Origin of the sequence: Streptomyces sp. B1I3 (assembly GCF_030816615.1) — a bacterium.
Lineage (GTDB): Bacteria > Actinomycetota > Actinomycetes > Streptomycetales > Streptomycetaceae > Streptomyces.
Genome location: NZ_JAUSYD010000001.1, coordinates 5918725 through 5976395 on the forward strand (window position 1 = coordinate 5918725; position 57671 = coordinate 5976395).

Annotated in this window: 52 protein-coding genes (2 of these 52 only partly in view); 35 read left to right on the forward strand and 17 right to left on the reverse strand. The window is 72.6% G+C overall.

What is annotated here, in order from left to right; translation table 11 throughout:
- A protein-coding gene (locus QFZ58_RS26900; protein ID WP_307127475.1) for a DivIVA domain-containing protein crosses the window boundary here: on the forward strand, positions 1–1090 show its 3' portion. The gene continues 71 nt to the left of window position 1, outside the view; the window shows 1090 of its 1161 coding nt (coding positions 72–1161); the start codon falls outside the window, past its left edge; its stop codon occupies positions 1088–1090.
- A 439-nt stretch (positions 1091–1529) separates the two neighbouring features.
- Here QFZ58_RS26900 and ileS read toward each other — a convergent pair whose 3' ends face one another.
- Positions 1530–4679, reverse strand: coding sequence for an isoleucine--tRNA ligase (gene ileS / locus QFZ58_RS26905; RefSeq protein WP_307127476.1), 3150 nt, complete (start codon positions 4677–4679; stop codon positions 1530–1532).
- Positions 4680–5219: 540 nt separating this feature from the next.
- Here ileS and QFZ58_RS26910 point away from each other — a divergent pair.
- The 5 genes from QFZ58_RS26910 to QFZ58_RS26930 all read left to right on the forward strand — a co-directional run bounded on the left by QFZ58_RS26910 (position 5220) and on the right by QFZ58_RS26930 (position 9945).
- Positions 5220–6140 (forward strand): TraR/DksA C4-type zinc finger protein, encoded by a 921-nt coding sequence (locus tag QFZ58_RS26910; RefSeq protein WP_307127477.1) that lies wholly within the window; start codon positions 5220–5222, stop codon positions 6138–6140.
- Between the two features lie 57 nt (positions 6141–6197).
- Positions 6198–6806, forward strand: a complete 609-nt coding sequence (lspA, locus tag QFZ58_RS26915) for a signal peptidase II (RefSeq protein WP_307127478.1) — start codon at positions 6198–6200, stop codon at positions 6804–6806.
- 23 nt (positions 6807–6829) lie between these two features.
- Complete coding sequence (locus QFZ58_RS26920; protein ID WP_307127479.1) at positions 6830–7771, forward strand: RluA family pseudouridine synthase; 942 nt, start codon at positions 6830–6832, stop codon at positions 7769–7771.
- Positions 7768–8244 (forward strand): GNAT family N-acetyltransferase, encoded by a 477-nt coding sequence (locus tag QFZ58_RS26925; RefSeq protein ID WP_307127480.1) that lies wholly within the window; start codon positions 7768–7770, stop codon positions 8242–8244. The genes QFZ58_RS26920 and QFZ58_RS26925 overlap by 4 nt, the downstream gene beginning before the upstream one ends.
- Positions 8245–8358: 114 nt before the next feature.
- Entirely contained in the window at positions 8359–9945 is a 1587-nt protein-coding gene (locus tag QFZ58_RS26930) for a Na+/H+ antiporter (protein WP_307127481.1), read from the forward strand.
- Between the two features lie 18 nt (positions 9946–9963).
- On the opposite strand, the gene QFZ58_RS26935 is transcribed toward QFZ58_RS26930, so the two are convergent.
- On the reverse strand, positions 9964–11094 hold the full coding sequence (locus QFZ58_RS26935; protein WP_307127482.1) for a mechanosensitive ion channel family protein: 1131 nt from the start codon (positions 11092–11094) through the stop codon (positions 9964–9966).
- A 38-nt stretch (positions 11095–11132) separates the two neighbouring features.
- On the opposite strand from QFZ58_RS26935, the gene QFZ58_RS26940 reads away from it, so the two are divergent.
- A complete protein-coding gene (locus QFZ58_RS26940) occupies positions 11133–11711 on the forward strand; it encodes a dienelactone hydrolase family protein (protein WP_307127483.1) in 579 nt (192 codons plus the stop codon).
- A 41-nt stretch (positions 11712–11752) separates the two neighbouring features.
- Here the strand turns inward: QFZ58_RS26940 and QFZ58_RS26945 are convergent, their stop codons facing one another.
- From QFZ58_RS26945 to QFZ58_RS26960, 4 genes are all read right to left on the reverse strand, one after another.
- On the reverse strand, positions 11753–13417 hold the full coding sequence (locus tag QFZ58_RS26945; RefSeq protein ID WP_307127484.1) for an alkaline phosphatase: 1665 nt from the start codon (positions 13415–13417) through the stop codon (positions 11753–11755).
- 122 nt (positions 13418–13539) lie between these two features.
- Positions 13540–14355, reverse strand: a complete 816-nt coding sequence (locus QFZ58_RS26950; protein WP_307127485.1) for a DsbA family protein — start codon at positions 14353–14355, stop codon at positions 13540–13542.
- 45 nt (positions 14356–14400) lie between these two features.
- Positions 14401–15126 (reverse strand): hypothetical protein, encoded by a 726-nt coding sequence (locus QFZ58_RS26955; protein WP_307127486.1) that lies wholly within the window; start codon positions 15124–15126, stop codon positions 14401–14403.
- Positions 15127–15185: 59 nt separating this feature from the next.
- Positions 15186–16511 carry a DUF2252 domain-containing protein gene (locus tag QFZ58_RS26960; RefSeq protein WP_307127487.1) on the reverse strand — a complete coding sequence of 442 codons (1326 nt, stop codon included), beginning with the start codon at positions 16509–16511 and terminating at the stop codon, positions 15186–15188.
- A 227-nt stretch (positions 16512–16738) separates the two neighbouring features.
- Between QFZ58_RS26960 and dnaE the strand changes: the two genes are divergently transcribed.
- The gene (gene dnaE / locus QFZ58_RS26965; RefSeq protein ID WP_307127488.1) at positions 16739–20284 is read left to right on the forward strand and encodes a DNA polymerase III subunit alpha; all 3546 of its coding nucleotides are present in this window, start codon (positions 16739–16741) and stop codon (positions 20282–20284) included.
- A gap of 80 nt (positions 20285–20364) precedes the next feature.
- Here dnaE and QFZ58_RS26970 read toward each other — a convergent pair whose 3' ends face one another.
- Positions 20365–20538, reverse strand: coding sequence for a hypothetical protein (locus tag QFZ58_RS26970; RefSeq protein ID WP_307127489.1), 174 nt, complete (start codon positions 20536–20538; stop codon positions 20365–20367).
- 271 nt (positions 20539–20809) lie between these two features.
- On the opposite strand from QFZ58_RS26970, the gene QFZ58_RS26975 reads away from it, so the two are divergent.
- The 4 genes from QFZ58_RS26975 (at position 20810) to QFZ58_RS26990 (ending at position 24925) form a co-directional block, all read left to right on the forward strand.
- Positions 20810–22066, forward strand: coding sequence for an NYN domain-containing protein (locus tag QFZ58_RS26975; protein WP_307127490.1), 1257 nt, complete (start codon positions 20810–20812; stop codon positions 22064–22066).
- A 106-nt stretch (positions 22067–22172) separates the two neighbouring features.
- The gene (locus QFZ58_RS26980) at positions 22173–23156 is read left to right on the forward strand and encodes an ABC transporter ATP-binding protein (protein ID WP_307129004.1); all 984 of its coding nucleotides are present in this window, start codon (positions 22173–22175) and stop codon (positions 23154–23156) included.
- A 37-nt stretch (positions 23157–23193) separates the two neighbouring features.
- A complete protein-coding gene (locus QFZ58_RS26985; RefSeq protein WP_373428593.1) occupies positions 23194–24045 on the forward strand; it encodes an ABC transporter permease in 852 nt (283 codons plus the stop codon).
- Positions 24046–24139: 94 nt separating this feature from the next.
- Positions 24140–24925 carry an ABC transporter permease gene (locus QFZ58_RS26990; protein ID WP_307127491.1) on the forward strand — a complete coding sequence of 262 codons (786 nt, stop codon included), beginning with the start codon at positions 24140–24142 and terminating at the stop codon, positions 24923–24925.
- Positions 24926–25130: 205 nt separating this feature from the next.
- Here QFZ58_RS26990 and ybaK read toward each other — a convergent pair whose 3' ends face one another.
- The 4 genes from ybaK to QFZ58_RS27010 form a co-directional block, all read right to left on the reverse strand.
- The gene (gene ybaK / locus QFZ58_RS26995; protein ID WP_307127492.1) at positions 25131–25631 is read right to left on the reverse strand and encodes a Cys-tRNA(Pro) deacylase; all 501 of its coding nucleotides are present in this window, start codon (positions 25629–25631) and stop codon (positions 25131–25133) included.
- A 17-nt stretch (positions 25632–25648) separates the two neighbouring features.
- Complete coding sequence (locus tag QFZ58_RS27000; RefSeq protein WP_307127493.1) at positions 25649–26428, reverse strand: LON peptidase substrate-binding domain-containing protein; 780 nt, start codon at positions 26426–26428, stop codon at positions 25649–25651.
- 11 nt (positions 26429–26439) lie between these two features.
- Entirely contained in the window at positions 26440–27474 is a 1035-nt protein-coding gene (locus QFZ58_RS27005) for a hypothetical protein (RefSeq protein WP_307127494.1), read from the reverse strand.
- Between the two features lie 219 nt (positions 27475–27693).
- Positions 27694–29295 carry an oxidoreductase gene (locus QFZ58_RS27010; RefSeq protein WP_307127495.1) on the reverse strand — a complete coding sequence of 534 codons (1602 nt, stop codon included), beginning with the start codon at positions 29293–29295 and terminating at the stop codon, positions 27694–27696.
- A gap of 160 nt (positions 29296–29455) precedes the next feature.
- Between QFZ58_RS27010 and hisD the strand changes: the two genes are divergently transcribed.
- The 9 genes from hisD (at position 29456) to QFZ58_RS27055 (ending at position 36301) form a co-directional block, all read left to right on the forward strand.
- Positions 29456–30778, forward strand: a complete 1323-nt coding sequence (hisD, locus tag QFZ58_RS27015; RefSeq protein ID WP_307127496.1) for a histidinol dehydrogenase — start codon at positions 29456–29458, stop codon at positions 30776–30778.
- Positions 30775–31893 carry a histidinol-phosphate transaminase gene (locus QFZ58_RS27020; protein WP_307127497.1) on the forward strand — a complete coding sequence of 373 codons (1119 nt, stop codon included), beginning with the start codon at positions 30775–30777 and terminating at the stop codon, positions 31891–31893. Before hisD ends, QFZ58_RS27020 begins: the two co-directional genes overlap by 4 nt.
- A complete protein-coding gene (gene hisB, locus QFZ58_RS27025; protein WP_099176212.1) occupies positions 31890–32483 on the forward strand; it encodes an imidazoleglycerol-phosphate dehydratase HisB in 594 nt (197 codons plus the stop codon). The genes QFZ58_RS27020 and hisB overlap by 4 nt, the downstream gene beginning before the upstream one ends.
- Positions 32480–32647 (forward strand): hypothetical protein, encoded by a 168-nt coding sequence (locus QFZ58_RS27030; protein ID WP_028440214.1) that lies wholly within the window; start codon positions 32480–32482, stop codon positions 32645–32647. The genes hisB and QFZ58_RS27030 overlap by 4 nt, the downstream gene beginning before the upstream one ends.
- Before the next feature lie 11 nt (positions 32648–32658).
- A complete protein-coding gene (gene hisH / locus QFZ58_RS27035) occupies positions 32659–33300 on the forward strand; it encodes an imidazole glycerol phosphate synthase subunit HisH (RefSeq protein WP_307127500.1) in 642 nt (213 codons plus the stop codon).
- Positions 33300–34025, forward strand: coding sequence for a bifunctional 1-(5-phosphoribosyl)-5-((5-phosphoribosylamino)methylideneamino)imidazole-4-carboxamide isomerase/phosphoribosylanthranilate isomerase PriA (priA, locus tag QFZ58_RS27040; protein WP_307127501.1), 726 nt, complete (start codon positions 33300–33302; stop codon positions 34023–34025). Before hisH ends, priA begins: the two co-directional genes overlap by 1 nt.
- On the forward strand, positions 34022–34423 hold the full coding sequence (locus QFZ58_RS27045; protein ID WP_307127502.1) for a RidA family protein: 402 nt from the start codon (positions 34022–34024) through the stop codon (positions 34421–34423). The genes priA and QFZ58_RS27045 overlap by 4 nt, the downstream gene beginning before the upstream one ends.
- On the forward strand, positions 34420–35175 hold the full coding sequence (hisF, locus tag QFZ58_RS27050) for an imidazole glycerol phosphate synthase subunit HisF (protein WP_307127504.1): 756 nt from the start codon (positions 34420–34422) through the stop codon (positions 35173–35175). The genes QFZ58_RS27045 and hisF overlap by 4 nt, the downstream gene beginning before the upstream one ends.
- A 190-nt stretch (positions 35176–35365) precedes the next feature.
- Positions 35366–36301, forward strand: a complete 936-nt coding sequence (locus QFZ58_RS27055; RefSeq protein ID WP_307127506.1) for a serine aminopeptidase domain-containing protein — start codon at positions 35366–35368, stop codon at positions 36299–36301.
- A gap of 74 nt (positions 36302–36375) precedes the next feature.
- Here the strand turns inward: QFZ58_RS27055 and QFZ58_RS27060 are convergent, their stop codons facing one another.
- Positions 36376–37149: an alpha/beta fold hydrolase gene (locus QFZ58_RS27060; RefSeq protein WP_307127507.1), complete on the reverse strand. Its 774-nt coding sequence runs from the start codon at positions 37147–37149 to the stop codon at positions 36376–36378.
- 162 nt (positions 37150–37311) lie between these two features.
- Between QFZ58_RS27060 and QFZ58_RS27065 the strand changes: the two genes are divergently transcribed.
- The 3 genes from QFZ58_RS27065 (at position 37312) to QFZ58_RS27075 (ending at position 43587) form a co-directional block, all read left to right on the forward strand.
- The gene (locus QFZ58_RS27065) at positions 37312–40062 is read left to right on the forward strand and encodes a LuxR C-terminal-related transcriptional regulator (protein ID WP_373428594.1); all 2751 of its coding nucleotides are present in this window, start codon (positions 37312–37314) and stop codon (positions 40060–40062) included.
- 227 nt (positions 40063–40289) lie between these two features.
- Positions 40290–41684 (forward strand): helix-turn-helix domain-containing protein, encoded by a 1395-nt coding sequence (locus QFZ58_RS27070; RefSeq protein WP_307127508.1) that lies wholly within the window; start codon positions 40290–40292, stop codon positions 41682–41684.
- Between the two features lie 301 nt (positions 41685–41985).
- On the forward strand, positions 41986–43587 hold the full coding sequence (locus QFZ58_RS27075) for a cation acetate symporter (protein WP_307127509.1): 1602 nt from the start codon (positions 41986–41988) through the stop codon (positions 43585–43587).
- Between the two features lie 40 nt (positions 43588–43627).
- On the opposite strand, the gene QFZ58_RS27080 is transcribed toward QFZ58_RS27075, so the two are convergent.
- A complete protein-coding gene (locus QFZ58_RS27080; RefSeq protein ID WP_307127510.1) occupies positions 43628–44260 on the reverse strand; it encodes a TIGR03085 family metal-binding protein in 633 nt (210 codons plus the stop codon).
- An 84-nt stretch (positions 44261–44344) separates the two neighbouring features.
- On the opposite strand from QFZ58_RS27080, the gene hisI reads away from it, so the two are divergent.
- The 11 genes from hisI (at position 44345) to lgt (ending at position 53652) form a co-directional block, all read left to right on the forward strand.
- The gene (gene hisI, locus QFZ58_RS27085; protein ID WP_307127511.1) at positions 44345–44725 is read left to right on the forward strand and encodes a phosphoribosyl-AMP cyclohydrolase; all 381 of its coding nucleotides are present in this window, start codon (positions 44345–44347) and stop codon (positions 44723–44725) included.
- A gap of 11 nt (positions 44726–44736) precedes the next feature.
- Positions 44737–46230, forward strand: coding sequence for an anthranilate synthase component I (locus tag QFZ58_RS27090; protein WP_307127512.1), 1494 nt, complete (start codon positions 44737–44739; stop codon positions 46228–46230).
- Between the two features lie 275 nt (positions 46231–46505).
- Positions 46506–47165, forward strand: coding sequence for a TIGR02234 family membrane protein (locus QFZ58_RS27095; RefSeq protein ID WP_307127513.1), 660 nt, complete (start codon positions 46506–46508; stop codon positions 47163–47165).
- 94 nt (positions 47166–47259) lie between these two features.
- On the forward strand, positions 47260–47511 hold the full coding sequence (locus QFZ58_RS27100) for an HGxxPAAW family protein (RefSeq protein ID WP_307127514.1): 252 nt from the start codon (positions 47260–47262) through the stop codon (positions 47509–47511).
- Between the two features lie 80 nt (positions 47512–47591).
- Complete coding sequence (locus QFZ58_RS27105; RefSeq protein ID WP_307127515.1) at positions 47592–48116, forward strand: DUF2752 domain-containing protein; 525 nt, start codon at positions 47592–47594, stop codon at positions 48114–48116.
- A gap of 115 nt (positions 48117–48231) precedes the next feature.
- Positions 48232–49041, forward strand: a complete 810-nt coding sequence (gene trpC, locus QFZ58_RS27110; RefSeq protein ID WP_307127516.1) for an indole-3-glycerol phosphate synthase TrpC — start codon at positions 48232–48234, stop codon at positions 49039–49041.
- A 9-nt stretch (positions 49042–49050) separates the two neighbouring features.
- Positions 49051–49266 carry a tryptophan biosynthesis modulator TrpM gene (gene trpM / locus QFZ58_RS27115; protein ID WP_307127517.1) on the forward strand — a complete coding sequence of 72 codons (216 nt, stop codon included), beginning with the start codon at positions 49051–49053 and terminating at the stop codon, positions 49264–49266.
- Positions 49267–49411: 145 nt separating this feature from the next.
- Entirely contained in the window at positions 49412–50680 is a 1269-nt protein-coding gene (gene trpB / locus QFZ58_RS27120) for a tryptophan synthase subunit beta (RefSeq protein ID WP_307127518.1), read from the forward strand.
- A complete protein-coding gene (gene trpA / locus QFZ58_RS27125) occupies positions 50677–51504 on the forward strand; it encodes a tryptophan synthase subunit alpha (protein ID WP_307127519.1) in 828 nt (275 codons plus the stop codon). The genes trpB and trpA overlap by 4 nt, the downstream gene beginning before the upstream one ends.
- A 74-nt stretch (positions 51505–51578) precedes the next feature.
- A complete protein-coding gene (locus tag QFZ58_RS27130; protein WP_307127520.1) occupies positions 51579–52403 on the forward strand; it encodes a thioredoxin domain-containing protein in 825 nt (274 codons plus the stop codon).
- Positions 52404–52692: 289 nt separating this feature from the next.
- A complete protein-coding gene (gene lgt / locus QFZ58_RS27135) occupies positions 52693–53652 on the forward strand; it encodes a prolipoprotein diacylglyceryl transferase (protein ID WP_307127521.1) in 960 nt (319 codons plus the stop codon).
- A gap of 154 nt (positions 53653–53806) precedes the next feature.
- Here lgt and QFZ58_RS27140 read toward each other — a convergent pair whose 3' ends face one another.
- The 4 genes in view from QFZ58_RS27140 to QFZ58_RS27155 are tightly spaced (each overlapping or abutting the next) and all read right to left on the reverse strand, a layout consistent with a single transcriptional unit that may run on beyond the window.
- Positions 53807–54640: a CoA ester lyase gene (locus tag QFZ58_RS27140; RefSeq protein ID WP_307127522.1), complete on the reverse strand. Its 834-nt coding sequence runs from the start codon at positions 54638–54640 to the stop codon at positions 53807–53809.
- Entirely contained in the window at positions 54637–55833 is a 1197-nt protein-coding gene (locus QFZ58_RS27145; protein ID WP_307127523.1) for a CaiB/BaiF CoA-transferase family protein, read from the reverse strand. The genes QFZ58_RS27140 and QFZ58_RS27145 overlap by 4 nt, the downstream gene beginning before the upstream one ends.
- Positions 55830–56714, reverse strand: a complete 885-nt coding sequence (gene rbsK, locus QFZ58_RS27150; protein ID WP_307127524.1) for a ribokinase — start codon at positions 56712–56714, stop codon at positions 55830–55832. Before rbsK ends, QFZ58_RS27145 begins: the two co-directional genes overlap by 4 nt.
- On the reverse strand, positions 56711–57671 hold the 3' portion of the coding sequence (locus tag QFZ58_RS27155; protein WP_307127525.1) for an ADP-ribosylglycohydrolase family protein. It continues 407 nt past the right edge of the window; only the last 961 of its 1368 coding nucleotides appear in the window; the start codon falls outside the window, past its right edge — the gene reads right to left on this strand; the stop codon is at positions 56711–56713. Before QFZ58_RS27155 ends, rbsK begins: the two co-directional genes overlap by 4 nt.

Here is a 57671-nt window from a genome sequence, read left to right on the forward strand (position 1 = left end):
GGACGAGGTCGATGCCTTCCTCGACGAGGTCGAATCGGAGCTGACCCGCCTGCTTCGTGAGAACGAGGACCTGCGCGCCAAGCTGGCAGCTGCGACGCGCGCGGCCGCGCAGAACCAGCAGCAGCAACAGCAGCAACAGCAGCAGGGTATGCGTAAACCGCCGGAGCCGCAGGACCGGCCCGGTGCCCCCGTACCCGCCGCCATATCGGGTCCGCCGGTGCAGCAGCAGCCCCCGCAGATGGGTCCCCCCCAGCTGTCCGGTGGCGCTCCGCAGCTGCCTGCCGGTCCCAGCGGCCATGGCCCCCAGGGCCACGGTCCCGGTCCGCAGGGCCCGCACGGCCCCGGCCCGATGCAGGGCGGTCCCATGGGTGGCCCGATGGGCGGCCCCATGGGCGGTCACGCCCAGCAGCAGCAGCAGATGCAGCAGATGCAGCAGCCGCAGATGCAGCAGCCGAGTCAGGGTCCCGGTGGCGACAGTGCCGCCCGTGTCCTCTCCCTCGCGCAGCAGACCGCCGACCAGGCGATCGCGGAGGCCCGTTCCGAGGCCAACAAGATCGTCGGCGAGGCGCGCAGCCGTGCCGAGGGCCTCGAGCGCGACGCGCGTGCCAAGGCGGACGCGCTGGAGCGGGACGCGCAGGAGAAGCACCGCGTGGCGATGGGCTCGCTGGAGTCGGCCCGCGCGACGCTGGAGCGCAAGGTCGAGGACCTGCGAGGCTTCGAGCGTGAGTACCGGACCCGTCTGAAGTCCTACCTGGAGAGCCAGCTGCGTCAGCTGGAGACCCAGGCCGACGACTCGCTGGCTCCGCCGCGGACCCCGGCTGCCGCGTCCCTGCCGCCGTCCCCCTCGCTGGCTCCGGCCGGTGCGGGTGCGATGGGGCACACCATGGGCGGCAACCACGGTGGCCACGGCAACCAGCAGATGGGTGGCGGCAACCAGTCGATGGGCGGCGCCCCGTCCTACGGCGGGCAGCAGCAGATGTCGCCCGCGATGACGCAGCCGATGGCACCGGTGCGGCCGCAGGCGCCGCAGCCGATGCAGCAGGCGCCTTCGCCGATGCGCGGGTTCCTGATCGACGAGGACGACAACTGAGCGGTGCGCGCTCGCTGAGCGCGTAGCCGTCGGCAGGCTGAGGGCCGGGCCCCGGGATTTCCCGGGGCCCGGCCCTTTTGCGTGTCGCCGGCGGGTGGGTGGTGCGGGTGCGGGTGGGGTGTCGGGCGTGGGCGTGGGGTGTCGGTGCTCGGGGTGACGGTGCGGGTCCGGTGCGGGTGGGCCGCCGCGTGGGGCTCCCCCTGCCCGCGCCTTCCCGCACCGGGACGACGGGCCATGACGCGGCGCGGGCCCGGCGGGGAGCGGTGCGCCGCGCGACCGGCCCGGGCCTGGGGTGCTGGGTCGTGCGGCCGGTGCGGCCGGGAGTGGGGCCTGGGGTGGAGGGCCGTGCGGCCGGCGGCGGCCAGGTGGGTACGGGGTGCGGCCGGACATGCCGAGGGCCCGGCCGGAGGTTCCGGCCGGGCCCTCGGTGCGCCGCGGGTTACCGCTCCGACTTGCGCAGACGGAACGTGAGGGCCAGGCCCTCGTCCTCGAAGGGCGTGCCGTACGTGTCGTCCGCCTCGCCCTGCGCGTAGTCCACGGCCAGGACCTCGTCCGTGATGAGGGACGCGTGCGCGGTCAGGGCCTCGGCCGTCGCGGCGGAGGCCGAGGTCCAGCGGACGGCGATGCGGTCCGCCACGTCCAGGCCGCTGTTCTTGCGGGCCTCCTGGATCAGCCGGATCGCGTCACGGGCCAGGCCCGCCGTCCGCAGCTCCGGGGTGAGCTCCAGGTCCAGAGCGACCGTCGCGCCCGAGTCGGACGCGACCGACCAGCCCTCGCGCGGGGTCTCCGTGATGATGACCTCGTCGGGGGCGAGAGCGATCCGCTCGCCGTCGACCTCGACCGACGCCGTGCCCTCGCGCAGCGCCAGGGAGAGCGCTGCGGCGTCCGCGTCCGCCACGGCCTTGGCCACTGCCTGGACGCCCTTGCCGAAGCGCTTGCCCAGCGCGCGGAAGTTCGCCTTGGCGGTGGTGTCGACCAGCGAGCCGCCGACCTCCGAGAGCGAGGCCAGGGAGGCGACGTTCAGCTCCTCCGTGATCTGGGCCCGCAGTTCGGGCGAGAGCGACTCGAAGCCCGAGGCCGCGACCAGGGCCCGTGACAGGGGCTGGCGGGTCTTGACGCCCGACTCGGCGCGGGTGGCCCGGCCGAGCTCGACCAGGCGGCGCACCAGCGCCATCTGCGTGGACAGCGCCGGGTCGACGGACGCCGGGTCCGCCTTCGGCCAGGAGGAGAGGTGGACCGACTCCGGGGCGTCCGGAGTGACCGGGACGATCAGGTCCTGCCAGACCCGCTCGGTGATGAACGGCGTCAGCGGGGCCATCAGGCGGGTGACGGTCTCCACGACCTCGTGCAGGGTGCGCAGCGCCGCCTTGTCGCCCTGCCAGAAGCGGCGGCGGGAGCGGCGTACGTACCAGTTGGACAGATCGTCGACGAACGCCGAGAGCAGCTTGCCTGCGCGCTGCGTGTCGTATCCCTCCAGCGCCTGGGTGACCTGGTCCACCAGGGTGCCCAGCTCGCCGAGCAGCCAGCGGTCCAGGACCGTGCGCTCCGCCGGCGCCGGGTCGGCCGCGGACGGCGCCCACTGCGACGTGCGGGCGTACAGGGCCTGGAAGGCGACCGTGTTCCAGTACGTCAGCAGGGTCTTGCGGACGACCTCCTGGATCGTGCCGTGACCCACGCGGCGCGCCGCCCAGGGGGAGCCGCCCGCCGCCATGAACCAGCGGACCGCGTCGGCGCCGTGCTGGTCCATCAGCGGGATCGGCTGGAGGATGTTGCCCAGGTGCTTGGACATCTTCCGGCCGTCCTCGGCGAGGATGTGGCCCAGGCACACGACGTTCTCGTAGCTCGACTTGTCGAAGACGAGTGTGCCCACGGCCATCAGCGTGTAGAACCAGCCGCGGGTCTGGTCGATGGCCTCCGAGATGAACTGCGCCGGGTAGCGGCTCTCGAAGATCTCCTTGTTCTTGTACGGGTAGCCCCACTGCGCGAACGGCATCGAACCCGAGTCGTACCAGGCGTCGATGACCTCGGGGACGCGGTACGCCTCCAGCTGGCAGTTCTCCTGGGTGCAGGTGAACGTGATCTCGTCGATGAAGGGGCGGTGCGGGTCCAGCTCCGACTGGTCGGTGCCGGTGAGCTCGGAGAGTTCGGCGCGGGAGCCGACGCAGGTGAGGTGGTCGTCCTCGCAGCGCCAGATGGGCAGCGGGGTGCCCCAGTAGCGGTTGCGGGACAGCGCCCAGTCGACGTTGTTGTTCAGCCAGTCGCCGAAACGGCCGTTCTTGACCGAGTCCGGGAACCAGTTGGTCTTCTCGTTCTCCTGGAGCATCCGGTCCTTGACGGCGGTCGTACGGATGTACCAGGACGGCTGGGCGTAGTACAGAAGCGCGGTGTGGCAGCGCCAGCAGTGCGGGTAGCTGTGCTCGTACGGGACGTGCCGGAAGAGCTTGCCGCGCGCGTCCAGGTCCTCGGTGAGGGCCTCGTCGGCCTTCTTGAAGAAGACGCCGCCGACCAGCGGGAGGTCCTCCTCGAAGGTGCCGTCGGGGCGGACCGGGTTCACGACCGGGAGGCCGTAGGAGCGGCAGACGAGGAGGTCGTCGGCGCCGAAGGCGGGGGACTGGTGGACCAGGCCCGTACCGTCCTCGGTCGTGACGTACTCGGCGTTGACGACGTAGTGCGCCTCGGCGGGGAACTCCACGAGCTGGAACGGGCGCTCGTACGTCCAGCGCTCCATCTCCCGGCCGGTGAAGGTCCGGCCGGTGGGCTCCCAGCCCTCGCCGAGCGCCTTCCCGAGCAGGGGCTGGGCCACGACGAGCTTCTCCTCGCCGTTCGACGCCACGACGTAGGTGACGTCCGGGTGCGCCGCGACGGCCGTGTTGGAGACCAGGGTCCACGGCGTCGTCGTCCAGACGAGCAGCGCGGCCTCGCCGGCCAGCGGGCCGCTCGTCAGGGGGAAGCGGACGAAGACGGAGGGGTCGACGACCGTCTCGTAGCCCTGGGCCAGCTCGTGGTCCGAGAGGCCGGTGCCGCATCGGGGGCACCAGGGGGCGACGCGGTGGTCCTGGACCAGCAGGTCCTTGTTGAAGATCTCCTTCAGGGACCACCACACGGAGTCGACGTACTCCGGGTCCATCGTGCGGTAGGCGTCGTCGAGGTCGACCCAGTAGCCCATGCGGGTCGTGAGCTCGGCGAACGCGTCGGTGTGGCGGGTCACGGACTCACGGCACTTGGCGTTGAACTCCGCGATGCCGTACGCCTCGATGTCCTTCTTGCCGTTGAAGCCCAGCTCCTTCTCCACCGCGAGCTCGACCGGCAGGCCGTGGCAGTCCCAGCCGGCCTTGCGGCCGACGTGGTAGCCCTGCATCGTGCGGAAGCGCGGGAAGACGTCCTTGAAGACGCGGGCCTCGATGTGATGTGCCCCGGGCATGCCGTTGGCGGTGGGCGGGCCCTCGTAGAAGACCCATTCGGGGCGCCCCTCGGACTGCTGGAGGCTCTTGCCGAAGACCTTGCTGTCACGCCAGAAGTCGAGCACGGCGTGCTCGAGGGCGGGCAGGTCGACCTGGGCGGGTACCTGGCGGTACTGCGGCGATGTCATGTGCGGGCTTCCTCCGGCGGACGTCTTCCACTTCCGTCGGAGGGACGAGAACCGTCACCGGCTCCCGCGGTACCACCCTCCTTGGCCCCGGGCGCGTGCCCGTGGCCCCCTCATTGGGGTCGCGATGCCGGTTCTACTGGCCTTGCGGCGTTCTTCCGGCGGCTCCGGGGTGATCTTCACGGCGCGCTCGCCCCCGGGCTCCCACCGTCCCCGGGTCGCTCCTGGCTGCGTACGACGCTACTCGTCCCATCGATGCCTCTCGCTGCGGCCAGTGTACGGGCCCGTACGGGCGACGGCCGACCGGTTGATCCGCAGGGCGTCGAGTGACCCGAATGGCCAGGCGGGACCGACGGACTTCCGCAGGGCGGGCGGGAGCGGATTACCGCGCCGCGAGCTGGGCACAACGCTTGGAGGTGCGCCGATGTCCGGCCACGGGGAGGGGCGAACCGGCGGCGTGCCCCGTTGCCGCGGAGCTGAGGTCGATTTATCGTCCCAGCACGATTCGCGTGCAAGATCACAATATGTGAAGGGGCCGCGGCCATGGTGGCGAAGAAGACCGCCGTATCGAGAACGGCGTCCGCGAGATCCACGGTTGCGGCGGCCGGGGAGATGCCCGGGGAAGCGGGAAGGGAGGCCGTCACGGCTCCCCCCGGGGAGGCGGGCACGGAGAAGCCGGGCAGGGCGGCGACGGGGACGGCCGCGGAGGACACGGCGGGACATCCGCCGCACGAGCGGGAACCGGCCGAACAGGAACCGGCCGAACAGGAACCGGCCGAACAGGAACCGGCCGAACAGGAACCGGCCGAACAGGAACCGGCCGAACAGGAACCGGCCGAACAGGAACCGGCGCACCACGCGCCGGCGAGGAAGAGCACGGCGAAGAAGAGCGCAGCCAGGAAGAAGCCGGTCAAGAAGGCTTCGAAGAAGGCCACGGGGGCGGCTCAGGCCGCCGAGCAGACAGGAGCCCACACGGTGGCAGCCAAGAAGAGTGCCGGCCGGACCACGACCGTCCCGGAGGACGGCGCGAGCGCGGTGCCGACGGCCCGCGCCGTCGCGACGCCTCCCGGGGAGCTGGCGGTCAGGCCGGGGGAGGACCCCTGGACTTCCGCGGAGGTCGCCGAGGCCCGCACGGAGCTGACCGGCGAGGTCGCACGCCTGCGCAGCGAGCTGGAGGCGTCCGGCGCGGCGCTGGCCGGGCTGATGCGGGACTCCGGCGACGGGGCAGGTGACGACGAGGCGGACACAGGCACGAAGAACATCACCCGCGAGCACGAGCTGTCCCTGGCGGCCCACGCCCAGGAGACTCTGGAACAGACCGAGCGTGCCCTGGCGAGGCTCGAGGCCGGGACCTACGGACTGTGCGAGGTCTGCGGCAAGCCGATCGGCAAGGCCCGTATGCAGGCGTTCCCCCGGGCCACGCTCTGCGTGGAGGACAAGCAGAAGCAGGAGCGGCGGAGCTGACCCACCGGGTGTGTCGTACCCTCGTCCTCAGTCAGGCACCTAGGTTGAGGGACTCACGTGGCAGAGGCGGAGCGCATCATCGGTACGCCGGACATCCCCGATGCCGAGGGGGCTGACGGGGCGGAGTCCCAGCAGTCCTCCCAGGACACGGACCGGGCCGACGGCACAGGTGGTGGCCGGGGCAGGAAGAAGATCCTCGTCCTCCTGGTCGTGGCCGTCCTGGCCTACCTCCTGGACCTGGTCAGCAAGATGGTCGTGGTCGCGAAGCTGGAGCACGAGGAGCCCATCGAGATCTTCGGCGACTGGCTGAAGCTCGACGCCATCCGTAACGCGGGTGCCGCGTTCGGGTTCGGCGAGGCGTTCACGGTGATCTTCACGGTCATCGCAGCCGGCGTGATCGTCGTCATCGCGCGGCTCGCCCGCAAGCTCTACAGCCTGCCCTGGGCCATCGCCCTCGGCCTGCTGCTCGGAGGGGCGCTCGGCAACCTCACCGACCGCATCTTCCGCGCGCCCGGAGTGTTCGAAGGCGCGGTGGTGGACTTCATCGCCCCCGCGCACTTCGCCGTCTTCAATCTCGCCGACTCCGCGATCGTCTGCGGGGGGATCCTCATCGTGATCCTCTCCTTCAAGGGCCTGGACCCCGACGGCACCGTGCACAAGGATTAGCGGCCGCAAGGCATACTCGACAGGTGAGTACGTATCCCGAGGTCCGCACCCTGCCCGTTCCCGACGGCCTGGAGGGCGAGCGCGTCGACGCCGCCATCTCCCGGATGTTCGGTTTCTCCCGCACCAAGGCCGCCGAGCTGGCGGCTGCCGGGAAGGTCCAGGTGGACGGTGCGGTGGCCGGGAAGTCGGAGCGGGTGCACGGCGGTGCCTGGATGGAAGTGGAGATGCCGCAGGCACCCGCTCCTGTCCAGATCGTCGCCGAGCCCGTCGAGGGCATGGAGATCGTGCACGACGACGACGACATCGTCGTCATCATGAAGCCGGTCGGCGTCGCCGCCCACCCCAGCCCGGGATGGTCCGGGACCACCGTCATCGGCGGCCTCGCGGCGGCCGGCTACCGGATCTCGACCTCGGGCGCAGCGGAGCGCCAGGGCATCGTGCACCGGCTGGACGTCGGCACCTCCGGCCTGATGGTCGTCGCCAAGTCCGAGCGGGCCTACACGCTGCTCAAGGCCCAGTTCCGGGACCGCGTGGTCGAGAAGAAGTACCACGCGCTGGTCCAGGGCCACCCGGACCCGATGAGCGGCACCATCGACGCCCCCATCGGGCGCCACCCCCAGCACGACTACAAGTGGGCCGTCACCGCCGAGGGCAAGCCCTCCGTGACGCACTACGACCTCATCGAGGCCTACCGTGCGGCCAGCCTGCTCGACATCAAACTGGAGACGGGCCGCACTCACCAGATCCGGGTGCACATGGCCGCCCACCGTCACCCCTGCGCGGGCGACCTGACCTACGGCGCGGACCCGACGATGGCCAAGCGCCTCGGCCTGACCAGGCAGTGGCTGCACGCGGTCCGCCTCGGCTTCGAGCACCCCGCGGACGGTGGCTGGGTAGAGTTCTCCAGCACCTACCCCGAGGACCTCCAGCACGCCCTCGACACCATCGCGGCCGAGAGCGAATGACCTCCGGTCCGGCCCCGTACAGCACGCGCCGGGCTGTCGGCGACAGCGATCTCGCGGCCTGCTTCCAGGTCCGCAAGGACGTCTTCGTCGGCGAACAGCAGGTGCCCGAGGAGATCGAGTACGACGCCCACGACGCCTCGGCCGTGCACGTCCTGGCCGTCGCCGCGGACGGCTCCGCGCTCGGCACGGGGCGGCTGCTGCACGGTGCGGCGGCGGCGGACAGGACCGGCGATGACCTCACCGTCGGCTCGCTCGGCAGGCTGGCCGTGATCTCCGGGGCCCGCGGCCTCGGAGTCGGGGCCGCGCTCGTCCGCGCCATCGAGCAGGAGGCGCGCGCACTGGGTCTGGCCGGCGTCGACCTGCACGCCCAGACACACGCACTCGGCTTCTACGAGCGGCTCGGCTACGTGGCGTACGGCCCCGAGCTGCTGGACGCCGGGATGCCGCACCGGGCCATGCGCCGCGCACTGTGAGCGTGCGTCGCACCGGGGGTCGTGCGGTCGGCGGACCCCGGCATGGCACGCTTGAGGGCCTGATCGGCTGATCACCGGGCCCCCCGGGTCCGGGCGCGCTGCGGAAGGCACATCGTGGACCAACTGGCACTGCTGCTCCTGCTCCTGCTCGGAGCGGTGGTCACGGTGCCACTGGGGGAGCGCCTGGGCCTGCCCGCCCCGGTCCTGATGACGCTCGCCGGTATCGGCATGGCGTTCGCCAGCTTCGTCCCCGACGTGGACATCCCGCCGGAGATCATCCTCCCCGCCCTGCTGCCCCCGCTCCTGTACGCCTCCGTGCAACGCACCTCGTGGAGGCAGTTCGCGGCCAACAGACGGCCCATCTTCCTGCTGGCGGTCGCCCTCGTCTTCGTCACGACAGCGGCCGTCGCCGCGGTCGCCGACGCGATCGTTCCCGGGCTGCCGATCGCCGCGGCCGTGGCCCTGGGCGCGCTCGTGGCCCCGCCCGACCCGGTCGCCGCGACGGCCGTGGCGGGCTCCGTCGGACTGCCGCGCAGGCTCGTGTCGATCCTGGAGGGCGAAGGGCTGTTCAACGACGTCACGGCCATCGTGCTCTACCACGTGGCGATCGCCGCCGCGGTGAGCGGGTCCTTCTCGCTGCCTGCCGCGTTCGGCCTGCTCATCCTGTCCGCCGTCGTCGCCGTGGTGGTGGGCCTGGTGCTCGGCTGGCTCACCATCAAACTGATGGGCCTCCTGGGTGACGCCACGCTCCAGGTCGGCCTGACGCTGCTCGTGCCGTTCGTGAGCTACGTGCTGGCCGAGGAGCTGATGGGATCGGGCGTGCTCGCCGTCCTCACCACGGCGCTCTTCCTCGCCGAGCACACGGCGGACGCCGACGACGTCCTCGGCCGCCTCACCGGCCGGTCCTTCTGGGAGATCGTCGACACGCTCGTCACCGGTGTGGCCTTCGGACTGATCGGCCTCGAACTCCACAGCGTCTTCGGCACCGCCGACGGACGCGAACTCCAGCTGCTCGGCTGGGGCCTCGCGATCGTCGTGGTCGTCGTCGGCGTGCGGCTCCTGTGGCTGCTTCCCGCGACCTGGCTGGCCAAGCGGCTGCACAACCGCCGCGACTACAGCGAGGAGATCCCCACCAGCTGGCGGGAGACCGTCGTCATGTGGTGGGCCGGGATGCGCGGGGTGGCCTCGGTCGCGCTGGCCCTCGCCATCCCGCTGGAGACGGACGACGGCAAGCCGTTCCCCGGCCGGGACGAGATCGTCTTCATCGCCTTCGCCGTCATCATGGCCACCCTCGTCCTCCAGGGCCTGACCCTGCCGTGGCTCGTGCGCACTCTGGGGGTCCGGGCGGACACGCAGGCCGAACAGGCGCTGGAGCGCGATCTCGCGGTCCGGGCGGCCAAGGCGGCCAAGCAGCGGCTCAAGGAGGTCCAGGACAGCGAGGACTTCCCCGAGGAGGTGCTGGAGCGGCTGCAGCGCGCGGCGTACGACATCGGGGCGCGGATCAGCCCCGACATGGTCGACGAGGAACGGCGCGAGGCCTACGCGAAGCGCGCCGAGCGGTTCAGGGCGGTCAGCCGGGTCCAGCGCGAGATGCTGTCGGCCGCCCGGCACGAGGTCCTGGCCGCACGCAACGAGCCGGGATCGGACCCCGAGGTGGTGGACAGGGTCCTGCGGTACCTGGACGTGCGCAGCCTGCGCTGAGCCGCCCGCGCCGCGGTGTCAGCCGCGGCCCGTGCGGGGAGCGGCCGCGCTGCCGGGAGCGGGTACCCGGTTGGTCTCCGAGCCGTCGAGTCCCGGCCACCGGTCGCTCGGTGGAACCGCCGCCTGGGCCGTCACGATGCGCGGCAGGGCGTACGGGTGGTGGTCGCGGAGCCAGCTGATCAGCTGCTCCCGCACGGCGCATCGCACCGTCCAGATGTCGTCGGCGTCCTTGGCCGTGACCACCGCCCGCACCTCGATCGTCGACGGGGTGGTGTCCGTCACGGCCAGGGACCAGTCGCGGCCGTCCCAGGCGGCGCACTCGCCGAGGATGTCGCGCAGCCGGTCGCGCATCGCGGCGACGGGCGCGGAGTGGTCGAGCTGGAAGAAGACCGTGCCGGTCATCTGCGCCCCGCCCCGCGACCAGTTCTCGAAGGGCTGGCTGGTGAAGTACGACACGGGCATCGTGATCCGCCGCTCGTCCCAGGTGCGAACCGTCAGGAAGGTCAGCGTGATCTCGTCCACGGTGCCCCATTCACCGTCCACGACGACCGTGTCGCCGAGGCGGACCATGTCGCCGAAGGCGATCTGGAATCCGGCGAAGAGGTTGCCCAGCGTCGACTGGGCGGCCACACCGGCGACGATTCCGAGCACACCGGCCGACGCGAGCACCGACGTGCCGACCGTGCGCATCGCGGGGAAGGTCAGCAGCATCGCGGCGACCGCGACCGTCGTGACCACGGCCGTGACCACGCGCTGGATGAGCGTCACCTGCGTACGGACCCGGCGCACCCGGGCCGGGTCGCGCGTGGCCGCCGCGTAGCGGGCGTACGTGGACTCCACGATGGTGGCCGCGACCCGCACCACGAGCCACGCGGAGGCCGCGATCAGGACCAGGGTCAGGACCTGACCGACCGCGCCACGGTGGTCCCGCACCAGAGCGAGCCGTACCTGGCCGAAGCTGGCCCGCAGGAGCGCCGTGCAGAGGACCACCTGCAAGGGTGGCCGGCAGCGCCGCAGCAGCCCCCACAGGGGTGTGTCGTGGTGCCGGCTGTCGGCTCTGCGGAGCAGCAGGTCCACCAGCCACCCCAGCAGCAGGGTGATCGTCAGCGATCCGCCCACCACGAGCAGCGGTCGCAACACGTTCTCCATTCCGTCGTCCTCCAAGCGTCGGGAGCACAGCTGGCACCATGGGACGCATGAACATCATGCTTTTCCACTCGACCTATGGTCTGCGGCCCGCTGTGCACGCGGCTGCCGACCGGCTGCGTGCGGCCGGGCACGAGGTGCGCGTGCCCGATCTTTTCGAGGGGCACACCTTCGACACGGTCGAGGAGGCCATGGCCTTCCGGGATCAGGTGGGCAAGGACGAGCTGCTCAAACGCGCCGTACTGGCCGCCGCCCCCTACTCCGACCAGGGCCTCGTGTACGCGGGATTCTCGTTCGGCGCGTCGGTGGCGCAGACCCTGGCGCTCGGTGACGCGAAGGCGCGCGGGCTGCTGCTGCTCCACGGCACCTCGGACATCGCGGAGAGCGCCTCCGTCGACGAGCTGCCCGTGCAGTTGCACGTGGCCGACCCCGATCCGTTCGAGTCGGCCGACTGGCTGAACAGCTGGTACCTCCAGATGCAGCGCACCGGCGCGGACGTCGAGGTGTACCGCTACCGGGGGGCCGGCCACCTGTTCACCGATCCCGAGCTGCCCGACCACGACGAGGCCTCGGCCGAACTGACCTGGAAGGTCGCGCTCGGGTTCCTCGCCACGCTGTAGCCGCGCGGGGCCCCGCACCACCGGTGCGGGGCCCCGTCCGGTCAGCGCACCGGGGTGCCGGCCCTTTCGATCTTCTGTGTGCCGCTGCGCGTGCGGTAGGAGCGGACCCAGGACGCCGTCGCGTCCTTCCGGGTCCTGTCGGAGACCACGTAGTAGTCCATCTGCGACCTCTCGGCGGTCACGTCGAGGACGCCGTAGCCGTGCGAGTCCATGTCGACCCACTTCACATGGCGGTTGGCCGCCTTCACGGCCGCGGCGGCGACCACCGAGACCGTCTGCGGGGCGACCCGCAGGATGTCGTCCAGGTTGTCCGACGTCACCGACGTCACCACGAACTCGGTGGCCGCGGAGGCCGACAGAGGGTACGTCGCCGCCTTCACGGGCACGTCGTTGGCCCAGGCCATGTGGATGTCGCCGGTCAGGAAGACGGTGTTCGTGACCGACCGGTCCCGCAGATGCGAGATCAGCTCCTTGCGGTCGTCCGTGTAGCCGTCCCACTGGTCGACGTTGACCGCGAGCCCCTCCGCGGGAAGGCCCAGCAGCTGGGCGAGCGGCGCCAGCAGATGGGCCGGCAGCGCGCCGAAGGCGACCGGCGAGATCATCACCGAGGTACCGACCAGCTTCCAGGTGGCGTCCGATCCCGCCAGGCCGGCCTTCAGCCAGTCCAGCTGCGCCCGCCCGGTGATCGAGCGCTCCGGGTCGTCGACCGCGCCGTCGCCCGTGGAGGCCTGCTCGGATCGGAAGCTGCGCAGGTCCAGCAGGTGCAGCTCGGCCAGGTTCCCGAAGCTCAGGCGCCGGTAGACGGTGCCCTCGGTGGAGGCGCGGACCGGCATCCACTCGAAGTACGCCTGCTTCGCCGCGGCCACCCGGGCCGCCCAGGCCCCCTCCGCACCCGGGGTGTGGTTCTCGGCCCCGCCCGACCACGCGTCGTTGGCGAACTCGTGGTCGTCCCAGATCGCGATCACGGGGTGGGCGGCGTGCAGCGCCTGGAGGTCGGTGTCCGTCTTGTACGTGCCGTGCCGGGTGCGGTAGTCGGCGAGGGTGAGGATCTCGTGGAGCGGGGCGTGGGGGCGTACGACGGTGTCCCCGGCCGGGTAACTCCCCGACGCGTACTCGTAGACGTAGTCGCCCAGATGCAGGACGGCGTCCAGGTCGGGGCGGGCCGCGAGATGGCGGTACGGGGAGAACCAGCCGGCCTCCCAGTTCGCGCAGGAGACCACGCCGAAGCGGATCCCGGGGACGGCCGCCCCGGTGGCGGGCGCCGTGCGGGTGCGGCCGACAGGGGACACGACTCCCTGCCCGCCCTCCGTCCCGCCGGGTGCGGCCGCGAAGCGGAACCAGTAGGCGGTCGCCGGCCGCAGCCCCCGCACATCGACCTTGACGGTGTGGTCGGAGCCGGCCCGCGCGACTGCCGTGCCCCGGGCGGCGACCCGGGAGAAGGCCTTGTCCTCGGCGATCTCCCAGACCATCGGCGTGTCGGCGCCGAGGCCGGAGCCGGGCACGGCGTCCGGGGCGGGGGTGACGCGGGTCCACAGGAGTATGCCGTCGGGCAGGGGGTCACCGGAGGCGACGCCGTGCAGGAAGGCCGGGCCGTCGGCGGCGCGGGCGCTGGTGGTGGCGGCGAGCACGGGGGCGGCGACCGCGGTGGCGGCGGCGGCCTTGACGACCGTGCGGCGGCTGGGTGCGGAGAGGTGTCGTCTGGTCACGGAGCATCACCCTACTGGCGGGTAGAGCGAACAGGCGGGCGAACAGAGGAAGTTCGCCCGCCTGCCGGGTCCCGGCCGCCCGGAGTTGTGCCACGGGGCCCGCGGCGCCGTGGTTCCTCCCGTCAGCCCTTGAGGGCCTTCGTGATCGCCGCGTTGAAGTCGGCCACCGTCATCGGGGCGTTCTTGCTGCCCTCGGCGGTGAGGGTCTTGCCGTCCATCTTCAGCGTCGGTGTGCCCTGGACGCCGCTCTTGTCGAAGGCCTTGGACATCTTCATGGCCCAGGCGTCGTACGTACCGTCCTCGACGTTCTTCTTGAACGCGGCGTTGCCCTTCAGCGCGTCCACGGAGTCCGCCACCTCGATCAGGTAGTCGTCCTTGGCGAACTTGTCGCTCGTCTCCTCGGGGTGGTACTTCGCGGAGTACAGCGCGGCCTTGTAGTCCAGGAAGGCCTCGGGGCTCACGTCGAGCGCCGCGCCCAGGGCGCTCAGGGCGTTCTTGGAGCCCTCGCCGCTGTCGGAGTTGTCGATGAAGGTCGCGCCGACGTACTTGATCTTGTACTTGCCGGCCTCGACGTCCTTGCCCACCGTCTCGCCGACGGTCTGCTCGAACGTGGCACAGATCGGGCAGCGGGAGTCCTCGTACAGCTCCAGGGTCTTCTTGGCGCTCGCCTTGCCGATCACGACGGTCGTGCCGTCGTCACCCGAGGTGTTCTTGGGGGCGGTGACGTTCTTCGCGTCCGCGGCGGCCTCCCAGGCGGAGGGCTTGTTCAGCTGCATCACGCCGTAGCTGACCCCGCCCGCGATCGCCAGGACGGCGACGATCGAGACACCGACGACGATCTGCTTGCGTACCTTGTCCTTCTTGGCCTGCCGCTCGCGCTCCTCGCGCAGCCGCTCGCGGGCGGCGGACTTGTTGGCCTGGCTGTTGCGCTTGCTCATGGGAATACTCCGTGATGTGGGGTGGCTCGGGGGATCTACCGGTGCTCAGGCGGTGGTACACGCCGGGCCCGGGGGTCCTCTCCGTCCCACACAGTGCACGAGGAGCCGGGCCGGGAAGAGCGGGAGGGGGCGCCCCACGCGCCGGGCGCCGCGCCCTGCCCGGAAGCGGGTGGTGCCCACCACGGCGACCGCGGTCAGCAGCGGCCGGAACGCGACGGCGGCCGCCGCGCACAGCAGCCCCGCCAGCGCCGACTCGCCGTGCCGCAACCAGGCCGCGGCCAGCAGGCCCACCGTCACGTGCGTGGCCAGGAGCAGCCACGGCACGGCGGGGCCCGGGGAAGCCAGCAGGGCGGCCGCACGGTCACCGGCCCCGGTCACTCCGGCCAGCGGGGTCCCTACGGCGGTCACCCCGGCGAGCCCGTCGGGGCCCGCGCCGGCCTCACCGCCGCAGAGCACGTCCACGCCCACGGAACGCAGCGGGCCGGCGATCGGGCCGCCCGCCGCTCCGTAACAGAGGTGCTGCCCCGTGGTGAACACCGTGTCCGCGGCCAGTTCCAGCGGGACCAGCAGGCCGGCGATCGCTCCGAAACCACGCTCCCGGCCGGCCAGGGCGAACGCCGCGGCGAAGACGGCACCGGCCAGCAGCACGATCGCCGTCAGCGGCAGCGGGATTCGGGAGAGGAGTACATGGGATGCCGAGGAGAGCGTGACGACGAGGGCGGTGAACACCGCCGCGCGTACCGCTCTGATCTGCGTCCCTGATACGTCCATCGCCGGAGAGTGTGCCACGGCTTCCTGTAGGCGAGCCCTGAGGTGCGGGCCGCACCGTCCTACAGGCCCGGGATACGGCCGTTGCGGAAGAGGTCCACGAAGATCTGGTGGTCCGCGCGGGCCCGGGCGCCGTAGGTGTGGGCGAAGTCGGTCAGCAGCTCGGCGAAGCCCTGCTCGTCCGCCGCGATCGCGGCGTCGATGGCGCGTTCCGTGGAGAACGGCACCAGCGAGTGCCCGCTCTCGTCGTCGGCCGCCGAGTGCATCGTGGCCGTCGCCCGGCCCAGGTCGGCCACGACCGCCGCGATCTCCTCCGGCTCGTCGATGTCGGACCAGTCCAGGTCCACCGCGTACGGCGAGACCTCCGCGACCAGCTGGCCCGCGCCGTTCAGCTCCGTCCACCCGAGCCACGGGTCGGCGTGCGCCTGCAGCGCGCGCTGGGAGATGACCGTGCGGTGGCCCTCGTGCTGGAAGTAGTCCCGGACGGCCGCGTCGGTGATGTGCCGGGACACCGCCGGGGTCTGCGCCTGCTTGAGGTAGATCACCACATCGTTCTCCAGGGCGTCGCTGTTGCCCTCCAGGAGGATGTTGTACGAGGGCAGGCCCGCCGAGCCGATCCCGATCCCGCGGCGGCCGACGACGTCCTTCACCCGGTACGAGTCGGGCCGGGTCAGACTCGACTCCGGCAGCGTCTCCAGGTAGCCGTCGAAGGCGGCGAGCACCTTGTAGCGGGTCGCGGCGTCCAGGTCGATCGCACCGCCATCGGCGGCGAACCTTCGCTCGAAGTCCCGGATCTCCGTCATCGAGTCCAGCAGCCCGAAGCGGGTCAGCGACCGTGCGACGCGCAGCGCGCCGAGCAGCGGTCCCTGGGCGGTGTCCAGGGTGAAGGGCGGCACCTCGTCGTTCTTCGCGCCCGTCGCCAGCGCGTGGATGCGCTCGCGGTACGCCGCGGCGTAGACCCCGACCAGCTCGGTGATCTGGTCGTCGCTCAGCGCCTTCGCGTAACCGATCAGGGCGACGGAGGCCGCGAAGCGCTTGAGGTCCCAGGTGAACGGTCCGACGTAGGCCTCGTCGAAGTCGTTGACGTTGAAGACCAGGCGGCCGTTGGCGTCCATGTACGTGCCGAAGTTCTCGGCGTGCAGGTCGCCGTGGATCCACACCCGGCTCGTGCGCTCGTCCAGATACGGGCCACCGCTCTGCTCACGCTCGAGATCGGCGTAGAACAGCCCGGCGGAGCCGCGGTAGAACGCGAAGGCGGAACCCGCCATCTTGCGGAACTTGACCCGGAAGGCAGCGGGATCGGCGGCCAGGAGCTCCCCGAAAGCGGTGTCGAAAACGGCGAGAATCTGCTCCCCGCGCTCCTGCGCGCGAGTCTGCGTGTCCGACATCGCTGGGTGCCTCCTGCTACATGGCGTTCATGACAAATGGGACGGGCGTCCCGGACCTTCCAACGCGTGACCGTACCCCGGAGTGCCCGTCGCCGGTGACGTCCACGACGTAGACTTCCACGCTGTCCCCCCAAGCCGTCACCCCCACCCGTCGCCCGGCCGCCACCCCCTCGGCGCGGCGCTGCGGGTCACCCCGTTCATCTCTACGCCCCCGGAGGCACAGCGCCGTGAGCAAGCCGCCTTTCACGCACCTGCACGTCCACACCCAGTACTCGCTGCTGGACGGTGCCGCGCGGCTGAAGGACATGTTCGAGGCGTGCAACGACATGGGCATGTCGCACATCGCGATGACCGACCACGGCAACCTCCACGGGGCGTACGACTTCTTCCACTCGGCCAAGAAGGCCGGGGTGACGCCGATCATCGGGATCGAGGCCTACGTCGCCCCCGAGTCGCGCAAGCACAAGCGCAAGATCCAGTGGGGGCAGCCGCACCAGAAGCGCGACGACGTCTCGGGTTCCGGCGGTTACACCCACAAGACGATCTGGGCGGCCGACAGCACCGGCCTGCACAACCTCTTCCGGCTCTCCTCGGACGCGTACGCCGAGGGCTGGCTGCAGAAGTGGCCGCGCATGGACAAGGAGACCATCTCCCAGTGGTCCGAGGGTCTCATCGCGTCCACCGGCTGCCCCTCCGGCGAGGTGCAGACCCGGCTGCGGCTCGGACAGTTCGACGAGGCGGTCAAGGCGGCTTCGGACTACAAGGACATCTTCGGTGAGGGCCGGTACTTCCTCGAGCTCATGGACCACGGCATCGAGATCGAGCGCCGGGTCCGCGACGGGCTCCTGGAGATCGGCAGGAAGCTGAACATCCCGCCGCTCGTGACGAACGACTCGCACTACACCTACGCCCACGAGGCGACGGCCCACGACGCCCTGCTCTGCATCCAGACCGGCAAGAACCTCTCCGACCCGGACCGCTTCCGCTTCGACGGCACCGGCTACTACCTCAAGACGGCGGACGAGATGTACGCCGTCGACTCCTCGGACGCCTGGCAGGAGGGCTGCGCCAACACCCTCCTGGTCGCCGAGCAGATCGACACCACGGGCATGTTCGAGAAGCGCGACCTGATGCCGAAGTTCGACATCCCGGAGGGGTACACCGAGATCACCTGGTTCCAGGAGGAGGTCCGGGCCGGCATGGAACGCCGTTACCCGGGTGGTGTCCCCGAGGACCGGCAGAAGCAGGCCGAGTACGAGATGGACATCATCATCCAGATGGGGTTCCCGGGATACTTCCTCGTCGTCGCCGACTTCATCATGTGGGCCAAGAACAACGGCATCGCGGTGGGCCCCGGCCGTGGCTCGGCCGCCGGTTCGATCGTCGCGTACGCCATGGGCATCACCGACCTCGACCCGATCACCCACGGGCTGATCTTCGAGCGGTTCCTCAACCCCGAGCGCGTCTCCATGCCCGACGTCGACATCGACTTCGACGAGCGCCGGCGCGTCGAAGTGATCCGGTACGTGACCGAGAAGTACGGCGCCGACAAGGTCGCCATGATCGGCACCTACGGCAAGATCAAGGCCAAGAACGCGATCAAGGACTCCGCGCGCGTCCTGGGCTACCCGTACGCCATGGGCGACCGCCTCACCAAGGCCATGCCGGCCGACGTCCTCGGCAAGGGCATCGACCTCAGCGGCATCACCGACCCGAAGCACCCGCGCTACAGCGAGGCCGGCGAGATCCGGGGGATGTACGAGAACGAACCCGACGTCCAGAAGGTCATCGACACCGCGAAGGGCGTCGAGGGCCTGGTCCGGCAGATGGGTGTGCACGCGGCAGGCGTGATCATGTCCAGCGAGCCCATCGTCGACCACGCCCCGGTCTGGGTCCGGCACACCGACGGCGTGACCATCACGCAGTGGGACTACCCCCAGTGCGAGTCGCTCGGCCTGCTCAAGATGGACTTCCTGGGCCTGCGCAACCTGACGATCATGGACGACGCCATCAAGATGGTGAAGGCCAACAAGGGCGTCGACCTGGAGATGCTCTCCCTCCCGCTGGACGACCCCAAGACCTACGAGCTGCTCTGCCGCGGTGACACGCTCGGGGTCTTCCAGTTCGACGGCGGGCCGATGCGCTCGCTGCTGCGCCAGATGCAGCCCGACAACTTCGAGGACATCTCCGCCGTCTCGGCCCTCTACCGGCCGGGCCCGATGGGCATGAACTCGCACACGAACTACGCCGAGCGCAAGAACGGCCGCCAGGAGATCACCCCGATCCACCCGGAGCTGGAGGAGCCCCTCAAGGAGGTCCTCGGCCTCACCTACGGCCTGATCGTGTACCAGGAGCAGGTGCAGAAGGCCGCCCAGATCGTCGCCGGCTACTCGCTCGGCGAGGCCGACATCCTGCGCCGCGTCATGGGCAAGAAGAAGGCCGACGAGCTGGCGAAGAACTTCGTCCTCTTCGAGGCCGGCGCCAAGAAGAACGGCTTCTCCGACGCGGCGATCAAGGCCCTGTGGGACGTCCTGGTGCCCTTCGCCGGATACGCGTTCAACAAGGCGCACTCCTCCGCGTACGGCCTGGTCACCTACTGGACCGCCTACCTCAAGGCCAACTACCCCGCCGAGTACATGGCGGCCCTGCTGACCTCCGTCAAGGACGACAAGGACAAGTCGGCGGTCTACCTCAACGAGTGCCGCCGCATGGGCATCAAGGTGCTTCCGCCGAACGTCAACGAGTCCGAGTCGAACTTCGCGGCCCAGGGCGACGACGTGATCCTCTTCGGCCTGACCGCGGTCCGCAACGTCGGGCAGAACGTCGTCGACTCGATCATCCGGTCCCGCAAGGCGAAGGGGAAGTACTCCTCGTTCCCCGACTTCCTGGACAAGGTCGAGGCGGTCGTCTGCAACAAGCGCACCATCGAATCGCTCATCAAGGCCGGCGCCTTCGACGAGATGGGCCACACCCGCAAGGGCCTCGTCGCGCACCACGAGCCGATGATCGACAACGTCGTGCAGGTCAAGCGCAAGGAGGCCGAGGGGCAGTTCGACCTCTTCGGCGGCATGGGGGACCCGGACGACGGGGCCTCCGAGCCGGGCTTCGGGCTGGACGTGGAGTTCTCCGACGTCGAGTGGGAGAAGTCCTACCTGCTGGCGCAGGAGCGCGAGATGCTCGGCCTGTACGTCTCCGACCACCCGCTCTTCGGCCTGGAGCACGTGCTGTCCGACAAGTCGGACGCGGCGATCTCCCAGCTCACCGGCGGCGAGCACGCCGACGGGGCCATCGTCACCGTCGGCGGCATCATCTCCGGCCTCCAGCGCAAGATGACCAAGCAGGGCAACGCCTGGGCCATCGCCACCGTCGAGGACCTGGCCGGCTCCATCGAGTGCATGTTCTTCCCGGCGACCTACCAGCTGGTCTCCACCCAGCTCGTCGAGGACACCGTCGTCTTCGTCAAGGGCCGCCTCGACAAGCGGGAGGACATCCCCCGCCTGGTCGCCATGGAGATGCAGGTTCCCGACATCTCGTCGGCCGGCACCAACGCCCCCGTCGTCCTCACCATCCCCACGGTCAAGATCACCCCGCCCATGGTCAGCCGCCTCGGGGAGGTCCTCAGCAACCACCGGGGCGACACCGAGGTGCGGATCAAGCTGCAGGGCCCCCGCAAGACCACCGTGCTCCGGCTCGACCGGCACCGGGTCAAGCCCGACCCGGCCCTCTTCGGCGACCTGAAGGTGCTGCTCGGCCCGTCCTGCCTCGCCGGCTGACGCGCGTCCCCGGCACAGCGAGAGGGGCGCCCCGCCATCGGCGGGGCGCCCCTCTCGGCCTTTTCGGCCCGGCGAACCGGTCAGTTGTGGCCGAAGCGCCGCTGGTGCTTGCGGGCCACGTCCGACGGGCTGCCCTGCGACTGCGGCTGGGTCTGCGACTCGTACGCCGTCGACCTGGTCTCCTCCGCACCACGCTCCGAGGCGGACGCGCGGTCGTGCTGGCTGCCCTGCTTACGGTTCTTGTTCTTGGCCATGGTGATGCCTCCTGTGGGGAATCTCGGGGCCAGGACCGCTGTCAGACTCACATAGCACCAGAAAAGCCGCATGTTGGATCATTACCCAGCGTAGTAGACGGGGTATCATGCGCCGTTTTCCGGATCCGCCACGCCGATGATCGAGTTCCGGACCTTAACGCCGGTGCCGTCGGGCAGACTCGAAGGAAACCCTGAGTGAGCGAACCCCGAGTAAGCGGCCCCACCCCCCTACGACCGGGCCCGCCGATCAGCTCCCGATTCCTGGAAGAGGGTGGAACGCGTGGACCGTTGCGTCGTCCTGGTGGACGCCGGCTACTTGCTGGGTGCAGCCGCGAGTCTGCTGGCCGGGGAGCCCGCCCGTTCCCGCATCACCGTCGACCACGCGGCCCTCATCCAGGGCCTGCGCGAACGCGCCGAAGCCGACACGGAACAACCTCTGCTCCGCATCTACTGGTTCGACGGCGCCCCGGACCGCGTTCCGCAGCCCGAACACCGCCGGCTGCGGGTGATGCCCCGGGTGACGGTGCGACTGGGGGCCCTCACCCGCAGTGACGGGCGGTGGGCGCAGAAGGGCGTCGACGCGGCCATGCACGCCGAACTCACCGAACTGGCCAGGAACCGCGCCTGCTCCGATGTGGTCCTCGTCACCGGTGACGGGGACCTGCTGCCCGGACTGATGTCGGCCAAGGAACACGGAGTCGCCGTCCACCTCTGGGCCGTCCAGGCCGGCGACGGCGACTACAACCAGTCCGAGGACCTGGTCGCCGAGGCCGACGAGCGGCGCGTGCTCGACCGGGCCTGGATCACCAAGGCGGTCCGGGCCAAGGACACCGGCGGCGTCTGCGCCCCGCCGCCCGTCCCGCGCCCCGAGATCGCCGCCATCCTCTCCGCACCGCTGCCCGAGGCCGCCCTCGCCGCCTCGGCCGAGCGGGCCTCCGAGGCGCAGGCCGCCGCCCGCAACGGCTCCACCGCTCCGGCCCACGAGACCGCCGCGCCCGCCCAGCCCGCCCCCGGCCACAGAAGCGTCCCCACCCCCAAGGACCTGGCGAGCCTGCGCGCCCCCGGCCCCCCGGCGGCCCCGAACCCCGCACAGTCCCCGGCCCCCAACGCCACGCTGCGCTGGTCGTCCGACAAGGGCTGGGTCGAGCGCGGCGGCCCCCTCGGCGAACCGGCCGAGACCGCGTCCCTGCCGACGCTGGCCCAGCTCACCAGCGCGGAACAGCGCTGGGCCGACCGGGAGGAGGACATCACCACCGTCGGCGGCGACCCCTTCGAGGTGGGCCAGGTCTTCGCCCGCCGCTGGATGGAACGGCTGCCGGAGACCGTCCACCTGCAGAAGCTGTCCACCATGTACCCGCGCATCCCGCACCGCATCGACGGCGAACTGCTGCGGTACGCGGCACGCTTCGGGCTGCTCGCGCACAAGGACGACCAGATCGACGAGCACGACCGTTACGCCATCCGGGCGGGCTTCTGGCGCGAGATCGACGTGCGGGCAGCCGCCGAGCACGTCCCCGTGGGGGAGTAGCCGGGGCGGCACTGCGCTGCCCCGGGAGTCATACGGGGCATCCGACCCCGTACTCTCGTACCTCGTGAGTACGGGCACAGCACAGGCACAGACCGGGACCGGGACCGTGTGCGCGGTGCGTGATCTGGTCAGGACCTATCCCGCCGTCCGCGGCCGACGCGGCCGCGTCGCCACCCCCGAGGTGCGCGCCACCGACGGGATCAGCCTCGACGTCCGGCGGGGAGAGATCTTCGGACTGCTCGGCCCCAACGGCGCCGGCAAGTCCACGCTCGTACGCCAGCTCACCGGGCTCATGCGTCCCGACTCCGGCAGCGTCGAGGTGCTGGGACACGACCTCGTGCGCCATCCCGAACGGGCCTCACGGCTCATCGGCTACCTCGGCCAGGAATCGACCGCCCTCGACGAGCTGACCGTGTCCCTCGCCGCCGAGACCACCGGCAGGCTCAGGGGACTGGCGCTGCGCGAGGCACGGGCCGCGCGCGACGCCGTACTGGAGGAGCTGGGACTCACCGAGATCGCCGGACGGCCCCTGAAGAAGCTGTCGGGCGGTCAGCGGCGGCTCGCCTGCTTCGCCGCCACGCTCGTCGGGGAGCGCCCCGTCCTGGTGCTGGACGAGCCGACGACCGGTATGGACCCGGTCGCCCGGCGTGCGGTGTGGTCGGCCGTCGACCGGCGGCGGGCCGAGCACGGCGTGACCGTCCTGCTGGTGACCCACAACGTGATCGAGGCCGAGACGGTCCTGGACCGGGTCGCCGTCATGGAACGCGGCAAGGTCATCGCCTGCGACACCCCCGGCGGGCTCAAGGAACAGGTGGCCGGTGAGGTCAGGGTGGAACTGGTGTGGCGCGAGCGGGCGCCGCTGGACGTCCCCGAGGTGGCCGCGCTGCGCGCCTCGGCGCAGGAGTCGGGGCGCCGGTGGGTACTGCGGCTCGGCCCCGACGAGGCACGGGCGGCGGTCGCCGCGGTGACGGGCGGGGCGGCGTTCTCGTCGCTGGACGACTTCACGCTGGCCACACCCAGCCTCGAGGACGTCTACCTGGCGCTCGGCGGGGACGCCGTCAGGGCGACCGAAGGGCTGGTGAAGGCGTGATCACGCAGGTGTCGAAGCCGAAGGGGAGCAGCGCCAGGTGACGAGCATCGTTCCCGTCGAGCCCGCGGAGAAGGTGGCCGGGCCACAGGCCCGGACCGCCCCGGCCCCGGCCGGCCGGCCGTTCCGTACGACGCCGGCGCCCCTCGCGCCACGGGCCGGGCTGCTGCCCGCGCTGGCCGCCGTCTACCGGGCGCAGCTGTCGCGGGCGAGGGTCGCGCGGATCCCGTTGTTGTTCGTCGCCACCTTCCAGTCCGTCGGGATCATGGTCCTGATGCGCGGGGTCGTCGACGGGGGCGCCGAGGCGCGGGCCGTCGTCGCCGGGTCGAGCGTGCTGGTCGTGGCGTTCGTCGCGCTCAACATGCTCGCCCAGTACTTCGGCCAGTTGCGGGCCGGCGGCGGACTCGACCACTACGCCACCCTGCCGGTGCCGGCGGCCGCGGTGGTCCTGGGGGCGGCGGGGGCGTACGCCTCGTTCACCGTGCCCGGCACGGTCGTCACGGCGGTGGCGGGAAGCGTGCTGTTCGGACTGCCCCTGACACACCTGTGGGTACTCGTCGCCGTCATCCCGCTGGCCGGGGCGGCCCTCTCCGGACTCGGCGCCGCCCTCGGCCTGCTGGCCCCCCGCCAGGAACTGGCCACGCTGCTGGGGCAGCTGGGGATGTCCGCCGCGCTGCTGCTCGGCGTGCTGCCCGCCGAGCGACTGCCCGAGCCGGTCGGCTGGGCGCGCGATCTGCTGCCGTCGACGTACGGGGTCGAGGCGCTCGCCCGGTCGTTCGACGCCCACCCGGACTGGGCGGTCGTCGTCCTCGACCTCGCGGTGTGCGCGGTGGTCGGGGTGGCGTCGCTGGCCGTCGCGACGTGGGCGTACCGGCGGGCGGCGGTGCGCTGACGGCCGAGTCGGGAGCGCCGCGGGCCGGGCGCCCCCAGTGGTTCCCGGCCGGTCCGGTGGGGCGGTCCGCCGGGCCACCTGGCACGATGGCAGCGTGACCGCACCGTTGACGCCGCCGCATCAGCCCGAGCCCCACAACCCCTGGCAGGCCCCGCCGTCGGGGTCCCACGCCGTGCCGGCCGGAAAGGATCCGGCCGACGCGCCGGCCCTCCGCAGGGAGCTGTTGCAGGGCACCGTGATCACGGTCCTGCTGACGGCCGCGGGCCTCGCCCTCGGTCTGCTGTGGCTGGGGCTGGCGCCCCGGGTGCCCCTGATCTCCGACGACACCGCGGTGTTCCTCAAGAACAGCGAGGGCGAGGAGGCCATCGGGGCCGACGGCACGTTCGTGCTGCTCGCGCTGGCGTTCGGCCTCGTGTCGGCCGCCGCGGTCTTCTTCTTCCGCCGGCGCGGGGGCATCCCGCTGGTGGTGGGGCTGGCCCTGGGCGGGCTGCTCGGATCCCTGCTCGCGTGGGGGATCGGCACGTGGTTCGGGCCGACCTCGGACGTGGTGGCCCACGCCAAGGAGGTCGGCAAGGGCGTCACCTTCGACGCGCCGCTGAAGCTGCACGCGGTGGGAGCGGCGATGCTGGCCTGGCCCGTCGCGGCGATGCTCGTGCATCTGGGGCTGACGGCCGCGTTCGGGCCGCGGGACCCTGAGCCGGAGTGGGGGGTTCCTTACGGGGCGGGGTACGGGGGCGGTGTTGGTGCGGGGGATGCGGAGGCGGCGTTCGGGCCCGCGCACGGCTCTGCGCCTGCCGAGCCCGGTGGCGGCGCCGGCGGTGCGGGCGCCGAGCCGGGTCCGGGCGCCGAGGGCGGTGCGGAGGGGCCGGGGCGGAGGTAGCGGTGCGGGCGGGGCGCCTGCGGCGTGCCTCGTCCCCTACCCGTCCCTTCCCGGAACCGGGGCTCCGCCACGGACCCCCGTCCTCAATCGCCGGACGGGCTCGCGTGGCCCATCCCCGAGAGCCGGGGCGGACTTGATCGGGTCGGGGCCGGGCCAAGGGCTCGGCCCCCGAGCCTCGGTCCTGACGCGCCGGGCGGGCTGCGTCCTACGCGCGGCCGATCGGGGCCAGTACCGCGGCCGTCAGGGCGGCCAGGTCGCCAGGGGCGAGTTCGACCTCCAGGCCGCGGCGGCCCGCCGAGACGCAGATCGTGAGGTGGGCGTCCGCCGACGCGTCGAGGACCGTACGCAGGCGCTTGCGCTGCCCCAGGGGGGAGATACCGCCCCGTACGTAACCCGTGGTGCGCTCCGCGGCGGCCGGGTCCGCCATGGCCGCCCGTTTGCCGCCCACGGCCGATGCCAGCGCCTTGAGGTCGAGTGACCCGGCGACCGGCACGACCGCGACGACCAGCTCGCCGTCGACGTCCGCGACCAGGGTCTTGAACACCCGCTCGGGGGCGGTCCCGAGCGCCTCGGCGGCCTCCTCGCCGTAGGACGGGGAAGACGGGTCGTGGTCGTAGGAGTGGACCGTGAACGCGGTGCCGGCCGCGGTCAGGGCGACCGTGGCGGGGGTGCCGCCGGACTGCTGCTTCTTCGTCTTCTTGGCCACCGTGCCGGGTCCTCGCGTCAGTTGGGGTGCGTGGGGGCGCGGGTCAGGTCGAGCGCCGGCAGGGACGGCAGATGCCGGATGACGGCGGTCTCCTTGCGCAGGAGCGTCAGCTCCTCGCGCAGCCGGGTCGCGGTGTCGGGAGCCTGGAGCAGCCGCTGCTTCGTCGGGACGTCGAGTACGGCGGCTGCGGCCACCAGGTACGAGACCACGGACGGGTCGTCCGGCAGGTCGGCACCGGTCGTCAGGGAGCGCTCGTCGGCACCGGCGAGCCGTTTCTGGTAGCTGCGGAAGGCCCGTAGGACGCCTTCGGCGAGGGCTCCCGCCTCGTCGCTCCCGGGGGGCGTGTCGTCGCCCTCGCCGTCCGGGTCCTCCGGCAGCTCCTCGACCTCGGCCACCAGGTACGGGCCGCTCGCGTCGACGGACAGCAGCCTGACCCGGGTGGTGCCGGTCGCCAGGACCTCGAAGCTGCCGTCGGCGCGCTCGCGGATCTTCGCGGCGTCCGCGACGCAGCCCACCCGGTGGAAGGTCTGGATCGGGTCGGGGCCGAAGCCGTCGGCCGGCGCGCGCTCGACCGGTCCCGCGGCGGCGACCGCGTCCGGCATCCCGGTGGCCGTAGGGGCGATCTCGCGGCCGTCGCGGATGGCGACCACGACGAAGCGGCGCGGTTCGTCCTCGTCGATCTCGAGCAGCCCGCGCATCATGGCGCGATAACGCTCCTCGAAGACGTTGAGCGGCAGCACGAGGCCGGGGAACAGCACCGCGTTCAGCGGGAAGAGGGGCAGGCGAGCGGTGGTCACAACGGACAAGCCTAATGGCCGCGGGCCCCGCCGTGTCCTGGCCGTCCGCGCGAGGGCGCGGAAGAGGCCGCCCGGAGCCGCACACCGGCGCGCGTGTCGAGGAACCCGCCGAGCGCGTCCTCGGACACGCGCGCCCACGGGAACGACGTGGCGTAGGGCCCGATCAGCCTGAACTGTTCCAGTGCCTCAACGGCGCGGCCCCGTGCCGCCAGGACGTACGCGAGCAGGTTGCGGGCCTCGGCCGGCCAGGGGTCGCCCGCGGGAAACAGGGCGGAGAACCGGATCGCGAGGTCGGCGGCGGCGTCGATACGGTCCTCCTGCACGGAGGTCCTGCGTCCGGCGGCCCGCTCGTCGCACAGCAGCTCGAAGGCCGCCCGTACGGGGAGCGCCTGCACCAGGGAGTCCGCGGCGGCGTCCTCGGCCGCCCGTTCGGCGAAGTCGAGGCACTCGCGGTGCGAGCCGTACCAGGAGGCCGAGAGGTACTCGAGCGCGGCGAGGTGGCAGCCGTGGTGGTGCGGGGAGCGGCGGACTGCCTGTTCCCACAGCGCACCGAAGACCGTGTGGGTGGCGTGCGTGCCCCGGGCGTGGTCGAGTGCCAGCCGCCAGGGCACCGGGTCCCGGGGATCGGCCTCGGCCGCCGCCGTGATCAGCGGACCGACGTCGCGCAGCAGCTCGGCGTGGGCGGGGGACGCCCAGGCCCGGCGCACGGCCAGCGCGGCCTTGACGAGCAGGGCGTCCGGATCGCGCGGAGCGGCGGCGAGCCAGTCCGTGAGCCACTCGTCGCGGCTGTCGGCGAAGGTGACCAGACGGGTCAGACAGCGGTCCCGGGCCTCCCACTCGGCGGCGTCCCGGGTGACCGCGAGCAGCTTGGCCGCGGGTTCGAAGTCACCCAGGGCGGCCGCCACCAAAGCGGGGGACAGTCGCTCGTCGGGGGCGTCGAGCAGCACCGCGACGTCCGCGGGCAGCCCGGGGGCCAGCTCGGGGCCGTACCGGAACGAGCACGCGGAACGCAGCAGTACGCGGAGGAGAGCCATGGTGCAGACCATTGAAAAGCGCTGGTGGGGACGGCGCCATAGGCGCTCTGTGAAGCTTCTGTAGCGAGTGCGGGGGTTGCCCTGAAAAGGGTCAAGAGAAGGTAAAGGAAGTAGCGGCGGCTGGCTGGAACGCGACTCTCCGCTTGCTGTCTCCCGGCCGCCCGGCCGGGCTTCGGCAGGCTGTTCGGCCCCTGGCACACCGGAATCCGGCCGCGGGACGCGCCTTCCCGGTCAGCCGCGACGCAGCAGCCGGGAGGCGCCGGCCGCCACGGTCGTGGCCAGTATCCATCCCAGCATGACGAGGGCCGCCGCCGCCCACTGCCAGCCGCCCTCCATCCGCCAGTAGCCGTCCTGCCCCAGATTGATCACCGGCACCAGCAGGTCCAGCGCGTACAGCGCGGCGTTCCACTGCGGATACTCCTCCTGCTTGATCGACGCCGGGTGGTGCTGCGAGAAGGCCACCGCCCCCGCCGCCCACAGCACCGCCATCCACACCAGCGCCCGGCCCGGCCGGTAGCCGTACGCCACCGTCCAGTCCTGCAGGTAGCCCCAGATCCTGCCCGCCGGAGGCAGCGTCTCGCGCCTGCGCCGCTGCTTGGCCAGCAGCACCTCGCGGGCGTCCGCGTCCTCGCCGCAGTTGCGGAGCACGGTGGCGAGACGCTCGTACGGCTCCGGTACGTACTCCGGTGTCGCCGCCAGCACCCATTCCAGACGCCGGGAGAGCGGGAAATGGCCGTAGGGGACGAGGTTCTCGTACACGAAACCGCCCATCGCCAGACCGCCGGGCCCCGGCCAGCTGGTCGACACGTCGATCAGCGTGACGACCTTCGCGCCGTTCAGCACGACCCGGCCCTCCAGCGGGCGCTCCGCGTTGAACCGCAGCTCCGGCGTGACGATCCGGCGCAGCGACAGCTCCTCCTGCCCCACCAGCACGAACCGGGCCTTGTGCAGGTCCACCGCGTCCCCGAAGCGCCCGTCGTCGAGCCTTACGGCGCCCCGGCACTCGAAGACCTGCGCCCGGGTCCCGGGGGCCGGGCCCGCTCCGTGGGCGATGCCGTACGGCGGGGTGGTGCCCTGGTTCCCGGTGTCGATGCTCACCCACGCCTCGGTCATGTACAGCGTGCGCTCCACGCTCAGCTGCGGGGCGTTCAGCGCCCGCCGCCCGTCCGTGGCGCGCAGCCGGCTGCCGCGCAGGCTCAGCGAACCGCCGACCTTCGCCCCGCGCAGGCTCAGCTCGCCGCGTGTGTCGATCATCTCGGCCTGCAGGTCCTGGGCGACACACATCCCGTCACCGACGAAGGCACGGCCCCGCCGGTCCGGGCCGGCGGAGAGCTGGTTGATCAGCAGGTCGGTGCCGATCTGGGCGTCGGTCAGCCGGATGCCGCGCTCGAACCGGCACCGCGGCAGGTGCAGGTCGCCCTCCGTGTGGAGCCGGGCCGCGTCCAGCCTCGGCACCGCGCAGCCCGCCAGCCGCAGCGTCGTGAAGTGGCACTCGGGCAGCACCACCTCCTGCTCGAAGCGGCAGCCCGTCAGCTCGACGTACGGCGAGACCCGGCCGCCCGCCAGGTCGAGCTTCCCCGTGATGCGCACGCCGCGGAGCTTCAGGGCGGCCACCCGCCCCGGCCGGGCGGGCGGCCCGCTCAGCAGCAGCCGCGCCACCGTCCGGGCGCCGACACTGCGCTCGGGCCCCCAGACGTGCGGCGCGAACGGATCGTCGCGCACCGGATCGTGGGAGCGCAGATCATAGGTCGTGCCGTTCCGGAAGGACTGCCACATACCGAGCTCCGCTGCGCTGAGCCCGTCCGGAATCTCGCCGTCGTGCGGCTCGGTCACTGCCGTTACCTCCGCCTGCGCGGATCGTCCGCGCTTCGTACAACCGTTCTTCCCACTGTGTGACGACGTGAACGCTAATAGTCAGCAGTGACAGCCGGGGCATGTATCAGCCAGTGATACGGGCGACCGGACGCCTGAACCGGTCTGAGAGAATTGCGGTGTGATCTCTCGAATCGATCTGCGCGGCACCGCCCTCCCCGAGGGCGGCGCCCTGCGCGACCTGCTGCCCCGTGCCGAGTTCGACGTGGAAGCCGCCCTGGAGACGGTGCGGCCGATCTGCGAGGACGTACGCCATCGTGGCTCCGTGGCAGTGATCGACTGGGGAGAGAAACTCGACGGCGTGCGCCTCGGCTCGATCCGGGTCCCCGCCGACGCGATCACCGGGGCGCTGGAGCAGCTCGACCCCGCCGTGCGGGCGGCGCTCGAGGAGTCCGTCCGCCGCGCCCGCCTCGTCCACCGCGAGCAGCGCCGCACCACGCACACCACCCAGGTCGTCCCCGGCGGCACGGTCACCGAGAAGTGGGTGCCCGTCGAGCGCGTCGGGCTGTACGTCCCCGGCGGACGCTCGGTCTACCCCTCGTCCGTCGTGATGAACGTCGTTCCCGCCCAGGAGGCCGGTGTCGAGGGCATCGCCGTCGCGTCCCCGCCGCAGAAGGAGTTCGGCGGCCTGCCGCACCCCACGATCCTCGCCGCCTGCGCCCTGCTCGGCGTCGACGAGGTGTACGCCGCCGGCGGCGCCCAGGCCGTCGCGATGTTCGCGTACGGCACCGAGGACTGCCTGCCCGTGAATCTCGTCACGGGCCCCGGCAACATCTACGTCGCCGCCGCCAAGCGCCTCCTCAAGGGCCGCATCGGCATCGACGCCGAGGCCGGCCCCACCGAGATCGCGATCCTCGCCGACGCGAGCGCCGACCCGGTGCACGTGGCCGCCGACCTGATCAGCCAGGCGGAGCACGACCCGATGGCCGCCGCCGTCCTCGTCACCGACTCCGAGGAGCTCGCCGCCGCCACCGAGGCCGAGCTGACGCCCCAGGTCGCCGCGACCAAGCACATCACGGACCGGATCGAGCCCGCGCTGGCCGGCCGCCAGTCCGCGATCGTCATGGTCGACGACCTGGAGGACGGCCTCAAGGTCGTCGACGCGTACGCCGCCGAGCACCTGGAGATCCAGACGGAGAACGCCGCCGCCGTCGCCGACCGGGTCCGCAACGCCGGTGCGATCTTCGTCGGCCCGTGGTCGCCCGTCTCCCTCGGTGACTACTGCGCCGGCTCCAACCACGTCCTGCCCACCGGCGGCTGCGCCTGCCACTCCTCGGGCCTCTCCGTGCAGTCCTTCCTGCGCGGCATCCACATCGTCGACTACACCCGCGACGCCCTCGCCGAGGTCACCCACCACGTGGTGACCCTCGCCGAGGCGGAGGACCTCCCCGCCCACGGCGCCGCGCTCAAGGCCAGGTTCGGCTGGAAGGTTCCGCAAGCGTGAGAGACGACACCAACGCCTGGGACGCGCTCCCGATCCGCGACGAGCTGCGCGGCCAGTCCCCGTACGGGGCGCCCCAGCTCGACGTGCCGGTCCGGCTGAACACCAACGAGAACCCGTACCCGCTGCCCGACGCGCTCGTCGACCGCATCGCCGAGCGGGTCCGCGAGGCCGCCCGCGACCTCAACCGCTACCCCGACCGTGACGCCGTGGAGCTCCGCACCGAGCTCGCCCGCTACCTCACCCGCACCGCCGGGCACGAGGTGGCCGCGGCCAACGTGTGGGCGGCCAACGGATCCAACGAGGTCCTCCAGCAGCTGCTGCAGACCTTCGGCGGCCCCGGGCGCACCGCGATCGGCTTCGAGCCCTCGTACTCCATGCACGCCCTCATCGCCCGCGGTACCGGCACCGGCTGGATCTCCGGGCCGCGCAACGAGGACTTCACCATCGACGTGGAGGCCGCGAAGAAGGCCATCGCCGAGCACCGGCCCGAGGTCGTCTTCATCACCTCGCCCAACAATCCCACCGGCACCGCCGTGGACGCGGACACCGTCGTGGAGCTGTACGACGCCGCGCAGGCCGCCCGGCCGTCGATGGTCGTCGTCGACGAGGCGTACGGCGAGTTCAGCCACCACCCCTCGCTGCTCCCGCTGATCGAGGGCCGCCGCCACCTGGTGCTCTCACGCACCATGTCCAAGGCGTTCGGTGCCGCCGGTCTGCGCCTGGGCTACCTCGCCGCCGACCCCGCCGTCGTCGACGCGGTCCAGCTGGTGCGGCTGCCCTACCACCTGTCCTCCGTCACGCAGGCCACCGCGCTCGCCGCCCTCGAGCACACGGATACGCTGCTCGGGTACGTCGCGCAGCTCAAGGGCGAGCGCGACCGGCTGGTCGACGGGCTGCGGGAGCTCGGCTTCGACGTCACCGACTCGGACGCCAACTTCGTGCAGTTCGGCCGCTTCGCCGACAGCCACACCGCCTGGCGGCAGATCCTCGACCGCGGCGTCCTGGTCCGGGACAACGGCGTGCCGGGGTGGCTGCGGGTCTCCGCGGGGACCCCGGAAGAGAACGACGCGTTCCTCGATGCGGTGCGCGAACTGAAGAAGGAGCACGACGCATGAGCCGCGTAGGCAGGGTGGAGCGGACCACCAAGGAGACCTCCGTACTCGTCGAGATCAACCTCGACGGGACCGGCAAGGTCGATGTCGCGACCGGGGTCGGCTTCTACGACCACATGCTCGACCAGCTCGGCCGCCACGGACTCTTCGACCTCACGGTCAAGACCGAGGGCGACCTGCACATCGACTCGCACCACACCATCGAGGACACCGCCCTCGCCCTCGGCGCCGCCTTCAGGCAGGCACTCGGCGACAAGGTCGGCATCTACCGCTTCGGCAACTGCACCGTCCCGCTGGACGAGTCGCTCGCCCAGGTCACCGTCGACCTCTCCGGCCGGCCCTACCTGGTGCACACCGAGCCGGAGAAGATGGCGCCGATGATCGGCGAGTACGACACGACGATGACCCGGCACATCCTGGAGTCCTTCGTCGCCCAGGCGCAGATCGCCCTGCACGTCCACGTCCCGTACGGCCGCAACGCCCACCACATCGTGGAGTGCCAGTTCAAGGCGCTGGCCCGCGCCCTGCGGTACGCCAGCGAGCACGACCCGCGTGCGGCCGGCATCCTTCCGTCCACGAAGGGCGCCCTGTGACCGGCCTCAACACCGTTCTGATCGTCGTCGGCCTCTTCCTGGCCGGCGGCGTCTACTCCTTCTGGAAGCAGGGCATGCCCAAGGGCGTCGTCGTGCTTCTCGGAATCGGCTCCGTGATGTGCCTGGTCGCAGGCGTCATGCGGATCCAGGGACTCTGGGACTGAGGTAGAGGACAGTGAGCGACAAGAAGAAGGTCGTCGTCTTCGACTACGGCTTCGGCAACGTACGGTCCGCCGAGCGGGCCCTCGCCCATGTCGGTGCGGACGTGGAGATCACCCGCGACTTCGACGCCGCGATGAACGCCGACGGGCTGCTCGTCCCCGGTGTCGGTGCCTTCTCCGCCTGCATGGACGGGCTGAGGAAGGCGCGCGGGGAATGGGTCGTCGGCCGCAGGCTGGCCGGCGGACGCCCCGTCATGGGCATCTGCGTAGGCATGCAGATCCTGTTCGAGCGCGGCATCGAGCACGGAGTCGAGACGGAGGGCCTCGACGAGTGGCCCGGCACCGTCGGCCCCCTCCAGGCCGACGTCGTCCCCCACATGGGCTGGAACACCGTCGAAGCCCCGGAGGACTCCCAGCTCTTCGCGGGCCTCGGCCCCGAGGCCCGGTACTACTTCGTGCACTCCTACGCGGCGCACGACTGGTCCCTCGAAGTGACCAACGCCAAGATCCGTGCGCCCAAGGTCACGTGGGCGACGCACGGAGAACGGTTCGTGGCCGCCGTGGAGAACGGCGCCCTGTGGGCCACCCAGTTCCACCCCGAGAAGTCCGGCGATGCCGGCGCCCAGCTGCTGACCAACTGGATCGAGACGCTGTAATGCCGAAGCTTGAACTGCTCCCCGCCGTCGACGTCCGTGACGGCCAGGCCGTCCGCCTCGTGCACGGTGAGTCCGGCTCCGAGACCTCCTACGGCTCCCCGCTGGAGGCCGCCCTCGCCTGGCAGAGCGCCGGCGCCGAGTGGCTGCACCTCGTCGACCTGGACGCCGCCTTCGGCACCGGTGACAACCGGGCGCTGATCGCCGAGGTGGCCGGTGCCATGGACATCAAGGTCGAGCTCTCCGGTGGCATCCGCGACGACGCCTCGCTCGCCGCCGCCCTCGCCACCGGATGCCGCCGCGTGAACCTCGGCACGGCCGCCCTGGAGAGCCCCGAGTGGGTCGCCAAGGTCATCGCCGAGCACGGCGACAAGATCGCCGTCGGCCTCGACGTCCGCGGCACCACCCTGCGCGGCCGGGGCTGGACCCGCGACGGCGGCGACCTCTACGAGACGCTCGCCCGCCTCGACTCCGAGGGCTGCGCCCGCTACGTCGTCACCGACATCGCCAAGGACGGGACCCTGCAGGGCCCCAACCTGGCGCTCCTGCGGGACGTCTGCGCCGTCACCGACCGGCCCGTCGTGGCCTCCGGTGGCGTCTCCTCGCTGGCCGACCTGCGCGCGATCTCGCTCCTCGTCCCCGAAGGCGTCGAGGGCGCGATCGTCGGCAAGGCGCTGTACGCGAAGGAGTTCACCCTGGAAGAGGCCCTCAAGGCGGTCTCCGGATGACGGACTCCGTAGTACGCCGGGTCTCCTCGGGCGGCCCCTGGGAGGAGAAGTTCGGCTACTCCCGCGCGGTCCAGCTGCCGAACGGACTCGTCCTGGTCTCCGGTTGCACGTCCGTGGTCGACGGCCAGATCGCGGCGGGCAGTCCGTACGAGCAGGCCGTCGCCTCCTTCCAGGTCGCCTTCGACGCCCTGAAGCAGGCCGGCCTCGGCCGCGAGGACGTGGTCCGCACCCGCATGTACATCACGCACGCCCGGGACGTCGACGAGGTGGGCCGCGCCCACAAGGAGCTGTTCGACGACGTGCGCCCCGCCGCCTCCATGATCATCGTGTCCGGCTTCGTCGATCCGGGACTGGTCGTCGAGGTCGAGATCGAGGCCTACCGGGCAGGTGCGCGATGACACTCGCCGTACGCGTCATCCCCTGCCTGGACGTGGACAACGGCCGCGTCGTCAAGGGCGTCAACTTCCAGAACCTGCGGGACGCGGGTGACCCCGTCGAGATGGCGAAGCTGTACGACGCCGAGGGCGCCGACGAGCTGACCTTCCTCGACATCACCGCGTCCAGCGGCGACCGGGAGACCACGTACGACGTGGTCCGGCGCACCGCCGAGCAGGTCTTCATCCCGCTCACGGTCGGCGGCGGTGTCCGCACCCCCGACGACGTGGACAAACTGCTGCGGGCCGGGGCCGACAAGGTGGGGGTCAACACCGCCGCCATCGCCCGTCCCGACCTCATCAGGGAGATCGCCGAACGCTTCGGGCGCCAGGTGCTCGTGCTGTCCGTCGACGCCCGGCGCACCCCCGAGGGCACCTTCGAGGTGACGACGCACGGTGGCCGCAGGGGCACCGGCATCGACGCGGTCGAATGGGCGCACCGCGCCGCCGAACTCGGGGCGGGCGAGATCCTGCTCAACTCGATGGACGCCGACGGCACGAAGGACGGCTACGACACCGAGATGATCAAGGCGGTACGGGCCCACGTCACCGTGCCCGTCATCGCCTCCGGCGGTGCGGGCCGGCTCGCGGACTTCCCGCCGGCCGTCGAGGCGGGCGCCGACGCCGTCCTGGCCGCGTCCGTCTTCCACTTCGGTGACCTGCGCATCTCCGAGGTCAAGGACGCTCTGCGGGAGGCCGGGGCACCGGTCCGCTGACCCGGCCCCGGGGGAGGGCCGGTCGCCAAGACCGGTGATCTCGCCGATGTGCGCGCACGGGGTGCACCGCGAAAGTGGCGACCGCCAACGAATGACGGCGGTACCCACGCGGTGCACCCCGAGGACCCCTCACGCGGGGGCTGAGGGTTGCCGCGGTCGTGGTTCCGCCACAACCGAGAGGACCCCCCTCGTGCAGCAGCTCCTCCCCTCCGGCGACATCTCCCCGCGCCGTCACCGCATCTCCAAGGGCCGCTCACGCACCATCAAGGGCGCGCTGGCCGCCGCTGCCGCCACCGCCGGTCTGCTCACCGCGCTGATTCCCGGGGGCGCCCAGGCCGCCGACAACCCGTACGAGCGCGGTCCGGCCCCCAGCAACGCCAGTATCGAGGCGAGCCGCGGCTCGTACGCCACGTCGCAGACCTCCGTGTCCTCCCTGAGCGTCAGGGGCTTCGGCGGCGGCACGATCTACTACCCGACGTCCACCTCGGACGGCACCTTCGGCGCGGTCGTCATCGCGCCCGGCTTCACCGCCTACCAGTCGAGCATCGCCTGGCTGGGACCGCGCCTCGCGTCCCAGGGCTTCGTCGTCTTCACCATCGACACCAACACGACCTCCGACCAGCCCGCCAGCCGCGGGGACCAGCTGCTCGCCGCGCTGGACTACCTCACCGCAAGCAGCTCGGTGCGTACCCGGATCGACTCGTCCCGGCTCGGCGTTATGGGCCACTCCATGGGCGGCGGCGGCACGCTCGAAGCCGCGAAGGACCGCCCCTCGCTGCAGGCGGCGATCCCGCTGACCGGCTGGAACACCGACAAGACCTGGCCCGAGGTGAAGACCCCGACCCTGGTCATCGGCGCGGACGGCGACACGATCGCCCCGGTCGCCACCCACTCGAGCCCGTTCTACAACTCCCTGCCCAGCTCGCTGGACAAGGCGTACCTGGAGCTGCGGGGGGCCACCCACTTCACCCCCAACTCCTCCAACACCACGATCGCCAAGTACAGCATTTCCTGGCTGAAGCGCTTCATCGACAACGACACCCGCTACGAGCAGTTCCTCTGCCCGCTCCCGTCGGCGAGCCTGACGATCGCGGAGTACAGGGGCAACTGCCCGCACACCTCCTGATCACGGGGGGACACGGGGCCGGGCCGCGCACGCGGTCCGGCCCTGCGGTGCGCCCGGGGGGCGGGGCGCGGTGCTCAGTCCAGGGACAGGAACCGGGTGAGGGCCCCGGCGAATCCGGGATCGCGCACGGCGCTCAGATGGTCCCCCGGCAGCGCCGTCAGTTCCGCCCCCGCGATCGCGTCGGCCAGCACCCGGGGCCGGACCGCGAGGGGATCGTCCTGCCCGGCGAGCACGAGCGTGGGGACCTTGATCCGCTCCAGCGGCAGCGCCCCCCGGTGCACGCGACGTATCTGCGCGGCGAGCGCGAGGCGGTCACCGCCCGCGGTGTCGGCGAGGACACGGAAGGCCCGGGTCCGTCCGGGGGCGTCCGCCGCGTCCTCGGCTGTGAGTGCCGCAGACACCAGCTCCGGAGGCACGGCCCGGGTGTCCAGTCCGCCGACCTCCACCGCGCCCGCCCCGATCCCGCCGACCACCAGCCGGCCGACCCGCGCGTCCTCGGCGCACACCAGCAGCGCCACCACGGCCCCCATCGAATAGCCCACGACGTGCACGCGGTCCGCGCCCGTACGGTCGATCAGCAACCGCACGTCACGGGCCATCAGCGACTCGCCGTAGTACCTGTCGTCGTGCGGCTTGTCCGAGTCGCCGTGACCGCGCGCGTCCAGTGCGTACACCCGGCGCCCCCGCGCGACCAGCGCCTCGACGACCCCCGGGCCCTCCCAGTTCAGCCGGGAGTCGGCGGCGAAACCGTGCAGCAGCACCACCGGCGGCAGGGTGGTGTCCGGGTTCCGTGACCAGGAGCGGTACCGCAGGGTCAGACCGTCGTGTGTCCGCAATTCGTCAGTCATGCGCCGACGTTACGGGCGCGGCACCGCTGATCGGCCCGGGACTGTGCTCCCGCACAGCGCGCGGCGCCCCGCGTTGGGAGCCCGCACCGTAACGGGGCACCCCGCCGGACGGTGCGGACGCGCATCTTCCGGCGCTGTTTACGTATCAGTAACGTGAGAAGCGTGACCCCATCGACGACCGTGCACAGTCCGTTCCGGCTGTACGGCCGCAGCGGTGAACTCGCCGTTCTGGACGCCCTGTCGAGCCGACTGCGGGCGGGGGACGGCGGAGCGCTCGTGCTGACGTCCCCGCCCGGTCTCGGCCGCACCGCCCTCCTGCGCAGGGCGGTCACCGACTACCGCGAAAGACGCGACGGGCCCGTCCTGTACGCCGCCGCGGCCCCCACCGAACAACGGCTGCCCTACAGCGGACTGCACGCCCTGCTCTGTTCCGCCACCGGCCCGCTGCCCCTCGCGCCCGACCGGATCCTCGGCTCCGGCATCACTCCGGGCGGCCTCCTCGGCCTGCTGAAGGGTCTGGGCGCCGAACAGCCCCTGCTGGTCTGCGTGGACGACGCACACGCCTGGGACCCCGACTCCCGGGCCGCGCTCGGCTTCGCCGCCCGCAGGCTGGGCGCCGGCAGCCGGGTCGCCGTGGTGATCGGCGCCGCCGACGAGACAGGCTTCGCCGGGCTGCCCGCCCTGCGCCTCGGCCCTCTGGACGACGACGCGACGGCGGCGCTGCTGGACCGGCTCACCGAAGGCGCGGGAGAGGTCGACCCCGTCGTGCGCAGCGAACTCCTGCGCGAGGCCGCCGGGAACCCGCGACTGCTGACCGGGCTCGCCGGCCGCCTCACCCCCGACCAGCTCGCCGGTCGTACCGCGCTGCCGTATCCCCTGCCGGGCGCCGAGAGCGTCCTCGACGCCCACGCGGCCCACCTCGACGGGCTCTCGCCGGACACCCACACCCTGCTCCTGCTGGCCGCGGCGGCGGAGGAGCACGAACCGGAGGGAGCCGGCGCGGACGCCGCCCTGCTCCTGCGGGCCGGGGCCCGCGCCGGGCTGGCCACCGCCCACCTCGACCGGGTGCTGTTCGCGCCCACCGGGAGCGCGGGCGCCCTCCAACGTGCGGGCAGCCGCGTGCACTTCAGCCACCCGCTGCTGCGCCGGGCGGTCCTGCACCGGGCCCCGCCCGGGCGGCGCAGGGCCGTACACGAACTGCTCGCCACGCTGCTCACCGGCCCCGGCGCACCCCCGCTCCCCGCCCTCGTCCAGCGGGCCTGCGCCGCACCCGGGCCGGACGCCGCCCTCGCCGGGCAGCTGGAGGCGGCGGCCGTGGCCCCCCGCCCGCACGCCGAGCGGTCCGCCGCGCTCGCCCGCGCCGCCGCGCTCTCCACCGACGACGCCCGGCGTGCGGCACGCTTCACCGCGGCGGCCGACCAGGCCAGGCTGGCCGGCGACACCGGCAGGGCCCGCGCCCTGCTGGCCCGCGTCGGCGCCCACCCCGCCGGCGGCGGGGCACCGTACGTACGGGGCATGCTCGCCCTGGGCGACGGGCCGGCCGCGGACGCCCGCGAGGCCCTGCTGACCGCGGCGGCGCTGCTCGCCCCGCACGACCCGCACCGCACGCTGGACGCCCTGTTCGGTGCGGCGGAGGCCGCCTGGGACCTGGGGGACGCCATCGCGTACCTCGACGCCATGACCCGTATCCCCGTCGTCGCGACCGACCGGGCCATGGCCCAGTACCGCGCCGGCATGTGTGCCGTGCTCGGCGGCCACACCGACCGCGGCCACGCGCTGCTGCGGTGCTGCCTGGACCGCTCCGACCGCGCCGACGATCCGGGTGAGCTGCTCCGGGCGGGCGCCGCCGCCCTGGTGCTCGGCGAGGTGGAGGAGGCGTGCCGGACCGGTGCGCGGGCACTGGCCGCCGTCCGCACCCGGGGCCCCGACGCCCTGCTGCCGCGCGCCCTCGAACAGCTCGCCTACGCGGAACTGCGCGTCGGCCGCCATGCCAGGGCGCGGGCCCACGCCCTCGAGGGGCTGCACGCGGCCCGGCGTACCGGTCAGCCCAACGCGGCCACCCATCTGCACGCCGTCCTCGCCCTCTCCGCCTCCGTGGAGGGGCCCGCCGAGGCGTGCGCCGCCCACGCCGACGCGGCCCTCGCGGGTGCCGGGCCGCACGGCCTGACCCAGGCGGCGACTCTCGCCACCTGGGCGGTCGCCCGCGCGGACCTGGCGGCCGGGCGGCCCGGCGAGGCGGCGGCCCGGCTCGGGCCGCTCGTGAGACCCGGACCGAGGACGGGGCACTTCGCCACCCGGCTGCTGGCCGTGCCCTGTTACGTCGAGGCAGTGGTGCTTTCGGGTCGCGCAGACAACGAGGCGGAGGAACTCGCTTGCGCCGTGCGGGAATTCACGCTGTGGACCGCGCGAACCACCGACCCCCAGGTCCCCGCCCAGCTGGCCCGCTGCCGGGCCCTGCTGGCACCACCCGAGGAGGCCGCGGCGTGGTACGAGGAGGCCCTGGCCCACCACGACCGCGCCGGGGGCGACTTCGAGCGCGCCCGCACCCAGCTGCTCCACGGTCAGTCCCTGCGCCGCCGGCGGCGCACCCGGGAGGCGCGCGGCCCGCTGCGCGACGCCCTCGTCGCCTTCGAGCGCTGCTCCGCCCGGGCCTGGGCCGACCGGGCGGGCGGGGAGCTGCGGGCGGCCGGGGAGGCGGTGGACGTGCCGGACCAGGGCAGCGGGGACCCGTTGGCCGGACTGACTCCGCAGCAGCAACGGATCGCCCGCTGCGTGGCGGAGGGCGCGACCAACCGCGAGGTGGCCGTGCGGCTCTCGGTGAGCCCGCGGACCGTCGACCACCACCTGCGCAACGTCTTCGCCGCGCTGGGCATCCGGTCCCGCACCGAACTCGCCCGGCTGCTGGACCGGTAGAGCGGCTCACCGCGGTGCACGGGCGTCCGGGCGGGTACGGACGCCTCCGTGTGACGGGGAGGTTGCAGGACCGTGATGAGAAGAACCGCGCACACCCCTAGGTACCGACCGGGCGGTATGCCATTCTGCGGTCGTCAGGATCATTCGGTGTGCGCCTGCCCGACGCCGGGCCGGGCACGCACCGGGCCGGAGTGTCCGGAGCCGGCCGATTCCCGGTGGAGGCCGCCATGCCGCAGGTCGTACGTTCACGGATCAGGGCCTTGCACGGGCCGCCCCCCGTCGCACCGCTGCCGCACCGCTTCAAGTCCCTGGCCGACCGCGAGGCCGTCGCCGTGCTCCACCGGGCGGCCCGCGTGCTGCTGGAGGCACTGCCGGAGCTCACGGACCGGCTCGTGGAGGCGCTGCGGGAGCAGGAGCCCGCCTACCGCACGGCGATCGAGACCGAACCCACCGAGATCTGGCAGGAGGTCCACCACTCGCTGCGGCACAACATCGCCTCCCTGATCCAGCCCCGGGAGTACCGCGACGCCGCCCACCGCACCTCCCGGTGGATCGGAGAGACGCGCGCCGAACAGGGCGTACCGCTCGACGCCGTCATGCACGCCTTCCGGATGGGCGGGGCGATGGTGTGGCAGGACCTCGTCGACGAGACCGCCCGGCGTCACCCCGAGGACATCCGGCTGCTGGTCCACGTCGCGGCGGACGTCTGGAACTTCGTCGACGAGCACTGCGGGGTGGTGGCCGAGGCCTACCGGCAGGCCGAGCGACGCCTCGTCTGGCGGCGCGAGAACCAGCAGCGCCTGATGACGGCGGCGCTGCTGGACGGCACCGCCCGCATCGCGGACCTGCCCGACGCGGCGGCGATGCTCGGGCTTCCGGTGCACGGACGGTACGCGGTGCTGGCCGTCGCCACCGCCCGCCGAGCCCCGCACGGCGCGGGGCGGCCGCCGGTGGACCTCGGGGCGGTGGCGCCTGTCCTCTGGCACGCGGGGGCCGACGCGGAGCTGGCGATCCTGCCGCTGGGGGCGGGAGGGGCCTCGGGGGCGGCCGGAGGTTCCGGCGCGGAGCCTCCGTGCGCGAGGGACGCCGGCGCGGCGCCCGCGCCGTGCGCGCCGTCCGCCGACGCCGAGGCGCCGACCGGGCCCACCGGGCGGGACGGACTCGCCGCGGTGGCCGCCGGGCTGACGGCGCCGCCCGGCACCAGGGTCGGCATCAGTTCGGTGGTCGAGGGGCTCGCCTCGGTCGGCGACGCCCGGCGCCTCGCCGAGACCGCGCTACGGGCCTGCCCGGCGTCCGGTGGCACCGTCCTGCTGGACGAGCACCTGCCGACCGCCCTCGTCGTCTCCTCTCCCGCGCTCGGCACCGCGCTCGCCGACCGGGTCCTCGGGCCGCTCGACCGGCTCGACCGGGCGGACCGTGACGTGCTCATCGAGACCCTGACCGCATGGCTCGACTCGGACGGCTCCGCGCAACGGGCGGGGGCGCGGCTGTACTGCCACCGCAACACGGTGCTGAACCGGTTGCGACGGTTCGAGCAGCTGACGGGACGCTGCCTGACGCGCCCGTCGGACGCGGTCGAGGTGTCCCTTGCGCTGACGGCGCGGCGGTTGCTGGCGGGCTGAGCGGGGGTGCCGGCGGCTGGGGGCGACGGGGGAGCCGGGCCGCGTCGGGTGCGGCGGGCGGGAGGCGCCTGCCGGTGGGCGCGGGAGGTGTCCGGAAGTGTGGCTGGGGGAAGCGCCCGCGTGAGGGGCCGGTACGTGCCCGCCGGGCGTCGCCCTGTGCCGGGGCACAGGGCCGGGCGGGGCGGGCTGTACGGGCGCCGCGTACCCGGTTCGCGCCCTGGTCACGCCGTTCCGCACCTGGTGGCCTGGCGCGCATGTCCTCAGCTGCCCCTTCCACAGCCGTCCCGGCGGAGCCGATCCGATGAGCGGCGCGGTCGACGCCCGGTCGCTGGCCGTGGTCATCTTCCTCGGCTTCGTCGCCGTGTCCCTGCTGTTGTGCGGCCTCGCGGCGGCGGACCAGGACGATCCGGAGCACTTCTACGCCGGCGGCGCCGCACTCGGCCCCGTCGGGGGCGGGCTTGCCATCGCCGGGGACTACGTCTCCGCGGCCACACTTCTCTCGACGACCGGCTCCGTCGCGCTCGCCGGGTTCGACGGGGTGCTGTTCGCCCTCGCCACCGTCGCCTCGCTCGCCCTCGTCATGCGTGTCCTCGCCGAACGCCTGCGCCGCAAGGGCGTGTTCACCCTGGGCGACTTCCTCGCGGACCGGCTGGCCGACGACTCCGTGCGCCGGGCCCTCGGTGTGGCGACCCTGGCCGTGCTCGCCCCGCTGCTGCTCGTGCAGCTGACGACCGCCGGGCACGTCATGACGGCGATGTTCGGGCTGCCGCACGGAGCGCTGACGGGCTGTACGGTCGCCAGCGGCGCCCTGATGGTCTGCTACTCCGCGTTCGGCGGCATGCGCGGCACCGGGTACATCCAGATCCTCAAGGTCGCCGTCGTCCTGGCCGCCGTCACCCTGCTCGCGGGGCTCGTGCTCGCCCGCTACGGCTGGTCCCCGTCCGCCCTCTTCGACGCCGCCCGGGTAGGCAGCAAGGCCGGGGGTGACTACGCGCGGTCCGGGCTGCAGTTCGGCCACGGGTTCGCGGGCGTGCTCGACCTGATCGGCTTCCAGCTCACCCTCGTGCTCGGAGCCGCCTGCATGCCGCACATCATGATGCGGCTGCACCCGATACGGGACGCCTGGACCGCCCGCCGGGCAGGAGCCTGGGCCGTGGCCCCCGTCGCCGTGCTGTGCGCCGGCATCGTCGTCGTCGGCTTCGGCGCGTCCGCGCTGATCGGCCGGGACGCGTTGCGTGCCGCCGATCCGGCGGGAGGCACCGCGCTGCTGCTGGTGACGGGAGCGCTGGACCCGGGCGCCACCGGCCCACGGGACAGCCCGCTGTTCGCCCTCGTCGCCTGCGCCGCCTTCGCGACGACGCTGGCGGCCGTGGCCGGGATCACCCTGGCAGCCGCCTCGTCCCTGGCCCGTGACTTCGCGGTGAGATCGGCCGATCGCAGTGGCGCCAAGGCCTCCGGACGGGAGATCCGCCGCGCCCGCTGGACCGTCGCCGCGATCGGGGGCCTGGCCGTGCTGCTCTCGGCGTACACACATGACCGCAACCCGCAGATCCTGCTCTCGCTGTCGTTCGCCTGCGCGGCGTCGATCCTGCCCCCCGTCCTGCTCCACGCCCTCTTCCGGCCGGGCTTCGACGCCCGGGGGGTGCGGTGGACGGTGTACGGGACACTGCCGCTGATCGCGGGCCTGATGGTCATCTCACCGGCGTTCTCCGGCACGTCCATCGCGCTCTTCCCGGAGTGGGACTTCTACGTGTTCCCGCTGCAGACACCCGGGTTGCTGACGATCCCGGCCGGGTTCCTCCTGGGCCTGCTCGGGTCGGGCCCGCGAGCGTCCGGACCCGGGCGGGGCCGCCCCCGTCACCGGATCCACCGGGCCCCCGCCCGGGCCGGCGACGGCTCCTGAGCGGTCCGGCCCGGCCGTGCACCGCCCCCGGGTGGCCCGGTCACAGGCCGAGCTCGGCCGTACGGAGCCGGGCCAGGGCGTCCTTGTCGCCGTCCAGGTCCACGCGGGCCGCGTCCTGCCGTCCCGCGGCGAACAGCAGCAGCTCACCCGGCTCCCCGGTGACCGTCACCACCGGGGTGCCCTTGTGGGCCACCACCGTCTGGCCGTCCGGGCGGCGCAGCACCAGTCCCACCGGTGCCCGGCGGCCCATCACCCGTGCCGTCCTCTCGGTGCGCGACCACAGCACGTCGGCGAAGATCGGATCGAGCTCGCGCCGCGACCAGTCGGGCTGGGCGCGGCGCACATCCTCGGCGTGGATGTAGAACTCGACGGTGTTGGCCGCCTCGTCCAGCTGCTTCAGGCCGAAGGGGGACATCCGCGGCGGACCCGTGCGGATGAGCTGGAGCAGTTCCTCGTACGGTTTCGCGGCGAATTCGGCCTGCACCCGCTCCAGCCGGTTCTTCAGCGCACCCAGCACGAGTCCGCCCGCCGCGTCCGCCCGGCGCTCACGTACGACGACATGGGCGGCCAGGTCCCGGGTCTTCCAGCCGTTGCACAGGGTCAGGGCCTCGGGGCCCGCCGCTTCCAACAGGTCGGCGAGCAGAAGGCGTTCACGCTTCGCATGGGTCGACATGCCCGCCAGCGTACGACCGCGGCCCGCGGTCCGCCCAGTGGACGCGCGCCCGGAGGGCCCCGCCCGGCGCGGCACAATGGGCGCATGACCAGCACCTCCGGCCCCGCGCCCGCCAGCAATCTCGACCCGGCCATCGCGGCCCGCCTCAAGCGCGGCCCCGATGGACTGGTCCCCGCAATCGCACAGCAGTACGACACGGGTGAGGTGCTGATGCTCGGCTGGATGGACGACGAGGCGCTGCACCGCACCCTCACCACCGGCCGCTGCACCTACTGGTCCCGCAGCCGCCGGGAGTACTGGGTCAAGGGCGACACCTCCGGCCACGTCCAGCAGGTCAGGTCGGTCGCACTGGACTGCGACGCCGACACCGTCCTGGTGAAGGTCGACCAGACGGGTGCCGCCTGCCACACGGGCGACCGCACCTGCTTCGACGCGGACGTCCTTCCGCTCGCCCCGTCGCAGTAAGGTCACCCGCCATGGATCTCGAGACCTTCCGCAAGCTCGCCGTCGACCGGCGCGTCATCCCCGTCAGCCGCCGCCTGCTCGCCGACGGAGACACCCCGGTGGGGCTCTACCGCAAGCTCGCGGCGGAACGCACCGGCACGTTCCTCCTCGAATCCGCGGAGAACGGGCGCACCTGGTCCCGCTACTCCTTCATCGGGGTACGCAGCGCCGCCACGCTCACCACCCTCGACGGACAGGCCCACTGGCTCGGCACCCCGCCCGTCGGCGTCCCCCGCGAGGGTGATCCGCTGCAGGCCCTGCGCGCCACCGTCGAGACCCTGCACACACCGCGCGACCTGGTCGGCGACGAGGGCCTGCCGCCCTTCACCGGCGGCATGGTCGGCTATCTCGGGTACGACGTCGTGCGCCGGCTGGAGAAGATCACCGAGCACGGCGGCGACGACCTGAAGCTGCCCGAACTGACGATGCTGCTCACCTCGGACCTCGCCGTGCTCGACCACGGCAACGGCACCGTCCTGCTGATCGCCAACGCGATCAACCACAACGACCTGGACACCGGCGTCGACGAGGCGTACGAGGACGCGGTGGCCCGGCTCGACGCCATGGAGCGGGACCTCTCCCGCTCGGTGGAGAACACCCCCGCCGTCCTGCCGCCCTCCGAACTCCCGCCCTACACCGCACTGTGGGGCGGCACGGCCTACCAGAACGCCGTCGAGGACATCAAGGAGCGGATCAGGGCCGGCGAGGCCTTCCAGGTCGTCCCCTCCCAGCGCTTCGAAACGCCCTGCACGGCACGAGCGCTGGACGTCTACCGGGTCCTGCGCGCCACCAACCCGTCGCCGTACATGTACCTCTTCCGCTTCGACGGCTTCGACGTCGTCGGCTCCAGCCCGGAAGCGCTCGTCAAGGTCGAGGACGGCCGGGCCATGGTGCACCCGATCGCCGGGACCAGGCCCCGCGGCGCCACCCCCCAGGAGGACCAGGCGCTCGGCGACGAACTCCTCGCCGACCCCAAGGAGCGCGCCGAGCACCTGATGCTCGTCGACCTCGGCCGCAACGACCTGGGACGGGTCTGCGAACCCGGCAGCGTCGAGGTCGTCGACTTCATGTCGGTCGAGCGGTACTCCCACGTGATGCACATCGTCTCCACCGTCACCGGACGCGTCGCCGAGGGGCGCAGCGCCTTCGACGTCCTCACCGCCTGCTTCCCGGCGGGCACCCTCTCCGGCGCGCCCAAGCCCCGGGCACTGCAGATCATCGAGGAGCTCGAACCCACCCGCCGGGGCCTGTACGGCGGTTGCGTCGGCTACCTCGACTTCGCCGGGGACTCCGACACGGCCATCGCCATCCGGACGGCCCTGCTCCGCGACGGAACCGCGTACGTCCAGGCGGGCGCGGGCGTCGTCGCCGACTCCGATCCCGTCGGCGAGGACACCGAGTGCCGCAACAAGGCCGCCGCGGTCCTGCGCGCCGTGCACACGGCGAACCGGCTCCGGACCCACTGACACCGTCCGGCCCGCGGGGACCGCGTCGCGGAGTCCGGGCCGTCCGCTCGCGGGCACCGCGTCGCGGCGTCCGGCACGCCCGCCCGCGGGCACCGCGTCGCGGAGCCCGCACGTCCGCCCGCGGCGTCGCCGTCGGTCACCACGGCTCGCCTCCGGGCTCCCCGCTCCGCCCGAGCGGGGACCCCGACGCGGCCCCGGTCCTCCAGCCGCACACCGGGCCCCGCTCCTCCCCGCCCGCCCCCCGATTGCCGGCCGGTCCGGGTCGGTAGGGGATAGTGGAGGGCGTGAGCGCAGTCCCCGTACCCCAGCCCCGTGCCCGAGCCGCTTCCGCGTCCGACAGTGCCGGAAGCCGCCGCAGCCTGGCCGCCGGCCTGCTCCTCGGGGCGGCCGGTGCCACCGTCGTCCTTCTCGCCTCCGGCCGGACCTGGGCCGAGGGCAAGGCCTCCGTCGGTGGCGGCACCCTGCCGCTGAGCGCGGACGGCCAGGACGTCACCGGCCTCCCGGCGGCCCTGGCCGTCGTCGGCCTGGCCGCCCTCGTCGCCGTGTTCGCCGTCCGCGGCGGCGGCCGGCTGATCGTCGCCGGGCTCCTGGCCCTCAGCGGCCTCGGTGTCGGCCTGAGCGCCTGGACGGGCGCCTCCGACAGCGCCGCCCTGGACGAGAAGGCCGCGCAGACCACCGGCAACGCCTCGGCCACCGTCGAGGCCCTCTCCCACACCGCCTGGCCCTATGTCACGGCCGTCGGAGGGCTGCTGATCCTGCTGGCCGGACTGCTCGCCCTGCGCTACGGCAGCCGGTGGCCCACCATGTCGGGACGGTACGAACGCGACGGAACCCCGCGCCCCCGCAAGGCCGCGCCCGCCGCTGTGGACCCCGACCGGCCCGAGGACCTGTGGAAGGCCCTGGACCGCGGCGAGGACCCGACGCGCGAGGCATGACCCCAGGCTCACGTCCTACCGGCACGTACGGGACAATGGCAGTGAGCTTTTTGAACAGCGACACCTTCAGCGCAACACCAACGAGGAGCAACTCATGGCGGGCAGCAGCCACGGACACACCCCGGCCGCCTGGACCGGTGTCATCATCTCCTTCATCGGCTTCTGCATCGCGGGCCTCTTCATGGTCGCGGCGAACCCGTTCGGCTTCTGGGCCGGCATCGCCGTCGTCCTCCTCGGCGGGGTCGTCGGTCTCGTCATGAAGATGGCCGGTCTCGGCATGCCGAAGGAGTCCGGCGAACTGGCCGCGGCCAGGGCCCGGGCCGGACAGGCCCAGACCACTTCCTGACCACCGGGCCGGTGGACGGACACGTGAGGCGCAGCCCGGACGGGGCTGCGCCTTCTCACGTCAGCGGGGACAATCGGCGGGTGGACGCCTCAGCATCTCCCGCCGCCCCCGAGCCCGCGCCCGTGCCGCACGCGCCCGGGCACCCCGGCCCGCAGCACCGGCCGCCCGCCGGTCACGGGCCCGCGTTCCCCGCGGCCCCCGCGCCGGCCTCCCGGCTCAAGCGGCTCGCCACGCCCGTCGCGGTCATGGCCGTCGTCGTCGGAGCCTTCGGCTACGTGGCCACCACCGACCCCCACGAACCCGGTCACTACCCGGTCTGCCCCCTGCTCCGCCTCACGGGCGTGCTCTGCCCGGGCTGCGGAGGGCTCCGCAGCGCCTACGACGTCGCCCACGGCGACATCGTCGCCGCCCTCGGTTCCAACGCCCTGGCCGTCGTCGGCTACGCCGTCTTCGCCGTGGTCTGGCTGCTCTGGATGATCCGCGCCAACCGGGGAGAGCCGCTGCGCATCGGTCTCGCGCCCGCCCACTGGTGGGGCATGGGGGCGGTCCTGCTCGTCTTCTCCGTGGTCCGGAACCTGCCGTTCGGCTCGGCGCTGGCCCCGTGACCGCCCAGGTAGTGGGACGTACTGCAGCCGGATGCGGGCCCGAGGCCATCCTGCGACTACCATCGTGATGGCTGATCCTGTTCCCTCATCATCCTTCCGGAAGGGGGCCGCTCGCGTGAGTGTGCTCGACGAGATCATCGACGGCGTTCGCGCCGACCTCGCAGAGCGGCAGGCGCGCGTCAGCCTCGACGAGCTCAAGGAGCGCGCGGCCCGCGCTCCCGAGGCCAAGGACGGAGTCGCCGCCCTGCGCGGCGAGGGCGTGACCGTCATCTGCGAGGTCAAGCGCTCCAGCCCCTCCAAGGGGGCCCTGGCCGCCATCGCCGACCCGGCCGCGCTCGCCGCGGACTACGAGGCCGGCGGTGCGTCCGTCATCTCCGTCCTCACCGAGGAGCGCCGTTTCGGCGGCTCGCTCGCGGACCTGGAGGCCGTCCGCGCCAAGGTCGACATCCCGATCCTGCGCAAGGACTTCATCGTCACCTCGTACCAGCTGTGGGAGGCCCGGGCGTACGGCGCCGACCTCGCCCTGCTGATCGTCGCCGCCCTCGACCAGGAGGCCCTGGTCTCGCTCATCGAGCGCGCCGAGTCCATCGGACTGACGCCGCTCGTCGAGGCGCACGACGAGGAGGAGGCGGAGCGTGCCGTGGACGCCGGAGCGAAGATCATCGGTGTGAACGCGCGCAACCTCAAGGACCTCAAGGTCGACCGGTCCACGTTCGAACGTGTCGCGCCCGAGATCCCCGACCACATCGTCAAGGTCGCCGAGTCGGGTGTCCGCGGCCCGCACGACCTGATCGCCTACGCCAACGCCGGCGCGGACGCCGTGCTCGTGGGCGAGTCACTGGTCACCGGCCGCGACCCCCGGGCCGCCGTCGCCGACCTGGTCGCCGCCGGCACCCACCCCGCGCTCCGGCACGGACGGGGCTGAGACCCTCCCATGACCGCCGACCGTCCCGCGTCCCGCGTCCGGCCGGGCCTGCGCCCCGCCGGGACTGCGGCCCGGGACCCGCACGCGCCCCTGGCCCGCGGCTGCCGCCCACGCGGCTGCCGCGCGCCCGCGCGCCGCGTGCACGGCCGGCGGGTGCGGTACGTCATCGGCGACGAACCCGGACAGGTGAACGGCATGCGATGGCGCACGGGGTCCGCGCCGTAGCGAGCCCCGGCCGTCGCACGTCCCCTCCGGGCATCCGGAGGCACCGGCACGACCCACCGCACCGACCGCCCCGCGGCCGGCGCGGCGCTCCGCCCACGGCGCATACGGTGAACCCACCCGTTGCAAGGTCGAGGAGTACGTCGATATGTCGTCCGACTTCTTCATTCCGGACCCCGAGGGTCTGATTCCCAGCGCCGAGGGGTACTTCGGCGCGTTCGGCGGCAAGTTCATCCCGGAGGCGCTGGTCGCCGCCGTGGACGAGGTGGCCGTCGAATACGACAAGGCCAAGGCCGATCCGGCCTTCGCCGCCGAGCTCAACGAGCTCATGGTCAACTACACCGGCCGGCCCAGCGCGCTGACCGAGGTCCCGCGCTTCGCCGAGCACGCCGGGGGCGCACGGGTCTTCCTCAAGCGGGAGGACCTCAACCACACCGGCTCGCACAAGATCAACAACGTGCTGGGCCAGGCGCTCCTCACCAGGCGCATGGGCAAGACCCGGGTCATCGCCGAGACCGGCGCGGGCCAGCACGGTGTCGCCACGGCGACCGCCTGCGCCCTCTTCGGACTCGAGTGCACCATCTACATGGGCGAGATCGACACCGAGCGGCAGGCGCTGAACGTGGCGCGGATGCGGATGCTCGGCGCCGAGGTCATCGCCGTGAAGTCCGGCTCCCGGACGCTCAAGGACGCCATCAACGAGGCGTTCCGCGACTGGGTCGCCAACGTGGACCGCACGCACTACCTCTTCGGCACGGTCGCGGGCCCCCACCCGTTCCCGGCCATGGTCCGCGACTTCCACCGGGTGATCGGGGTCGAGGCCCGCCGCCAGCTGCTCGAGCGCACCGGCCGGCTGCCCGACGCCGCGGTCGCCTGTGTCGGCGGCGGTTCCAACGCCATCGGCCTCTTCCACGCCTTCATCCCGGACGCGGGAGTCCGGCTCATCGGCTGCGAGCCCGCCGGACACGGCGTGGAGACCGGCGAGCACGCGGCGACCCTGACCGCGGGCGAACCCGGCATCCTGCACGGCTCACGCTCCTACGTCCTGCAGGACGACGAGGGCCAGATCACCGAGCCGTACTCGATCTCGGCCGGCCTGGACTACCCGGGCATCGGCCCGGAGCACGCCTACCTCAAGGACGTCGGCCGCGGCGAGTACCGCGCGGTCACCGACGACGCCGCCATGCAGGCGCTGCGCCTGCTCTCCCGCACCGAGGGGATCATCCCGGCCATCGAGAGCGCGCACGCGCTGGCCGGGGCGCTGGAGGTCGGGCAGGAGCTCGGCAAGGAAGGGCTGATCCTGATCAACCTCTCCGGCCGTGGCGACAAGGACATGGACACGGCGGCCCGCTACTTCGGGCTGTACGACATCGACGGCGAGGTCGCCGCCGACGCGGAGGGGGAGCCCCAGTCATGACCACCGGTACGCACACCGGCACCATCGGCCTGCTGGGCGAGACGTTCGCACGAGCGCGCTCCGAGGACAGGGCCGCGCTCATCGTCTACCTCCCCGGCGGCTTCCCCACCGTCGACGCCGGCATCGAGGCGGTCAAGGCGGCCGTGGCGGGGGGCGCCGACATCGTCGAGGTGGGGCTCCCGCACAGCGACCCGGTTCTCGACGGGCCGGTCATCCAGACCGCCGACGACATCGCGCTGCGGGGCGGCGTCAGGATCGCCGACATCATGCGCACGGTCCGCGAGGCGTACGAGGCGACGGGCGTCCCGATCCTCGTCATGACGTACTGGAACCCCATCGACCGGTACGGCGTCGAGCGCTTCACCGCCGAGCTCGCCGCGGCCGGTGGCGCCGGGTGCATCCTGCCCGACCTGCCGGTCCAGGAGTCCGCTCTCTGGCGCGAGCACGCCGAGAAGCACGGTCTCGCCACCGTCTTCGTCGTCGCGCCGAGCAGCAAGGACGAGCGTCTCGCCACCATCACGGCGGCGGGTTCCGGCTTCGTGTACGCCTCCTCCCTGATGGGGGTCACCGGCACCCGTGAATCGGTCGGGGAGCAGGCCCAGGACCTGGTCCGGCGTACCCGCGCCACCACCGACCTCCCGGTCTGCGTCGGCATCGGCGTCTCCACGGCCGAACACGCCCAGCAGGTCGCGGGCTTCGCCGACGGCGTGATCGTCGGTTCGGCCTTCGTCAAGCGGATGCTCGACGCCCCGGACGAGGAGGCCGGTCTCACCGCCGTCCGCGCCCTGGCGGGCGAACTGGCCGAAGGCGTTCGAAAGCGCTGACAACGGCGTCATCCGTATGGGTGGACCTGGGACCGGGGAGGCGCTCACGCGCCTCCCCGGTTCGTTTGCGCGGTGTGAGCGAGAAGAACGAAGAGCGAAAGAGAACCGCGCGTGACCGGCTCGTCCAGCAGCGTGAGCAGGACCGGGCCAGGGAGCGCCGCCGCCGCACGCTGATCGTCTCGACCGCGGTGGTGGGCGTCCTGGCCCTGGCCGCCGTGATCGGCCTGATCGCCGCCAACGCGGGCAAGAACGACGAGGACAGCGACGCCGGGCCGGCCGTCACCCCGTCCGGGGCGACCGGCAAGGACGGACTCGCCATCCAGGTCGGAGCCGACGACGCCCCGTCCACGCTCACGATCTGGGAGGACTTCCGCTGCCCGGTCTGCGCCCAGTTCGAGAACGCCTTCCGGGGCACGATCGCCGAGCTGGCGGACAGCGGCCGCATCAAGGTGGAGTACCACCTGGCCACGATCATCGACGGCAACCTCGGCGGTGACGGATCTCTGCGGGCGGCCAACGCGGCGGCCTGCGCCCAGGACGTCGGCAGATTCGCCCCGTACCACGACGTCCTCTACCGCAACCAGCCCGCCGAGAGCGACGACGCCTTCGGCGACAACGGCAAGCTGATCGAGCTGGCCGGCAAGGTGGACGGTCTGGACACCGCCGCCTTCCGCAGCTGTGTCCAGGACGGCACGCACGACAGCTGGGTCGAGAAGTCCAGCAAGGCCTTCACCTCGGGGGGATTCCAGGGGACACCGACCGCCCTGCTCAACGGGGAGTCGATCTTCCCGAAGAAGGGGGACGAGGAGATCTCCGTCGCCCACCTCGAGAAGTGGGTGGCCGAGGCGAACAAGGGCAGGAAGCCGGGCACGGTCACAGCGACGCCCTCGGCCTCCTAGGCCGCGTCCGCGGAGTCCCGGCGCGCATCCGGAGGGCGTGGGCCCGCGGCGTCCGGTGCGTGCGAGCGCAAGGCGGAGGATCGCCCTCGTACCGGACGTCTCCGATCGGCTCCGGCGACGTGGCGACGTGGCGACGCGGTGAGCGCGCGTGCCAGGTGCCGTGGGCCACGCGGGACCTCGCGGACACGGCCCCGGCGCCCGTCGGGGGCGCGGACCCGGGGCTCGTTACCCAGAAGTTGCCCCACGGCTTGCCGCACGTCCTGTCCGGCAGGGTAGCGTCGACCTCGTCATGAACCTTGCCTCCATTCCCAGCCCGTCGACCGGGGTGATCGAGCTCGGCCCGATCCCGCTCCGCGGCTATGCGTTCTGCATCATCATCGGTGTCTTCGTCGCCGTCTGGTTCGGCAACAAGCGCTGGATCGCCAGAGGCGGCCGCGCCGGCACCGTCGCCGACATCGCCGTGTGGGCCGTGCCCTTCGGCCTTGTCGGCGGCAGGCTCTACCACGTCATCACCGACTACCAGCTGTACTTCAGCGACGGTGAGGACTGGGTGGACGCCTTCAAGATCTGGGAGGGCGGACTCGGTATCTGGGGCGCCATCGCGCTCGGCGCGGTCGGTGCCTGGATCGGCTGCCGCCGCCGTGGGATCCCGCTGCCCGCCTGGGCCGACGCGCTGGCCCCCGGGATCGCCTTCGCGCAGGCGATCGGCCGCTGGGGCAACTGGTTCAACCAGGAGCTGTACGGCAGGCTGACGGACGTGCCGTGGGCGCTGAAGATCAGCGAGGGCACGAACCGGGTGGCGGGCACCTACCACCCGACGTTCCTGTACGAGTCCCTGTGGTGCGTCGGCGTCGCCCTGCTCGTCATCTGGGCCGACCGCCGCTTCAGGCTCGGGCACGGCCGGGCGTTCGCGCTGTACGTCGCGGCCTACTGCACGGGCCGTGCGTGGATCGAGTACATGCGCGTCGACGAGGCGCACCACGTGCTGGGCCTCCGGCTCAACGTGTGGACCGCCGTCATCGTCTTCGTCCTGGCGGTGACGTACATCGTGATCTCGGCCAAGGTGCGTCCCGGCCGCGAGGAGGTCGTCGAACCCCACGCCGCGGAGCCGGCCGAGGGCGCCGAGCCGGACACCGGGAAGCCCGCCGAGGCCGAGGCCGGCGCGGACGCCCCGGACTCGGACACCGCCGACGCGGAGGCGAAGGATCCCGAGGACGACGGGGCCCCGCAGAAGGCCGACCAGAGCTGACGCACCAGGAACCCGACGAAGGGGGCCGCCCGACCACACAGGCCGGGCGGCCCCCTTCTCGCCTTGCCCGGCCTCTCCTCAGCTCAGCTCCGCTCTCGTTCTGCTCCGGCCTCTTCTCAGCTCAGCTCCGCTCTCGCCATGCTCCGGCCTCTCCTCAGCTCCGCCGCGCCAGCGTCAGGGTCCGCTCCGCCGTCGCCACCACCGCCGCGTCCACGAACCTCCCGTCGGGCAGCGCCTGGGCCCCCGCCTGCGTCCGCGACGCCTCCAGGATCTGCTCCGCCGCCTCGACCTCCCGCGCCGTGGGCCTGAACGCCTGCTCGATGACGGGCAGCTGCCGGGGATGGATGGCCGCCCGGCCGAGCAGCCCCAGCCCCCGTCCCCGCGCACACGACGACCGCAGCCCCGGCAGGTCCCGGATGTCCGGGAAGACCGACATGACGGGCGGGTCGAGCCCGGCCGCCCGGGCGGCGACCACCGCCCGGCTGCGGGGCCAGTCGAGCCCGGCCTCCTCCCGTACGCCCAGATCGGCCCGCAGGTCCGCCTCGCCCAGCGCGATGCCCCGTACGGCGTGATGCGCCCCGGCGATCGAGTAGGCGTGCTCGATCGCGAGCGCCGACTCCAGCAGCGGATACAGCGGCACCCCCGGCGCCAGTGCCGCCACATGGTGCACGGACGCCGCATGCGTGATCTTGGGCAGCCGGAACCCGGACAGCCCCGGCAGCCCCACCAGGGCCTTCACGTCCTGCTCGCCGTGCACCCGCACATGGACCGGCACGGCCAGCGGGTCCGCCGTGACCGGATCCGCGAGGAGCTCCGCGGTCGCCGCCCGGGCGTACTCCTTGCGGTCCCGGGCCACCGCGTCCTCCAGGTCGACGATCACCACGTCCGCGCCCGAGCCGAGCGCCTTACGGACCACGTCCGGCCGGTCCCCGGGGGCGTAGAGCCAGGTCAGTGCGGGCGGCCGCGGGTTTCGTACGCTCGCGTTCACAACGCGCCCTCGGCCCGCAGCGCCGCGATCCTCGGCGCCGACAGGCCCAGCTCCGTCAGGATCTCGTCCGTGTCCGCCCCGTGCGGCCGGCCCGCCCAGCGGATCGACCCCGGTGTCCGGGAGAGCCGGAAGAGCACGTTCTGCATCCTCAGCGGCCCCAGCTCCGGATCGTCGATCTCGGTGATCGTGCCCAGCGCCCGGTACTGGGGATCCTCCATCACGTCCCGTACGTCCTGGATCGGCGCGACGGCCGCCTCCGCCTTGTCGAACGCCGACACCACGTCCTCCCGGGTGCGTCGGGCGATCCAGTGGCCCACGGCGTCGTCGAGCTCGTCCGCGTGCTCGGCGCGCGTGGTCCCGGTCGCGAACCAGGGCTCCTCGATCAGCTCCGGGCGGCCCACCAGCCGCATGACGCGCTCGGCGACCGACTGGGCCGAGGTGGAGACGGCCACCCAGTGACCGTCACAGGTCCGGTAGGTGTTGCGCGGGGCGTTGTTGCGGGAGCGGTTGCCCGTGCGCGGCTGGACGTAGCCGAGCTGGTCGTACCAGAGCGGCTGGGGCCCCAGCACCGTCAGGATCGGCTCGATGATCGCCAGGTCGACCACCTGCCCGAGCCCCGTGAGGTCGCGCCCCGACAGGGCCGTCATCACCGCGTACGCCGTGGCGAGGGCCGCGATCGAGTCGGCGAGTCCGAACGGCGGCAGGGTCGGCGGACCGTCCGGCTCCCCGGTGACGGCGGCGAAGCCGCTCATCGCCTCGGCGAGCGTGCCGAAGCCGGGCCGGTGGGCGTACGGCCCGGACTGGCCGAAGCCCGTGACCCTGGCCAGCACCAGGCGGGGATTGACGGCGTGCAGCTCCTCCCAGCCCACGCCCCAGCGTTCGAGGGTCCCGGGCCGGAAGTTCTCGATGATCACATCGGTCTCCTCGGCCAGGCGCAGCAGCAGGTCCCGCCCGCCCGGGCTGGACAGGTCGAGCGTCAGCGTGCGCTTGTTGCGGCCGAGAAGTTTCCACCACAGGCCGATGCCGTCCTTCGCGGGGCCGTGCCCGCGCGAGGGGTCGGGCTTGCGGGGGTGTTCGACCTTGATCACCTCGGCCCCGAAGTCGCCCAGCATGGTGGCCGCGAGAGGCCCGGCGAACAGCGTGGCGAGGTCCAGCACCCGCAGGCCGGACAGAGGAGCTGTCGTCGTGCTCATGCGGCATCGATCTCGCTTCGGTACGGCATCGACGTCGACGCGCCCGGCTTCTGCACGCAGAGGGCGGCGGCCGACGACGCCCAGGCGAGTGCCTCGGGTACGGAGCGGCCCTCGCCGAGGGCCACGGCCAGCGTGCCGACGAAGGTGTCCCCGGCCCCGGTCGTGTCGACGGCCGTGACCTCGGGGGCGGGGAACAGGACCGGCTCACCACCCCTGGCCGCGTACAGGCAGCCCTTCCGGCCGAGTGTGATCACTACCTGCGGGACCTGGAGGAGAAGCGTTCTTGCCGCCGCGTACGGGTCCTCGCACCCGGTGAGCGCGGCGGCCTCGTGCTCGTTCGGGACCAGCAGGTCGACGCAGTCCAGGAGTCCGGACGGCAAGGGCTGTACGGGGGAAGGGGTGAGGATCGTCCGCACCCCCCGGGCCCGGGCGCTCCGGGCCGCTTCGGTGACGGCGGAGAGCGGCAGCTCCAGCTGGAGCAGAAGCAGGTCCGCCGCGGCGACGGCCGCGTTCTCGCCCGGGCCGAGCCCGGTCACGGTGCCGTTGGCGCCCGGGATCACCACGATCGCGTTGGTGCCCTCGTCGTCGACGACGATGTGAGCGGTGCCACTGGGACCGGCGGCGGTGTGCAGCAGGTCCGTGTCCACGCCCGCGTGCTCCAGATTCGCCCGGAGCCGCGAACCGTACTCGTCCGTCCCGACGGCGCCGATCATCACCACGTCACCGCCCGCGCGCGCCGCGGCGACGGCCTGGTTGGCGCCCTTGCCACCGGGGACGGTCCGGAACTCCCGCCCGGTGACGGTCTCCCCGCGCCCGGGTGCCCTGGGGACGTAGGCGACGAGGTCCATGTTGGTGCTGCCGAGCACCGCGATCGCAGTCATGGGCGGCGTACCTCCTGGTAGGTCAGTTCGGCGAGGGTGTCGAAGCCGATGGCGTCGAAGCCGGGAACGGATGTGGAGAGGCGGTTCTTGAGGGGCGCGGTCCAGTGGTCGGGCAGCGCGGAGGGCCGTCCGGCCAGCAGGCCCGCGAGCGATCCCGCCGTGGCACCGTTGGAATCGGTGTCCCAGCCGCCGGACACCGCGCAGCGGATGGAGCGGCCGAAGTCACCGTCCGCGTGGGTGAGGGCGGCGGCCAGCAGCGCCGCGTTGGGCAGGACGTGCACCCAGTGGTGGGTGGACGCGTAGGCGGCGTGGAGCCGGTCCACGACCACGTCGAAGTCCGGTTCACCGCGCGCCGTCCCGATGCCGAGGCGCACCGCGCGCGCGTACCGGGAGCGCGGCGGCACCACGCGCAGCCCGGCCGCCAGGCAGCCGTGGACGTCCGTCTCGCCCCCGGCCGCCTCGGCGAGTGCGGCGGCCGTGAACATCGCCCCGTACACCCCGTTGGCCGTGTGGGTGAGCACCGCGTCCCGGTGGGCCTGCGCGGCGGCGGCGGCCGGGTCCGCGGGATGCGTCCAGCCGTGCACGTCGGCCCTGATCTGGGCGCCGATCCACTCGCGGAACGGGTTGCGGTGGCGGGCGCTGTCCGGCGGTTCGATGCCGTCGAGGAGATTGCGGTACGCGATGCGCTCGGCGGTGAAGACACGGCCCGCCGGGAGTTCGTCGAGCCAGAGCCGGGCGAGATCGGCCGTGCTGAACCCGTGCCCGTACCGCTGGAGCAACCGCAAGGTCAGCAGCGGGTAGTTGAGGTCGTCGTCCTCGGGCATGCCGTCGATGTTCTCGGCGAGTGAGGTGGGCGCCGAGCGGCGGTTCCACGGGTACGCGGCGGCAAGTCCGGCGGGCAGCCCCCGTGCGGTGAACCAGGTGGTGAGCGGCCAGTTGCCGGTGGCACGGGCCAGG

Bases quoted from the DNA above. Each gene is read 5' to 3' on its own strand.
- hisI (WP_307127511.1), top strand. From the start codon at position 44,345: ATGACCAGCACCTCCGGCCCCGCGCCCGCCAGCAATCTCGACCCGGCC.
- hisF (WP_307127504.1), top strand. From the start codon at position 34,420: ATGACACTCGCCGTACGCGTCATCCCCTGCCTGGACGTGGACAACGGC.
- priA (WP_307127501.1), top strand. From the start codon at position 33,300: ATGCCGAAGCTTGAACTGCTCCCCGCCGTCGACGTCCGTGACGGCCAG.
- QFZ58_RS26960 (WP_307127487.1), bottom strand. From the start codon at position 16,511: ATGTCGGACACGCAGACTCGCGCGCAGGAGCGCGGGGAGCAGATTCTC.
- QFZ58_RS26910 (WP_307127477.1), top strand. From the start codon at position 5,220: ATGGTGGCGAAGAAGACCGCCGTATCGAGAACGGCGTCCGCGAGATCC.
- QFZ58_RS26955 (WP_307127486.1), bottom strand. From the start codon at position 15,126: ATGGACGTATCAGGGACGCAGATCAGAGCGGTACGCGCGGCGGTGTTC.
- QFZ58_RS27100 (WP_307127514.1), top strand. From the start codon at position 47,260: ATGGCGGGCAGCAGCCACGGACACACCCCGGCCGCCTGGACCGGTGTC.
- QFZ58_RS27080 (WP_307127510.1), bottom strand. From the start codon at position 44,260: ATGTCGACCCATGCGAAGCGTGAACGCCTTCTGCTCGCCGACCTGTTG.
- QFZ58_RS26940 (WP_307127483.1), top strand. From the start codon at position 11,133: ATGGGACGCATGAACATCATGCTTTTCCACTCGACCTATGGTCTGCGG.
- trpA (WP_307127519.1), top strand. From the start codon at position 50,677: ATGACCACCGGTACGCACACCGGCACCATCGGCCTGCTGGGCGAGACG.
- ileS (WP_307127476.1), bottom strand. From the start codon at position 4,679: ATGACATCGCCGCAGTACCGCCAGGTACCCGCCCAGGTCGACCTGCCC.
- QFZ58_RS26935 (WP_307127482.1), bottom strand. From the start codon at position 11,094: ATGGAGAACGTGTTGCGACCGCTGCTCGTGGTGGGCGGATCGCTGACG.
- trpB (WP_307127518.1), top strand. From the start codon at position 49,412: ATGTCGTCCGACTTCTTCATTCCGGACCCCGAGGGTCTGATTCCCAGC.
- QFZ58_RS27060 (WP_307127507.1), bottom strand. From the start codon at position 37,149: ATGACTGACGAATTGCGGACACACGACGGTCTGACCCTGCGGTACCGC.
- QFZ58_RS27070 (WP_307127508.1), top strand. From the start codon at position 40,290: ATGCCGCAGGTCGTACGTTCACGGATCAGGGCCTTGCACGGGCCGCCC.
- QFZ58_RS27145 (WP_307127523.1), bottom strand. From the start codon at position 55,833: ATGAGCACGACGACAGCTCCTCTGTCCGGCCTGCGGGTGCTGGACCTC.
- QFZ58_RS27090 (WP_307127512.1), top strand. From the start codon at position 44,737: ATGGATCTCGAGACCTTCCGCAAGCTCGCCGTCGACCGGCGCGTCATC.
- QFZ58_RS27005 (WP_307127494.1), bottom strand. From the start codon at position 27,474: ATGGTCTGCACCATGGCTCTCCTCCGCGTACTGCTGCGTTCCGCGTGC.
- QFZ58_RS27045 (WP_307127502.1), top strand. From the start codon at position 34,022: ATGACGGACTCCGTAGTACGCCGGGTCTCCTCGGGCGGCCCCTGGGAG.
- hisB (WP_099176212.1), top strand. From the start codon at position 31,890: ATGAGCCGCGTAGGCAGGGTGGAGCGGACCACCAAGGAGACCTCCGTA.
- QFZ58_RS26950 (WP_307127485.1), bottom strand. From the start codon at position 14,355: ATGAGCAAGCGCAACAGCCAGGCCAACAAGTCCGCCGCCCGCGAGCGG.
- QFZ58_RS26925 (WP_307127480.1), top strand. From the start codon at position 7,768: ATGACCTCCGGTCCGGCCCCGTACAGCACGCGCCGGGCTGTCGGCGAC.
- trpM (WP_307127517.1), top strand. From the start codon at position 49,051: ATGACCGCCGACCGTCCCGCGTCCCGCGTCCGGCCGGGCCTGCGCCCC.
- lgt (WP_307127521.1), top strand. From the start codon at position 52,693: ATGAACCTTGCCTCCATTCCCAGCCCGTCGACCGGGGTGATCGAGCTC.
- QFZ58_RS26970 (WP_307127489.1), bottom strand. From the start codon at position 20,538: ATGGCCAAGAACAAGAACCGTAAGCAGGGCAGCCAGCACGACCGCGCG.
- QFZ58_RS27075 (WP_307127509.1), top strand. From the start codon at position 41,986: ATGAGCGGCGCGGTCGACGCCCGGTCGCTGGCCGTGGTCATCTTCCTC.
- rbsK (WP_307127524.1), bottom strand. From the start codon at position 56,714: ATGACTGCGATCGCGGTGCTCGGCAGCACCAACATGGACCTCGTCGCC.